General features: G+C 63.7%; 53 protein-coding genes and 1 pseudogene (2 of these 54 running past the window's edge). 17 read left to right on the top strand and 37 right to left on the bottom strand.

The genetic code is table 11. The annotated features are described in order from the left end of the window. Positions 1 to 40 carry the end of a DNA topoisomerase IB gene (locus BC1002_RS20140; protein ID WP_013091832.1) on the top strand. Its footprint begins 1,247 nt before the window's first position, so 40 of the gene's 1,287 nt are visible here — the last part of the coding sequence; the start codon falls outside the window, past its left edge; the stop codon is at positions 38 to 40. Positions 41 to 67: 27 nt separating this feature from the next. Here the strand turns inward: BC1002_RS20140 and BC1002_RS20145 are convergent, their stop codons facing one another. Both BC1002_RS20145 and BC1002_RS20150 read right to left on the bottom strand, forming a co-directional pair. Beyond that, positions 68 to 364: a hypothetical protein gene (locus BC1002_RS20145; RefSeq protein WP_013091833.1), complete on the bottom strand. Its 297-nt coding sequence runs from the start codon at positions 362 to 364 to the stop codon at positions 68 to 70. 83 nt (positions 365 to 447) lie between these two features. Continuing rightward, entirely contained in the window at positions 448 to 759 is a 312-nt protein-coding gene (locus BC1002_RS20150; RefSeq protein WP_013091834.1) for a hypothetical protein, read from the bottom strand. Positions 760 to 1,061: 302 nt separating this feature from the next. Here BC1002_RS20150 and BC1002_RS20155 point away from each other — a divergent pair, with 302 nt between their 5' ends. Then, positions 1,062 to 1,568, top strand: coding sequence for a PRC-barrel domain-containing protein (locus BC1002_RS20155; protein WP_013091835.1), 507 nt, complete (start codon positions 1,062 to 1,064; stop codon positions 1,566 to 1,568). Positions 1,569 to 1,630: 62 nt separating this feature from the next. Further along, positions 1,631 to 2,044: a DUF3175 domain-containing protein gene (locus BC1002_RS20160; RefSeq protein ID WP_013091836.1), complete on the top strand. Its 414-nt coding sequence runs from the start codon at positions 1,631 to 1,633 to the stop codon at positions 2,042 to 2,044. Positions 2,045 to 2,082: 38 nt separating this feature from the next. On the opposite strand, the pseudogene BC1002_RS20165 reads toward BC1002_RS20160, so the two are convergent. The 3 genes and pseudogenes from BC1002_RS20165 to BC1002_RS20175 form a co-directional block, all read right to left on the bottom strand. Continuing rightward, positions 2,083 to 2,235: pseudogene (locus BC1002_RS20165) on the bottom strand (helix-turn-helix transcriptional regulator); the annotation flags it as partial. A gap of 100 nt (positions 2,236 to 2,335) precedes the next feature. Beyond that, positions 2,336 to 3,484, bottom strand: coding sequence for a branched-chain amino acid ABC transporter substrate-binding protein (locus BC1002_RS20170; protein WP_013091837.1), 1,149 nt, complete (start codon positions 3,482 to 3,484; stop codon positions 2,336 to 2,338). A gap of 35 nt (positions 3,485 to 3,519) precedes the next feature. After that, complete coding sequence (locus BC1002_RS20175) at positions 3,520 to 4,752, bottom strand: NAD(P)/FAD-dependent oxidoreductase (protein WP_041734998.1); 1,233 nt, start codon at positions 4,750 to 4,752, stop codon at positions 3,520 to 3,522. A gap of 339 nt (positions 4,753 to 5,091) precedes the next feature. Here BC1002_RS20175 and BC1002_RS20180 point away from each other — a divergent pair, with 339 nt between their 5' ends. Then, positions 5,092 to 6,519 carry an aminotransferase-like domain-containing protein gene (locus BC1002_RS20180; RefSeq protein ID WP_013091839.1) on the top strand — a complete coding sequence of 476 codons (1,428 nt, stop codon included), beginning with the start codon at positions 5,092 to 5,094 and terminating at the stop codon, positions 6,517 to 6,519. 71 nt (positions 6,520 to 6,590) lie between these two features. Then, positions 6,591 to 7,163 (top strand): FUSC family protein, encoded by a 573-nt coding sequence (locus BC1002_RS20185; protein ID WP_013091840.1) that lies wholly within the window; start codon positions 6,591 to 6,593, stop codon positions 7,161 to 7,163. A 27-nt stretch (positions 7,164 to 7,190) separates the two neighbouring features. On the opposite strand, the gene BC1002_RS20190 is transcribed toward BC1002_RS20185, so the two are convergent. Beyond that, positions 7,191 to 8,171 carry a cupin domain-containing protein gene (locus BC1002_RS20190; protein ID WP_013091841.1) on the bottom strand — a complete coding sequence of 327 codons (981 nt, stop codon included), beginning with the start codon at positions 8,169 to 8,171 and terminating at the stop codon, positions 7,191 to 7,193. Between the two features lie 116 nt (positions 8,172 to 8,287). On the opposite strand from BC1002_RS20190, the gene BC1002_RS20195 reads away from it, so the two are divergent. Further along, entirely contained in the window at positions 8,288 to 8,629 is a 342-nt protein-coding gene (locus BC1002_RS20195) for a carboxymuconolactone decarboxylase family protein (RefSeq protein ID WP_013091842.1), read from the top strand. Positions 8,630 to 8,738: 109 nt separating this feature from the next. Here BC1002_RS20195 and BC1002_RS20200 read toward each other — a convergent pair whose 3' ends face one another. The 3 genes from BC1002_RS20200 to BC1002_RS20210 form a co-directional block, all read right to left on the bottom strand. Continuing rightward, a complete protein-coding gene (locus BC1002_RS20200) occupies positions 8,739 to 9,746 on the bottom strand; it encodes a sterol desaturase family protein (RefSeq protein ID WP_013091843.1) in 1,008 nt (335 codons plus the stop codon). Between the two features lie 20 nt (positions 9,747 to 9,766). Next, positions 9,767 to 10,813, bottom strand: coding sequence for a YncE family protein (locus tag BC1002_RS20205; RefSeq protein ID WP_013091844.1), 1,047 nt, complete (start codon positions 10,811 to 10,813; stop codon positions 9,767 to 9,769). Between the two features lie 155 nt (positions 10,814 to 10,968). Further along, entirely contained in the window at positions 10,969 to 12,024 is a 1,056-nt protein-coding gene (locus tag BC1002_RS20210) for an aldo/keto reductase (RefSeq protein WP_013091845.1), read from the bottom strand. A gap of 379 nt (positions 12,025 to 12,403) precedes the next feature. Here BC1002_RS20210 and BC1002_RS20215 point away from each other — a divergent pair, with 379 nt between their 5' ends. Continuing rightward, positions 12,404 to 16,837, top strand: coding sequence for a DEAD/DEAH box helicase (locus BC1002_RS20215; RefSeq protein WP_238537999.1), 4,434 nt, complete (start codon positions 12,404 to 12,406; stop codon positions 16,835 to 16,837). A gap of 206 nt (positions 16,838 to 17,043) precedes the next feature. Next, a complete protein-coding gene (gene pdeR, locus BC1002_RS20220; RefSeq protein ID WP_013091847.1) occupies positions 17,044 to 19,047 on the top strand; it encodes a cyclic di-GMP phosphodiesterase in 2,004 nt (667 codons plus the stop codon). A gap of 18 nt (positions 19,048 to 19,065) precedes the next feature. On the opposite strand, the gene BC1002_RS20225 is transcribed toward pdeR, so the two are convergent. Next, positions 19,066 to 20,169, bottom strand: a complete 1,104-nt coding sequence (locus tag BC1002_RS20225; RefSeq protein ID WP_013091848.1) for a malate/lactate/ureidoglycolate dehydrogenase — start codon at positions 20,167 to 20,169, stop codon at positions 19,066 to 19,068. Positions 20,170 to 20,258: 89 nt separating this feature from the next. Further along, entirely contained in the window at positions 20,259 to 21,719 is a 1,461-nt protein-coding gene (locus BC1002_RS20230) for a M20 family metallopeptidase (protein ID WP_041735317.1), read from the bottom strand. Between the two features lie 167 nt (positions 21,720 to 21,886). Here BC1002_RS20230 and BC1002_RS20235 point away from each other — a divergent pair, with 167 nt between their 5' ends. Beyond that, positions 21,887 to 22,198, top strand: a complete 312-nt coding sequence (locus BC1002_RS20235; RefSeq protein ID WP_013091850.1) for a superinfection immunity protein — start codon at positions 21,887 to 21,889, stop codon at positions 22,196 to 22,198. Between the two features lie 78 nt (positions 22,199 to 22,276). On the opposite strand, the gene BC1002_RS20240 is transcribed toward BC1002_RS20235, so the two are convergent. From BC1002_RS20240 to BC1002_RS20255, 4 genes are all read right to left on the bottom strand, one after another. Then, positions 22,277 to 22,546, bottom strand: coding sequence for a YodC family protein (locus tag BC1002_RS20240; protein WP_013091851.1), 270 nt, complete (start codon positions 22,544 to 22,546; stop codon positions 22,277 to 22,279). A gap of 486 nt (positions 22,547 to 23,032) precedes the next feature. Beyond that, a complete protein-coding gene (locus tag BC1002_RS20245) occupies positions 23,033 to 24,586 on the bottom strand; it encodes an MFS transporter (protein WP_013091852.1) in 1,554 nt (517 codons plus the stop codon). 57 nt (positions 24,587 to 24,643) lie between these two features. Then, positions 24,644 to 25,273: a TetR/AcrR family transcriptional regulator gene (locus BC1002_RS20250; RefSeq protein WP_013091853.1), complete on the bottom strand. Its 630-nt coding sequence runs from the start codon at positions 25,271 to 25,273 to the stop codon at positions 24,644 to 24,646. Between the two features lie 191 nt (positions 25,274 to 25,464). After that, positions 25,465 to 25,890 carry an OsmC family protein gene (locus BC1002_RS20255; protein ID WP_013091854.1) on the bottom strand — a complete coding sequence of 142 codons (426 nt, stop codon included), beginning with the start codon at positions 25,888 to 25,890 and terminating at the stop codon, positions 25,465 to 25,467. A gap of 319 nt (positions 25,891 to 26,209) precedes the next feature. Here BC1002_RS20255 and BC1002_RS20260 point away from each other — a divergent pair, with 319 nt between their 5' ends. Beyond that, entirely contained in the window at positions 26,210 to 26,518 is a 309-nt protein-coding gene (locus BC1002_RS20260) for a DUF4148 domain-containing protein (RefSeq protein ID WP_013091855.1), read from the top strand. Between the two features lie 156 nt (positions 26,519 to 26,674). Here BC1002_RS20260 and BC1002_RS20265 read toward each other — a convergent pair whose 3' ends face one another. Both BC1002_RS20265 and BC1002_RS20270 read right to left on the bottom strand, forming a co-directional pair. Beyond that, positions 26,675 to 27,229 (bottom strand): carboxymuconolactone decarboxylase family protein, encoded by a 555-nt coding sequence (locus BC1002_RS20265; protein ID WP_013091856.1) that lies wholly within the window; start codon positions 27,227 to 27,229, stop codon positions 26,675 to 26,677. A gap of 34 nt (positions 27,230 to 27,263) precedes the next feature. Next, on the bottom strand, positions 27,264 to 28,592 hold the full coding sequence (locus BC1002_RS20270) for an aspartate aminotransferase family protein (protein ID WP_013091857.1): 1,329 nt from the start codon (positions 28,590 to 28,592) through the stop codon (positions 27,264 to 27,266). Between BC1002_RS20270 and BC1002_RS37800 the strand changes: the two genes are divergently transcribed. Continuing rightward, positions 28,575 to 28,865 carry a hypothetical protein gene (locus BC1002_RS37800; protein ID WP_157874717.1) on the top strand — a complete coding sequence of 97 codons (291 nt, stop codon included), beginning with the start codon at positions 28,575 to 28,577 and terminating at the stop codon, positions 28,863 to 28,865. The genes BC1002_RS20270 and BC1002_RS37800 overlap by 18 nt on opposite strands. A 39-nt stretch (positions 28,866 to 28,904) precedes the next feature. On the opposite strand, the gene BC1002_RS20275 is transcribed toward BC1002_RS37800, so the two are convergent. Continuing rightward, positions 28,905 to 29,759 (bottom strand): MurR/RpiR family transcriptional regulator, encoded by an 855-nt coding sequence (locus tag BC1002_RS20275; protein WP_013091858.1) that lies wholly within the window; start codon positions 29,757 to 29,759, stop codon positions 28,905 to 28,907. 331 nt (positions 29,760 to 30,090) lie between these two features. On the opposite strand from BC1002_RS20275, the gene BC1002_RS36450 reads away from it, so the two are divergent. Continuing rightward, positions 30,091 to 30,381, top strand: a complete 291-nt coding sequence (locus BC1002_RS36450; RefSeq protein ID WP_157874718.1) for a nitronate monooxygenase — start codon at positions 30,091 to 30,093, stop codon at positions 30,379 to 30,381. 242 nt (positions 30,382 to 30,623) lie between these two features. Here BC1002_RS36450 and BC1002_RS37805 read toward each other — a convergent pair whose 3' ends face one another. The 5 genes from BC1002_RS37805 to BC1002_RS20290 all read right to left on the bottom strand — a co-directional run bounded on the left by BC1002_RS37805 (position 30,624) and on the right by BC1002_RS20290 (position 34,771). After that, a complete protein-coding gene (locus BC1002_RS37805; protein ID WP_013091859.1) occupies positions 30,624 to 30,797 on the bottom strand; it encodes a hypothetical protein in 174 nt (57 codons plus the stop codon). Positions 30,798 to 31,062: 265 nt separating this feature from the next. Further along, entirely contained in the window at positions 31,063 to 31,257 is a 195-nt protein-coding gene (locus BC1002_RS39755; protein WP_083788711.1) for an MbcA/ParS/Xre antitoxin family protein, read from the bottom strand. Between the two features lie 474 nt (positions 31,258 to 31,731). After that, positions 31,732 to 32,163, bottom strand: coding sequence for a tautomerase family protein (locus tag BC1002_RS20280; protein ID WP_013091861.1), 432 nt, complete (start codon positions 32,161 to 32,163; stop codon positions 31,732 to 31,734). Between the two features lie 202 nt (positions 32,164 to 32,365). Further along, positions 32,366 to 33,250, bottom strand: a complete 885-nt coding sequence (locus tag BC1002_RS20285; protein ID WP_013091862.1) for a beta-keto acid cleavage family enzyme — start codon at positions 33,248 to 33,250, stop codon at positions 32,366 to 32,368. Positions 33,251 to 33,364: 114 nt separating this feature from the next. Further along, positions 33,365 to 34,771: an NAD-dependent succinate-semialdehyde dehydrogenase gene (locus BC1002_RS20290; protein ID WP_013091863.1), complete on the bottom strand. Its 1,407-nt coding sequence runs from the start codon at positions 34,769 to 34,771 to the stop codon at positions 33,365 to 33,367. A 159-nt stretch (positions 34,772 to 34,930) separates the two neighbouring features. Here BC1002_RS20290 and BC1002_RS20295 point away from each other — a divergent pair, with 159 nt between their 5' ends. The 5 genes from BC1002_RS20295 to BC1002_RS20315 all read left to right on the top strand — a co-directional run bounded on the left by BC1002_RS20295 (position 34,931) and on the right by BC1002_RS20315 (position 39,920). Next, positions 34,931 to 35,227 carry a DUF1330 domain-containing protein gene (locus BC1002_RS20295; RefSeq protein ID WP_013091864.1) on the top strand — a complete coding sequence of 99 codons (297 nt, stop codon included), beginning with the start codon at positions 34,931 to 34,933 and terminating at the stop codon, positions 35,225 to 35,227. A 209-nt stretch (positions 35,228 to 35,436) separates the two neighbouring features. Beyond that, entirely contained in the window at positions 35,437 to 36,249 is an 813-nt protein-coding gene (locus BC1002_RS20300; protein ID WP_238538000.1) for an enoyl-CoA hydratase/isomerase family protein, read from the top strand. A 1-nt stretch (position 36,250) separates the two neighbouring features. Continuing rightward, positions 36,251 to 37,537, top strand: coding sequence for a CaiB/BaiF CoA transferase family protein (locus tag BC1002_RS20305; protein ID WP_013091866.1), 1,287 nt, complete (start codon positions 36,251 to 36,253; stop codon positions 37,535 to 37,537). Between the two features lie 54 nt (positions 37,538 to 37,591). Beyond that, the gene (locus BC1002_RS20310; RefSeq protein WP_013091867.1) at positions 37,592 to 38,956 is read left to right on the top strand and encodes an MFS transporter; all 1,365 of its coding nucleotides are present in this window, start codon (positions 37,592 to 37,594) and stop codon (positions 38,954 to 38,956) included. Between the two features lie 250 nt (positions 38,957 to 39,206). Further along, positions 39,207 to 39,920 carry a TetR/AcrR family transcriptional regulator gene (locus BC1002_RS20315; RefSeq protein WP_157874720.1) on the top strand — a complete coding sequence of 238 codons (714 nt, stop codon included), beginning with the start codon at positions 39,207 to 39,209 and terminating at the stop codon, positions 39,918 to 39,920. A gap of 550 nt (positions 39,921 to 40,470) precedes the next feature. Here BC1002_RS20315 and BC1002_RS20320 read toward each other — a convergent pair. The 14 genes from BC1002_RS20320 to BC1002_RS20385 all read right to left on the bottom strand — a co-directional run. After that, a complete protein-coding gene (locus tag BC1002_RS20320) occupies positions 40,471 to 42,063 on the bottom strand; it encodes an MDR family MFS transporter (protein WP_013091869.1) in 1,593 nt (530 codons plus the stop codon). An 856-nt stretch (positions 42,064 to 42,919) separates the two neighbouring features. Then, complete coding sequence (locus BC1002_RS20325; RefSeq protein ID WP_013091871.1) at positions 42,920 to 44,104, bottom strand: thiolase family protein; 1,185 nt, start codon at positions 44,102 to 44,104, stop codon at positions 42,920 to 42,922. A 150-nt stretch (positions 44,105 to 44,254) separates the two neighbouring features. After that, on the bottom strand, positions 44,255 to 45,940 hold the full coding sequence (locus tag BC1002_RS20330; RefSeq protein WP_013091872.1) for a cation acetate symporter: 1,686 nt from the start codon (positions 45,938 to 45,940) through the stop codon (positions 44,255 to 44,257). 3 nt (positions 45,941 to 45,943) lie between these two features. After that, positions 45,944 to 46,261 (bottom strand): DUF485 domain-containing protein, encoded by a 318-nt coding sequence (locus BC1002_RS20335; protein WP_013091873.1) that lies wholly within the window; start codon positions 46,259 to 46,261, stop codon positions 45,944 to 45,946. Between the two features lie 49 nt (positions 46,262 to 46,310). Then, on the bottom strand, positions 46,311 to 47,285 hold the full coding sequence (locus tag BC1002_RS20340) for an electron transfer flavoprotein subunit alpha/FixB family protein (protein WP_013091874.1): 975 nt from the start codon (positions 47,283 to 47,285) through the stop codon (positions 46,311 to 46,313). A gap of 15 nt (positions 47,286 to 47,300) precedes the next feature. Further along, a complete protein-coding gene (locus BC1002_RS20345) occupies positions 47,301 to 48,050 on the bottom strand; it encodes an electron transfer flavoprotein subunit beta/FixA family protein (protein ID WP_013091875.1) in 750 nt (249 codons plus the stop codon). A gap of 19 nt (positions 48,051 to 48,069) precedes the next feature. Beyond that, entirely contained in the window at positions 48,070 to 49,056 is a 987-nt protein-coding gene (locus BC1002_RS20350; protein WP_013091876.1) for an NAD(P)H-dependent flavin oxidoreductase, read from the bottom strand. Then, positions 49,053 to 50,264 carry a CaiB/BaiF CoA transferase family protein gene (locus tag BC1002_RS20355; RefSeq protein WP_013091877.1) on the bottom strand — a complete coding sequence of 404 codons (1,212 nt, stop codon included), beginning with the start codon at positions 50,262 to 50,264 and terminating at the stop codon, positions 49,053 to 49,055. Before BC1002_RS20355 ends, BC1002_RS20350 begins: the two co-directional genes overlap by 4 nt. A gap of 34 nt (positions 50,265 to 50,298) precedes the next feature. Continuing rightward, entirely contained in the window at positions 50,299 to 51,111 is an 813-nt protein-coding gene (locus tag BC1002_RS20360) for an oxepin-CoA hydrolase, alternative type (protein ID WP_013091878.1), read from the bottom strand. A gap of 4 nt (positions 51,112 to 51,115) precedes the next feature. Further along, on the bottom strand, positions 51,116 to 52,246 hold the full coding sequence (locus BC1002_RS20365; protein WP_013091879.1) for an acyl-CoA dehydrogenase family protein: 1,131 nt from the start codon (positions 52,244 to 52,246) through the stop codon (positions 51,116 to 51,118). Between the two features lie 11 nt (positions 52,247 to 52,257). After that, positions 52,258 to 53,463: an acyl-CoA dehydrogenase family protein gene (locus BC1002_RS20370; RefSeq protein WP_013091880.1), complete on the bottom strand. Its 1,206-nt coding sequence runs from the start codon at positions 53,461 to 53,463 to the stop codon at positions 52,258 to 52,260. Positions 53,464 to 53,476: 13 nt separating this feature from the next. Then, the gene (locus BC1002_RS20375; protein ID WP_013091881.1) at positions 53,477 to 54,658 is read right to left on the bottom strand and encodes an acetyl-CoA C-acyltransferase; all 1,182 of its coding nucleotides are present in this window, start codon (positions 54,656 to 54,658) and stop codon (positions 53,477 to 53,479) included. A 34-nt stretch (positions 54,659 to 54,692) separates the two neighbouring features. After that, the gene (locus BC1002_RS20380) at positions 54,693 to 56,810 is read right to left on the bottom strand and encodes a 3-hydroxyacyl-CoA dehydrogenase NAD-binding domain-containing protein (protein WP_013091882.1); all 2,118 of its coding nucleotides are present in this window, start codon (positions 56,808 to 56,810) and stop codon (positions 54,693 to 54,695) included. A 114-nt stretch (positions 56,811 to 56,924) separates the two neighbouring features. Further along, on the bottom strand, positions 56,925 to 57,039 hold the 3' portion of the coding sequence (locus BC1002_RS20385) for a LysR family transcriptional regulator (RefSeq protein WP_013091883.1). The gene runs 797 nt beyond the window's last position; only the last 115 of its 912 coding nucleotides appear in the window; its start codon lies beyond the right edge, outside the window; its stop codon occupies positions 56,925 to 56,927.

The following is a 57,039-nucleotide window of genomic DNA, read 5'->3' on the forward strand; positions in this document are numbered from 1 at the left end:
GCCAGAACTGGCATCTGAATCTAAACCGGCGGCCCAGTGAGGGGCTCGGCGATGAATCGACGAAGGTTCAAACCTCTTCCTCGAATGCCGCCATCACGAGCCAAACATCGCGTTCCCCGTCGCGTATCTCGGCCGCCAGCGCATACTCATCGCGTGGCGAACAAACGCGCGCGAGCGTGTTATGCGCGACTTCACCGTTGTCGAACACACGCTCCGACAATGGCCGCACTTCCTGCTTGCCTTCGAACATCGGCTGTTGCCGACGATACACGAGGGTCTCGGACTTCCAGTTGCTGAAGCACTCGCGAACGTGCGCGAAGTTCCCGCCGCAGATGTTCGCCTGAAAATGAATCTTCCTGGTCACGATGTTCTCCCCATGCGAAGCGGCATCGTCCGGGCGTCACAACGAACGCAACGGTGCATTGCCGCTTCCGCATCGATCCAGCGTTACTGTCCCTTTGTATCGCTGCTGGCATCGGCGCCGGGCGTGTTCGTCGTGTCGTTCATTGGCTTCGTTGCCTTCGACTTCTTGTGATGGTGTTTCATCGACGAAGTCGAGCCCCCGGTGCTGCCCATTGCATTCGGTGCGGGCTCGTTGCCCGCCGTCGGCGCGGCGGTCGCCGCGCCATGCGCGTTGCCGCCGCCCGCGCCGCCATTGCCGTTGCCGCCGCCCGTCTGCGCGAACGCGGCGCCCGACGCGACGGCGCACGACGCGGCCACACATGCCGCCACCAGCCATGCCTTCGGATATTTGCTCATCTGGGTTCTCCCTCAAGTAAAAAGGACGGGTGTGATCCCTTCTGTTCCTGCCGCCATCACTGAACGTCGAGCAAGGCCTATGCCGCGCGATGCGCGCGGCGCATGCGTGCGTTGCGCTTTTCCGAGCAGCGCTGGCGCCGGCACGGACGCAATAATTGCAAACGCTGTCGCATCCTTTACGCACGCGGCGCCTCGTCGCGAGAATGCGGCGCCGGGTGCCATCGAGTAACTGCGCCCTACGGCTCTATGGAACGGCCGTTGCTAACTGCCTCGGTACATTCACCCCATCAAAGGAGCCCATCATGGTGATGCAGACCCAGACGCAAGGCGCGAACATCGTCGGCAAAGGCGCCGCGACCGCGGAAGGCCCAGGCCCGGATGTCATGGCCGCGGCTACGCTCGACGGCAACAAGGTCATCAGCAGCGACGGCGAGCACATCGGCAAGATCAAGGACATCATGCTCGACGTGCGTTCAGGCCGCATCGCGTATGCGGTGCTGTCGAGCGGCGGTTTTCTCGGCATCGGCGACAAGCTGCTCGCGATTCCGTGGAGTGCACTAACGCTGGATACGCAGGAAAAATGCTTCGTGTTGAACATGGTGGCCGAGCGCGTGAAGAACGCACCGGGATTTGACAAGGATCACTGGCCATCGATGGCGGATCAGACGTGGGCCACCACCGTGCATCAGTACTACGGCAGCGAACCGTACTGGGGCGGCGACGTCTATACCAACCGCAACGACCTGGGTGTCGGTGAAATTCCCTCGGGTTCGTCGGATGCACCGGAGGCCGGCGGCGTGAAGCTCTGATCGCCAGGCCGACCATTTTCGATGCGTGGCCAGTCCGGCATTCCGCTTCAGGAGAGAACACAATGGCGACTCGAAAGACCAGCAGCAGATCGAAACGCCCTGTGTCGCGTGGAAAGTCCGGACGGCCACCGCGCCAGCGCCACGCGCAGGCGCAGGCCGCGCATCGCGCCAAGACCGCGAAGAAGAGCGGCGCATCCGGCGCGAAGAAATGGTCGCATCACGTGATGGAAACGAGCGACGCGATGGACATCCAGAAGGATATTTTCAAAACCGGCAGCGCGGAGTCCATCGCGCATTCGTTGAAGCACTCGTCGACGGTGAGCCGTCGACGCAAGGGCACACCGTTTCAATCGGCGATGTCGATGCTGAATTTCTACATCAATCGAGCGGGCCGAAACCTGCCGAAGGAGCGGCGCGATACGTTGCAACAGGCCAAGCGCAAGCTGCGCGAAGCGTTCGGACGCGAACCGCGGTGAGTTGCCGGAATGCCGGCGACATCACGCGGTCGGACGCTTCAGTCGGCGCCGGGCTGAATGCCGAAGGCACTCTGCACGGCCTCGAATCGCGAATTGACGTTCAGCTTTTCGAATACGTTCTTCATATGCCATTTGACCGTCTCGGGCGCCAGACTCAACGATCGTCCGATCTCCTTGTTGGACAGCGGCGGGCGACGATAATTGAGCGAAATCTTCGAGGACATACAGCCAGTCTGCCCGACTACGTTCGAAATGTCGGTATCGCCACTGATATCCGACACCTGCGATTCCTCACACCCCACCGCCGCCCACGGTCCGCTGACTCTTCCACTGCCCCTGCTGCACCTCGAACAGCGTATACGGCGGCTTGATCAGATCCCCATGCGGATCGAACGCGATTTTTCCCGTCACGCCCGTCACGTTCACCTTCGGAAAAGCCGCGACGATCTTCGCGCGATCGAGCGAGTCCGCGTCCTGGATCGCCTGAATCATCGCGAGCGCGGCGTCATAGGCGAACGGCGCATAAAGCTCGACATCCTGATTGAAGCGCGCCTTGTAGCGCTTGCCGAACTCCTGCGCGGACGGCAGCTTGTCGAGCGCGGGACCGGGCTCGAGATCGCGCGTACCCTCGCCCGCGTTGCCCGCGATCTGCAGGAACGCATTGCTCTTCAGCGCGCCCGCGCCGAACAGTTGCGCGGGCATGCCGAGCGAGCGCATCTGCTTGACCAGCATCGCGCCCTGCTCGTCGAGTCCGCCGAAGAAGATCAGGTCGACGTTTTTCTGCTTCAGCGAAGTCAGGATCGCGCGCAGATCGACCGCCTTGTCGTTCGTGAACTCCCGATCGACGACATTGCCGTTCGCCTGCTTTGCGCCCTTCTCGAATGCGTCGGCGAGGCCTTGGCCGAACGCGGTGCGATCGTCGATGATGCCGATGCGCTTCGCCTTCAACTGCTGCACCGCGAACTCGCCTGCAATCACACCGCCCACGCCGTCGTGCCCCATCGTGCGAAACACGTTCGCGAAACCCTGCGCCGTGAGCGCCGGATTGGTCGAGCCCGGCGTGATCATCGCGACGTTCGCCGTGTGATAGACGGCCGAGGCCGGAATGCTGCAGCCCGAGTTGTAATGGCCGATCACGCCGACCACGCCGTCGTCGACGAGCTTCTGCGCGACCTGGATCGCGATGCGCGGATCGGCCTGATCGTCCTGCACGTCGAGCACATATTTGACGGGTTTGCCGCCGATCATTGGATGCTTCGCGTTCGCTTCATCCACGGCGAGCTGCGCGCCGTTCTGCAGGTCCTTGCCGACCCGCGCGACAGGTCCGGTCAGCGGTCCGACGAAGCCGATCTTGACGATTTGCGGCTCGGCGCCGTACGACGGCGCATGCGCGCACAACATCCCAAGGGCGAGTGCGACAACCAGGTTTCTGCGTTTCATGATGTCCGTCCTCTTCCGTGCAGCAGTTGCGGTGATTAAAAACGACGCGGGCTATAAGGCTCGAGATCGACCGGCGGCACGCGCCCCGCCACCAGATCGGCGACGACGCTGCCCGTCACGCCGCCCAGCGTGACGCCCAGATGCTGATGACCGAATGCGTAGACGACGCGCGGCGACGCGCTCGACGCTCCGACGACCGGCAAGCCGTCGGGCAGGCTCGGCCGGAAACCGAGCCAGTCGCTATCCGGTTGCGGCAATTGCGGTAGCGCGTGCCGCGCGGAGCGCGTGATCAGATCGAGCAGCGCGGCATTGCGCTGCGGTCCATAGCCGCCGAGTTCGACGGTGCCCGCGGCGCGGATGCCGCCGTCCATCGGCACCATGTAGAAGCCGCGCTCGGCCCAGCCGCACGGTCGTGAAATCAGCGAAGACGTACCGGGGAAGCGCACGTGATAGCCGCGCTCGGTATCGAGCGGTACGCGGTCACCGCATTGGCGCGCGAAGCGGCCCGAAAACGCGCCCGCACAGACGACCGCCTGCGCGGCGTCATAGGAGCAACCCGCTTCGTCGACGATGCGCACGCTGTTGGCGCCGGGCACAAGCGTGCGAACCGCTACGCGCTGATGCCCGAGACCGCGAGCGAGCAGCTCCGCGTGCAGCGTCTGCAAGAAGCCGCGCGGGTCGCTGAGGAACCAGCTGTCGTTGAACAACGTGCCGTGCGCAAAGATCGGCGCGAGATTCGGTTCGAGCGCGGCGATGCCGGCGCGGTCGAAGTTTTCGAAGCGCACGCCGAGCGAGCGGCGCAACGCGAGCGACGGCTGGGCCGCGTCGAACGACGCCGCATTCGAATACAGGTACAGGCATTCCCGCGGCCGCACGAAGCGCGACAGGTCGTCGCCTTCGAGCATCTCGCGGTAACCGTCGAACGCGCGCGACAGCAGGCTTGCGAGCGCCTGCGCGCTGTGCTCGTAGCGCCGCGGCATCGACGCGCATAAAAAGCGCGCAAGCCAGGGCGCGAGTTGCGGCAGATAGCGCCAGCGAATCCGCAGCGGACTCGTCGGCGAAAACAGGAAGCGCGGCAGATTGCGGAACACCGCCGGATTGTTCACCGGAATGCAGCCGTAGCTGGCGAACGTGCCCGCATTGCCGAATGACGTGCCCTCGCCAGGACCGAGCGCATCGAACAGCGTGACGTGGTGACCGTCGCGCATCAGCCAGTAGGCGCTCGACAGGCCGATGAAGCCCGCGCCCAGCACGGCGACCTCGCTCATCGCGTTCGCCGGCCGGCCGCACTGGCCGCCCGACCCGAACTCGCACCGGATGCACCGACCGGCAGGAGCGTGCTCTGCTCTGTCACGACCGTCCCTCCTGTACTACAGTTGCGCGTCGTCTTTCGACACCGCGCCACACAAATCATGCTTTAATACTCACACAAAGTTTTTTTGTGTGCAATTAATTTGGCTTTGTGTGGACTTAGGTACTTTCCCCGAGCGAAACGGGCTGATATCGTGCAGGGCAATGAAGTTCGGTTGCCGATTCGAGGACAAACGGGTTTAGTATTGGCTTGTCCTGCACGCTCGAACGAGTTTTTGTATGGAGATTTACGCTGGATGAAAAGCGCAATTGACCACACAAACGGCGAAGACGTTCTCCAGACAAAGGGGCGTCAGCCGACTTATCTCGAAGTGTCGCGCAGCCTCGAGGAAAAAGTCCGCAACGGTCTCTACCCGCCGGGCAGCCGTCTGCCGCCGCAGCGCGAGCTCGCGTCGGAGCTGGGCCTGAATGTCTCCACCGTGTCGCGCGCGTATAAGGAGTTACAGGCGCGTGGGCTGATCGTCGCGAGCAAGCGGCGCGGCTCGATCGTCACCGGCGGCGCCATGCCCGCCGTGCACGCCCGCAGCGACAACACATCGGCAATCGGCAACGCTAACGCGAACGCCGTGCTCGACCTGACGGTGAACCGGCCTGCCACGGGTGAATTCCTCACACAGCTCGCGCGGACGCTGACGCAGATCGCGCACGATCCGCGCTATCCGGAGACCCAGGAGTACCAGCCGCCGCAGGGCCCCGAATGGGCGCGGGCCGCGGGCGCGCAATGGCTCGCCGCGCCCGGCTTCACGCCCGGCGCCGACAGCGTGGTCGTGACGAGCGGCGCGCAGCATGGCCTGTATGCGGTGCTGAGCAGCCTGATGGGGCATGAAGGCGTGATCCTGTCGGATCAGCTGACCTACTACGGCCTGAAAGCCCTGGCGCCGGTGTTCCAGTTCGAGCTCGTCGGCATTCCGAGCGACGACGAAGGGCTGCTGCCCGACCGTCTCGAAGACGCGTGTCGGCATCGCCGCGTGAAGGCGATCTTCACGGTGCCGAATTTGCAGAACCCGACCGTCGTGACGATGAGCCTCGCGCGTCGCGCGGCGCTCGCCGACATCGCGCGTCGGCATCACATCGTGATCATCGAAGACGACGTGTACGGCCCGCTGCTGCAAGCGCGTCTGCCGACGATTGCGAGCCTGTGCCCGGAACTGACCTTCCACATCACGTCGACGTCGAAGATTCTCGCGCCGGGTCTACGCATCGGCTATCTGCGCACGCCGCCGCATGGCGCCGCGCTGGCCGCGGAAGCGGTGCGCACGACCGCGTGGATGCCCGCGCCGTTGTCGACGCTGATCGCCACGCGCTGGATCGAGGACGGCACCGCGCAGACGATCCTCGACGCGCAACGCGCCGAGTTGCGCGCGCGCCAGGAGATCGCGCGAGAACTCTTGCCCGCCGAGCATTTGAAGAGCGATCCTGCGTGCATGTTCGTGTGGTTGCGCGTGCCGCCGCCGTGGCGCTCGGACGACTTCGCGGCCAACGCGCTCGCGCGCGGCGTCAACACGATGCCGGCGTCCGCGTTCGCGGTGGATCGCTCGACGATCGAACACGGCGTGCGCATCAATCTCGCTTGCGCCGAGTCGCGCGAGCAGTTGACGCGCGGCCTGCAGATTCTCGCGCATACGCTGCGCGACCGGCCGCGCGCGCTGTTCGGCACGATCTAGACTGCGGTGGAAGCGTCGGGCGGAGCCGCTAGAATACGGCACGACCCCGCCCTGCCGAGCCGCCTTATCCGATGACTCCGTCCGACGATTCAAGCCCCTCCTCCCGCACGCCCGCCGCCGACGCGCTGTTCGCGTTCCTGAAGACGCTGCCGCTCGGCGACCGCTTGATCGAGGGTGGCTTCATGGCGGTGCAGGCGGTGGCGGGCGCGAGTCTCGCGTTCGGCATCGGCCGCGCGCTGCACACCGAGCAGGCGTTCTGGGCCGCGATCACCGCGATCGGGGTGAGCCAGCACAGTTACATCGACACCCGCAAGCTGTCGCGCGACCAGTTCATCGGCGCGATGGTCGGCGGCATCTGCGGGCTGATCGGCACGCTCGCGGGCGGCGGCCATTTCGCTGCCTATGCGGCGACCGTCGCCGCCGCGATCCTGATCTGCTGGGTCGTCAACGTCGGCAGCGCGGCGCGCCTCGGCGGCATCACGGCGACGATCATGCTGCTGGCGCCAGGCATCGGCCCCGCGTGGGACAAAGCCTTTCTGCGGCTTGCCGAAGTGACGCTCGGCACGGTCTGCGCGCTCGTGATCGCGCGGCTGATGGCCTCGCTCGAAAGACGGGCGTTCAGAAAGGGCGAAACGCCCAAATAGAATCACGCGCGCGCGTCGATTCTTCAGTCAGTCATCCGCAGCATCGTCCGCTTGCGTGCGGCGCCGGTAACGTCCCGGCGTCACGCCGACGCTTTGTGCGAACGCCTTGCCGAACGCCGCCTCCGACTGATAGCCGACCGCCTCGCCGATGTCCGCCGCGCTGCGTTGCGTGCGCAACAGCAGGTCGCTAGCGATCGCCATGCGGATCTGCGTCAGAAAATCCATCACGGTCACGCCCGCGCGCTCGTTGAAACGGCGCGCGTAGGTCGCGCGCGACATCGCCGCCCGCTCGCCGAGTTCGGAGATCGTCCAGGCGCGTTCGGGCGCGTCGAGCATCGCTTGCACCGAGGCGCCGAGGCGCGCGTCCGTCAGCAATGCGAGCGTGCCGGCGCTGTTCGCATTGCGCTCGCCGTGCACGCGCAGTGCCATCGCGAACAGCGCCTGGCTCAAGGCCGTCACGATGGTGAGCGCGCCAGGCTGACGCCGCGCCGCTTCGCCGCGCATCAAAGTGATCACCGTTTGCAACGCATCGAGCGTTTGCGCGTCGCCGAGCGACACGTGCAGCGGATCGGGCAGCGCATCGAGCAGCAACGCCGACGAACCTGGCGCATAGACGAAGCGGCCGCACAGCAGATCGACGCCGTCATGAGTCGCGGTGTGGCCGGACTCCTGCGCGGAGGTGGCGGTCGCCTCGTGGCCATCGTTGCGCCGCACCGGCAGCATGCCGTCGTGCCCGAGCGTCAGCGGCAGGCCGCCCGCCGAGCGCTTCACGTCGCGCACGCGATGCGCGGCGCCACGCGGAAACAGCATGAAATCGCCGGCCTGCAATTCGAGCTGCTCACCGGCCGCGGTCTCGATCACGCAACTGCCGTCGAGCACCAGATGAAACGGCGCGACCCCGCCTTCCAGCGGCGCGTGATCGATATCGAATGCGCCTGATAGCAGGCAGCGAAGATCGAGGCTCGCTTGCGGTCGGGCAAGGTCGATCAGGCGACTGAGGGTGTCCATGAGACGCGCGCGCTAAAAGTTGAGTGGAATGAGTATTCAGGATATCGCGGCGCGGCGCAATACTGTTTCCACGACGCCGGCAACCGCCGGCGCGCAACGGACCAAGGAGGCCTGCCATGTTGAACTGGATCGATTACCGCAAGGAACTGTTCGGCCGTATCGGCGAAATGTCGAAGCTCGCGCCGGACAGCGTGAAGGCGTATCAAGCAATGTCGAGCGCCGGTCAGAAGACCGATCTGCTCGGCGCGAAGACGCGCGAGCTGATTGCGCTCGCGGTCGCGGTGAGCCTGCGCTGTGACGGCTGTATCACGGTCCATACGGCCGAGGCGCTGAAGCACGGCGCGACCCGCGAGGAAATCGCCGAAGCGCTCGGCGTCGCGATGGCGATCAACGCGGGCGCGACGCTGGTGTACTCGGCTCGCACGCTGGACGCGGTCGCCGCGCATTCGCAGGGGTAAGCGGGACCGCTGCCCAGCTATAGCGATCCGTACGCCATCGCCAGTCCCTACGCGCCGCAGCCATCACGATCAGGTTCGATGATGCGGCGCGCGGCGTTCACCCCGAACCTCATGGATTGATCTGCCCGCCCGCACCCTGCCGACCACGCAGCCGCGCGGCGATGCGGCCGAACGCGTACCACTGCTGCGCGATCAGTCCATCCCCATACGAGCGCGCGGCACCATGCGGCGCGGGCAACTGATCGCGAATGCCGGTCGGCTCGACGGCGCGGTCCCACGATGCGGTGCCGAACAGCATGTCCCACCACGGCAACAGCACGCCGAAGTTGCACCCGTAGCGGCTGCCTTCATGGCCATAGCCAATTGCATGATGACGCCGATGAAACGCCGGGCTCACGATCAGCCGTTCGAGCAGCCATCCATACGTGAGGCGCGCATTTACGTGCTGCACGCTCTGCATGAAATTGCCGAGCGCGACGAGCACGACGAATTGGTTTGGCTGCACGCCGATGAACAGCGCAATGGCCGCAAAAAACGCCGCTTGCAAGATGTCGTCTAAAAAGTGGTTGCGGTCGTCGGCCCACAGCGACATCTGCCGCTGGCTGTGATGAACCGCATGCAACTCCCACCACACGCCGAACCGATGTTGCCAACGGTGATACCAGTAGCCGGCGAAATCGAGCACGATCAGATAGATCAGAAACGACACGAGTGGCTGATCGGTCACGCCCGGCCACAAGTCATCGACTTCGATGTTGGGCACGCCGTGGATCGCCATCAGGCTCTGCCAATGGTTGAAGAACGGCTGCAGCAGAAAGAAGAACGCAAGATTGATGATGCCGAGCTTGGCGATCCACGTGTAGATCACGTCCGCACGCAACGCCCTGCGGTCCGGCCATGTCTCCACCGGGCGCAGCGCTTCGAGCGGGCGCAACAGCAGATACGACACGACTATCTGCAACGCGCCGACGATCACCCAGTAGAGCGCGTCGTAAGTGTCTTCGTCGTAGCCCATCAGATTGAAGCGGTAGAAGATCGGTTGGACCACGTCGACGTACAGCAGCGTCTGCAGCGCTGAGATGCCGTTGTCGAGTTGAGCGACGAGTTCGTGAATCATCTAATGCCTTTCGGGTTGCCTCAGTCGGGATTGGGTGCGTAGACCGGCGCGCGGTTGGCGAAATACAGTCCGTGCGGCGAGCGCCCCACCGCGATCGTATCCACCAGCCGATGCGCGCTCAGATCGATGACGCCGACGTGCCTCGCGAAGCGGAACGTGACCCATAGATAGCGCCGATCCGCCGATAGTTCCATGTCGTCAGGGCCCGGCATCAAACCGGTGATGTCGGCCACTTTGGTCAGCGCGTCGTAATCGAGAATGCTGATCGTGTTCTCCACGCGATTCGACACCGCAATATGATGGCCATCGTCGAGATTGCGGAAGTTGTGCGCGCCTCGGCCCGTGTGGATCTTCTTCACGAGTTGGCGGTTCTTCCAGTCGACCACCGCGACGTTGTCTTCGCCCGTCATGCCGACGAGCAGATAACGATCGCCGGGGGTCATCCAGAGTCCCGCTGGCGTCTTGCCTACATGCAGCTTCCACGAGACTGACTGTGTCGGCAGATCGATCGCCGCGACCTCGCCCGTCTCCTGAAGCGTCACGAACACGGTGCGGTTATCGGCTGCAAAGGTCAGGTGGCTCGGTGTCTTCGCGAGCGGAATCCGCTTCGCGAGCGTTACGCTTTCGCCATCGTAGTGATAGATGTCGACGCGATCGAGCCTCAGGCCAGCGGTGACGAACCACCTGTGGTCAGGCGAAAAGCCAAGCTGATACGGATCTTCGATGCCTTCGACACGGCGTTGCACCCGGCCGCTGTGAGGGTCGACGAACATCAGGTCATTCGAAATCGCATCCGCGACGATCAGCGAACGGCCATCGGGCGTGATCATCAGATGATGGGGCTCCTTGCCGGTCGACTCGGTGCCGATCACTTTGTGCGTGACGGGATCGATCAACGTGAGCTGCGCTTCGCCCGAATCGAGCACGATCACGTTGTCGGCGGCGTGCGCGAGATGAGGCACTGTCAGCGAACAGCAAGCGAACGCCACGAAAGCGCCGGCTTTTGTAATCGAAGCGAGTGCGAATGTCACGAACCGGATAGGAGTTTGAAATACGACGCGGGGCATCGGTGCGGCCGATGCGGAAGAAGAGCTGCCGAGTGAAGTCTACGCGCAATCGCGTGGCAAATGTGATGATCGTCGCGGCCGCGCGAGCATCAAACTCGCGCGGCCCAACGATGAAGATTCAGGCCTTCTTCAGCGTTCGCGAGAACGCCTTCGCGCTATCGCTGCACGACGTGCCGAACCTCGGCCAGTTGCTGACGGCGCGGCTCGCCCTGCCGCTCCAGCATCCAGCCCGGATACTCGGCTGGCAGCGCGCTGACCTCGGCGAGCTTCGCGAGCTCATCGGCGGATAGCGCGACGTTGGTTGCCGCGATGTTGTCGTCGAGCTGCTCGATTTTCTTCGCGCCGACGATCACCGTGCTGACGACACGCTGATGCAGCAGCCACGCCAGCGCGATCTGTGCGACCGAAACAGTTTTCGCCGCGGCCATCTCGCGCATCACGTCGATGCAGTCATACGCGCGCTCGCGATCGACCGGCGGAAAATCGAAGGTCGTGCGACGGCTGCCCGCTTCGCCCTGCTGTTCACGTCCGTATTTGCCGCTCAGAAAACCGCCCGCCAGTGGACTCCACACCATCAGGCCGAGGCCTTCGCTTTGCAGCATCGGCACGAGCTCGCGTTCGAGATCGCGGCCCGCGAGCGTGTAATACGCCTGCAGCGTTTCGAAACGCGCGGCGCCGAGCCGCTCTGCGATGCCGAGCGCCTTCGCAATCTGCCATGCGGCCCAGTTCGACACGCCGACATAGCGCACGTGGCCGTGCTGCACGAGCGTATCGAGCGCGCGCACGGTTTCTTCAATCGGCGTGGCCGGATCGAAACCGTGGATCTGATAGAGGTCGACGTGATCGAGTTGTAGACGCTTCAGGCTCGCCTTGATGCCGTCGAGGATGTGATAGCGCGACGCACCGCGCGCATTGGCGAACTCGCCGGTCTGGCCGAACACCTTGGTCGCGATCACCACCTTGTCGCGCGGCACTTTCAGATTTTTCAGCGCGTTGCCCGTGATCTGCTCGGACAGCCCGCCCGCGTAGACGTCGGCCGTGTCGATGAAATTGATGCCCGCGTCGAGCGCCCGGCCGACCAGCCGCTCCGCGTCGCTTTGCTGCAGATCGCCGATCTGCCGCCAGATGCCTTCGCCACCGCCGAAGGTCATCGTGCCCAAACACAACTCCGAGACAAACACACCGGTACGGCCCAACTGGTTATATCGCATCGTCGACGCTCCATCGTGGGTGCAGGGAGAATCGTCAAGCGTACTGCAAACGGCGTAGGGTGGCAGCAGAGGCGCTCGCGGCGAAACTACGAATTCCAGCAGTAACGCCAAGCCCAACGGGCCGCACGCGAGCGCCGAAAACCTGCGAGACTGACCGCTATTGCGCGGTCAGCGTGGCCGTCACTTGGAATCGCCGCAACCGCAAACACGGTCGACATCGGTGGATACTGATCCGGGCGGCTCCCCACTGGATATCCCCCGCGCCGCCCTCACCTACAGAAGCATGACTTCGGCAAAATCTTCCGCCGCACTCGACGCGGCGCCCCGCTCCCGCAAGGCCCGCTCCACCGCCAGCGCGGCGCACCCCGCCGCGCCCGCCATGCCGGAGGCCCCGCAGGCACTCGCCGGCTTTCACCCGGCCGTCGCCAGCTGGTTTCAGAAAACCTTCGCCGCCGCGACCGATGTACAAGCCGCCGCCTGGCCGCAAATCCGTAGCGGCCGCTCGACGCTGGTCGCCGCGCCGACCGGCTCCGGAAAGACGCTGACCGCGTTCCTGTCGGCGCTGAACGACCTGGTGTCGCAAGGCCTCGCGAACGACGGCGCGCTGCCCGACGAAACGCTGGTCGTCTACGTGTCGCCGCTGAAGGCGCTGTCGAACGACATCCGCCTGAACCTGCAACTGCCGCTGCAAGGCATCGCCGCCGAACTCGACGCGCTCGGACTGCCGCCGCTCGACATCCGCACCGCCGTGCGCACCGGCGATACCACACAGCAGGAACGCAACGCGCTGAAAAAACGCGCGCCGCACATTCTCGTGACGACGCCCGAGTCGCTATACGTACTGCTCGGCTCCGATTCGGGCCGCCGCATGCTGGCGACGGTGCGCACGGTGATCGTCGATGAAATTCACGCGCTCGCGGGCAGCAAGCGCGGCAGTCATCTAGCGCTGAGTCTCGAACGGCTCGACGCGCTCTGCGGCCGGCCCCTGCCGCGCATTGGGCTGTCGGCGACGCAAAAACCGGTCAGCGCGGTCGCGCGGTTTCTGGTCGGCGGCGCGAGTCTGGATAGCGACGTGCCGGCCGAGTGCGCGGTGATCGACGTCGGTCACGTTCGCGCGCGCGACCTCGCGCTCGAGATCCCGCCGGTGCCGCTCGAAGCGGTGATGGCCAACGAAGTGTGGGAGCGCGTCTACGACCGGCTCGCCGAGCTGGTCGCGCAGCATCGCACGACGCTGATCTTCGTCAACACGCGCCGCATGGCCGAGCGCGCCGCGCGTCATCTGACCGAGCGGCTCGGCAAGGACGCGGTCGCCGCGCATCACGGCAGCCTCGCGAAAGAACATCGGTTCGACGCCGAACAGCGACTGAAACGCGGCGAACTGCGCGTGCTGATCGCGACCGCGTCGCTCGAACTCGGCATCGATATCGGCGACGTCGATCTCGTCTGCCAGATGGGTTCGCCGCGTGCGATCGCGCCGTTCCTGCAACGCGTCGGCCGCTCCGGGCACCACGTCGGCGGCATGCCGAAGGGGCGACTGTTTCCGGCCTCGCGCGACGATCTGCTCGAATGCGCGGCGCTGCTCGATTGCGTGCGGCGTGGCGAGCTCGATGCGTTGCGCATCCCGCGCGCGCCGCTCGACGTGCTCGCGCAACAGATCGTCGCGGAGGTGTCGAGCGCCGAGTGGAGCGAGGACGCGCTGTTCGACATGCTGCGGCGTGCCGCGCCGTACGCGGATCTGCCGCGCGAGCAATACGACGCGGTGCTGCGCATGCTCGCCGAGGGCTACACGAGCCGCCACGGTCCGCGTGCTGCGTATGTGCATCGCGATGCGGTCAGCGGCACGCTGCGCGGCCGGCGCGGCGGCAAGCTGGTCGCGGTGACCTCGGGCGGCACGATTCCCGAGAACGCCGATTACGCGGTCGTGCTCGAACCGCAGGCGCTCAATATCGGCACCGTCAACGAGGACTTCGCGGTCGAAAGCCTCGCCGGCGATGTGTTTCAGCTCGGCAACGCGTCGTACCGGATTCTGCGCATCGAAAGCGGCCGCGTGCGGGTCGAGGACGCACAAGGCCAGCCGCCGAACATTCCGTTCTGGCTCGGCGAGGCGCCGGGGCGCAGCGACGAGCTGTCGTTCGCGGTAGCGAGATTGCGCGAGCAGGTCGAAGCGTTGCTGACGGAGCGCGAGGCACAAGCAACAACGGCAACCGTCCTACCCGCAAGCGAACCCGAACCCTCCGCCCCGCGTCTCGACCACGCCATCACCCGGCTAGCCGACCACCTCGCGCTCGACGAACCCGCCGCGCGCCAGATCGTCGAATACCTGGCACGCGCCCGCGCCGCGCTCGGCGTCTTGCCGACGCAGAGCACGCTCGTGATGGAGCGCTTCTTCGACGAATCGGGCGGCACCCAGCTCGTGATTCACTCACCGTTCGGCAGCCGCGTGAATCGTGCGTGGGGGCTCGCGCTGCGCAAGCGCTTCTGCCGCAGCTTCAACTTCGAGTTGCAGGCCGCGGCCACCGAAGACGCGATCGTGCTGTCGCTGACCGGCAGCCACTCGTTCGTGCTCGACGATGTGTGGCGCTATCTGCATTCGAACAGCGCCGAGCATCTGCTGATCCAGGCGCTGCTCGATGCGCCGTTATTCGGCGTGCGCTGGCGCTGGAACGCGACGACCTCGCTCGGCCTGCCGCGCTACACGGGCGGGCGCAAGACCGCGCCGCAACTGCAGCGCATGCGCAGCGAGGATCTGCTCGCAAGCGTGTTTCCGGAGCAGGCCGCGTGTCTGGAGAACATCGTCGGCGAACGCGAGGTGCCGCGCCACCCATTAGTCGACCAGACCATCGACGACTGTCTGCACGACGCGATGGACAGCGAACGCTGGCTCGCGCTGCTACGCCAGATCGAGCACGGCGAGTTGCGGCTCGTCGCGCGTGATTTGCCGGCGCCGTCGCCGCTCGCCGCCGAAATTTTGACCGCGAAGCCCTATGCGTATCTGGACGACGCGCCGATCGAGGAGCGCCGCACCCAGGCGGTACTGAACCGCCGCTGGACCGACCCTGAAACCGCCGACGATCTCGGCGCGCTCGACGCCGCCGCGATCGACAGCGTGCGCGACGAAGCCTGGCCGCAAGCACGCAACGCCGACGAAATGCACGAAGCGCTGACGGGCCTCGCCTGCATCACCGAGGCGGAGGCGCGCACGTATGAGGATTGGCCCGCGCTGCTTGCGGCGTTGGCCAAAGCCGGCCGGGCGACGCGTTTGCCGCTGGCCACGCAAGCAGACGCAAGCACGGGCAACGACAGCGCCCTGTGGCTGCCCGCCGAGCGCCTGACCTGCTTCGAAGCGCTCTACCCCGCCATCGAGCGCAATCGCTACGAGCCGCCGCTGAACGCCCCGAAGGGCTACACCGAGAGCTGGAGCGCCGACGACGCGCTGGTCGACGTGCTGCGCGCGCGGCTGACCGGTTTCGGCCCGCTGACGGTCGACGCGATCGCGCGCCCGCTCGGTTTGCCCGCCGGCCGGATCGAACCGGCGCTGCTCCGTCTCGAAACCGAAGGCTACTTGTTGCGCGGCCGCTTCACGCCGCACACGACCCACGAAGAATGGTGCGAGCGGCACCTGCTCGCACGCATCCACCGCTACACGGTGAAGCGGCTGCGGCGGGAAATCGAGCCGGTCGAGCGGCACGACTTCATGCGCTTCCTGTTCGAATGGCAGCATCTGACGCCGACCACGCGCGCTGAAGGCCGCGAAGCGCTCGCCGCCGCGCTGGACCAGCTCGAAGGCTTCCAGGCCGCGGCCGGCGCGTGGGAGGAGGACATCCTGCCCGCGCGGATGCGCGCCTACACCAGCAGTTCGCTCGATGAGCTATGCCGCGCCGGCAAGATCGTCTGGACCCGCCTGACCGAGCGGGCGCGCGGCGCTGCCGGTCCGGTTCGCGGCACCCCGATCGTGCTGCTGCCGCGCGCTCAGTTGCGCGCGTGGCGCGCGCTGCTCGATCCGGCGCGCCAGGTCGAGTTGTCGGCGCTCGCGCAAAGCGTGCACGACACCCTCGCGCAACACGGCGCGATGTTCTTCGACGAACTGCTCGCCGAGGTGCGCGTGCTGCGCATGGAGCTCGAAAACGCGCTCGGCGAACTGGTCGCGGCCGGCCTCGCGAACTCCGACAGTTTCGCCGGTCTGCGCGCGTTGCTGAAGCCGATCGCCAAACGCAACGCGTTTTCCAGCAGCCGGCGCGCGCGAGCGAGCGCGCTGATCGGCGGCATGGACGACGCCGGGCGTTGGGCGCTCGTCAGCCGCCCGTCCGCCGTCGCGCCGGAAAATCCGTCAGAGCGGCGGAGTCAGTTGCCGCCCGAGGTGCTCGAACACGTCGCAATGACGTTGTTGCGCCGCTACGGCGTGGTGTTCTGGCGCGTGCTCGAACGCGAGGCCGAATGGCTGCCGCCGTGGCGCGATCTGCTGCGCGTGCTGCAGCGGCTCGAGGCGCGCGGCGTGATCCGCGGCGGGCGCTTCGTCAACGGGCTCGCCGGCGAGCAGTTCGCGCTGCCCGAGGCGATTCCGCTGCTGCGCGAGGTGCGGCGACAAGCGAACGACGGTGCTCTTATCTGCGTGGCGGGAACCGATCCGCTGAATCTCGTCGGCACGCTGCTGGTCGGCGAAAAGGTGCCGGCCGTTGCCGGCAACCGCGTGCTGTATCGCGACGGCGTAGTGGCGGCCACGCTGGTGGCCGGCAAGTTCTGGTTCGACGCGGCGCTCGACGCCAATCCGATCGAGCGCGAACGCGCCCGCGCGCTGCTCACCCACCGCTTCTAGCGACGTCACCGTGGCGTCGTTTTGCCACGCCATAATGCCGCCGCGCGCGGCCACGCCGGCTCTTGCCCATGGTTAGCAAAACGTTAATGATTCTTCGCTCGAATTGTCACGCTTAGATACAATGAGGCAGTTTCACTTTAGTATGAGGAAGACCGTCTGCCGCCGCCCGCCTTGAATAGGGACCGCCGGCACACTCCGGGGATTTCATGAGCGACGAGCTACACGACCAGGTGCTTCACGCGCGGTTCGGCACGAGCAGTCCTTGCTGGCGCCTGGCGGCGGCCAGCGACACGCTGGAACTCGTGCCGGCGCACGGCCACACGGCTGCGGGCGTCGCCATTCCCCTCACGTTTTTCCAAGCCTCGCAGGTCCGCGCGCTGAGCGGCGTCACCTCGCACGTAGTCGTCGACGTGCAGCTGGACGGCGCGCCGCTGCGGCTGCATCTGGTCGGCAAAAAACTCGATTGTCATCGCTGGGGCGGCACCGCGTCGGCCCATGCCGATACGGAATCCGTCGCGCGCGCGCTGCTGCACGGTCTGTCGTTCGCCGAACAGGTCGTCTCCGAGGTCAATTCGGTCGTCGTCATCGTCGACCGGCACGGCCGGATACAGCGCTTTAACCGGCTCGCCGAGGAACTGACCGGGCTCAAGGAAGAGGACATCATCGGCCGCAGCGTCTGGACGCTGTTCATGTCGTCCGACGACGGCTCGGTCTCGAACCAGGTCAGCGCGCACTTCTTCAACCGTGGCGAACCGTACGAGATCGAACGGCGCATCAAAACGGTGCATGGCGAGCGGCTGTTCCTGTTTCGCAACAAGTTTGTGCGCAGCGGCAGCGGCATCGAAGACCAGTTCCTGATCTGCTCGGGTACCGACATCACCGAGCAACGGCTCGCACAAGAGCGTCTGATCGAGCAGGCCACCACCGACCCGCTCACCGGCCTCGCCAATCGCAATGCGATCCAGGAGCGCATCCAGATCGCGATCGAACAGGCCGCGCCCGGCGAAACCGTCGGCGTGCTGTTCCTCGATCTCGACAACTTCAAGAAGGTCAACGATCACTACGGCCACGTGTTCGGCGACCGGCTGATCTGCGATGTGTCGGACGCGATCCGCAACTGTCTGAATCCGGGCGACTCGCTCGCGCGCCTCGGTGGTGACGAATTCATCGTGCTCGCCGCGAAGGGCTCCGCCCACGGCCTGGAAGACATAGCGCAACGCATTCTCGATCGCATGCGCATGCCGTTCGCGGTCGGGCTCGTCGAGGTCTATACCGGCTGCTCGATCGGCATCGCGCGTTGGCCCGAGCATGGCGAAACCCTCGAATCGCTGATCCGTTCGGCCGACACCGCGATGTACGTCGCGAAGGACGAAGGCAAGCGCACGCACCGCGTGTTCTCGCCAGACATGAACCGCCGCGTCGCGGAGTTCATGTGGCTCGACACGAATCTGCGCCGCGGGCTCGAGGAAGGCCAGTTCGCGCTGCACTATCAGCCGAAGCTGAACCTCGCCACGGGCGCCGTGCAAGGCGCGGAAGCGCTGGTGCGCTGGAACTCGCCGGAGCGCGGGCAGATCATGCCGGCCGAATTCATCCGTTATGCAGAGGAATCCGGCTTGATCGGCGTGCTCGGCCGCTGGGTGATGGAGACCGCCGCGAAACAGGCGGCCCGCTGGAAAGCGGCCGGCTATGACCTGCGCGTCGCGATCAACGTGTCGGCGCGACAGCTCACGGATACGGCCGTGGTGCGCCATTTCACCGAGGCGTTGCAGCATGCGAGCCTCGACCCCTGCCTGATCGATCTCGAGTTGACCGAAAGCTGCCTGATCGAAAACGAAGCGGCCGCGATCGAACTGATCAAGCAGTTCCGCCAGCTCGGCGCGCAGGTGCATCTGGACGACTTCGGCACCGGCTACTCGTCGCTGTCGCAACTCGGCCGTATTCCGCTCGACGTGATCAAGCTCGACCGCAGCTTCACGCGCTCGATCCACGCTGACATGAAGGCACAGGCGCTAGTGCGCTCGATGGTCGCGGTCGCGCAGGAGCTCGATTTCCAGGTAGTCGCCGAGGGGATCGAAACCGAAGCGGAAGAAGCCTTCATGAAGGGCCTGGGCGTCGATTACGTGCAGGGCTTCCTGTACGCGCGGCCAATGCCCGCCACCGACTTCGAGCGCTGGCTGCTCGACAGGCGCAAGCTCAGGCTGATCGCCTGAGCGTAGCTGTCGCGCGCTTCAGCCGAGGCGCGCGGACCAACCTCCCAGTTCGTCCTCACTCATCCCGACGGCGCGCGCCGCGGAGTGGATTTGCGCCCACGTAGCGGCGTCGATCGGAATGCCGGCGGCCTCGCGTTGCGCGCGCGTGACGCGCTCGGGCTCGCCGGGTTCGTAGATGCGCTCGGTACCCGCCGCGGGCGGCGACGCCTTCACCCACGCGAGGAACGCATCGGCTTCGGCTTGCGCATCGGGCGCGTCGAATGCGGCCGGATCGATGATCACCGACAGCATGCAGTTGATGATCGCGTGCGTGGTAACGAGCGTGTCCGCGTGCGTCGTGAAGCCGCCCGACAGCGCGCCGCCGAAAATCTCGCACATTGCCGCGAGCCCGAACCCCTTGTGGCCGCCGAATGGTGTCAGCGCGCCGAACGGCGCTTCGTGCATGACTTTCGGTTCGAGCGTCGGCATGCCTTCGTGATCGATCAGCGCGCCGGGTGGCGTGTGCTTGCCCTGGTTATACGCGACGCGCGTCTTGCCGAACGCGATCGTGCTGGTCGCGAAGTCAAGCACGAGTGGCGGCTTGCCGGGTCGCGGATAAGCGGCGCAGAACGGATTCGTGCCGATGCGGCGGTCTGCGCCACCGAACGGCGCGACGAGCGGATCGCCCGCCACGTTGACGAAGTGGAACGACACCAGACCGGCGCGCGCGCACTGCTCGGCCCAATGCCCGATGCGACCGATATGATGCGCGCCGCGCAAGCCCACCGCGCAGATGCCGAGCCGCCGCGCGCGCTCGATGCCCCGCTCCATCGCCTCGAACGCGATCACCTGACCGAAGCCCTTGCCTCCTTCGATGGTCAGCACCGCGCCCGCGTCTTTGACGACGTCGGCATGCCGATTCAGTTGCAGTTGCTGGTCGGCGAGCGATTCGACATAGCGCGGGATCATGCCGACGCCATGCGAGTCGTGCCCGGTCAGATTCGCGGCCACCAGATGTTCGGCGATCAGCTCCGCTTCGCGAGGCGCACTGCCCGCTCGCTGCCAGATCGCCCTGACGTAGCCATGCAGTTGATCGGCCGGAATCCGGGGCGTGTTAGCTTGGGCAGTCTGGGAGTCGGTCATTCAGCGTGTCGGTGTGGTTCGAACGGAAGGAAGCATCAGAAAACAACGGCCCGGATCGCGCCCGAGCCCCACTCAAACGAGGCCACGGCTCACGGCGCCGCGGCGATCACTTCGGCAACCGCGGCCGTCAGTTTCTTGCCGTACGGCACGTGCAGGAACTCGTTGGGCCCATGCGCATTCGACTTCGGCCCAAGCACGCCGCACACCATGAACTGCGACTTCGGGAAGCCCGCCTTCAGCACATTCATCAATGGGATCGTGCCGCCGAGGCCCATGTAAGCGGCGTCTGCGCCGAAGTGCTGACGCGATGCATCGCTGAGCGCGGTGGCCAGCCACGGTGCGACCTCCGGTGCGTTCCAGCCGCTCGCCGCCCCCGCATCCGGTTTGAACGTGACCTTCGCGTTGTACGGCGGATCGAATTCGAGCAGCGCCTTCAGTTCAGCGACGGCCTTCTCCGCTTCGATGGTCGGCGGCAAACGCAGCGAAAGCTTGAACGCGGTGCGCGGACGCAGCACGTTGCCGGCGTCGGCGAGCGCGGGCAAACCGGCCGCGCCCGTCACCGACAGCGAAGGACGCCACGTCGAATTGAGCAGCGCCTCCTGTGGATCGGTCGTGGTGGGCAGCACTTGACGGCCGTCCTGACCGCACGCCCACGGCATCTTCTTCCATACGTCATCGCCGAGAATCCTGGCAGCGGCCTCCGCTTCGCGCAGACGATCGGCCGGCACCGGGCAGTGAAAGCCCTTCGGCAGCAGCGTGCCGTTCGCGGAGTCTTCGAGACGATCGAACAGTTGCCGCATGATGCGGAAGCTCGACGGCACGATGCCGCCATAGACGCCCGAGTGAATCCCTTCGTCGAGCACCTGCACTTCGAGATCGCCGGCGACCAGCCCGCGCAGCGACGTGGTCAGCCACAGCTGATCGTAATTGCCCGCGCCCGAATCGAGACACACGACCAGTCCGACCTTGCCGAGCCGCTCGCGCAGCGCGTCGACGTAAGGCAGCAGATCGTAGCTGCCCGACTCCTCGCAGGTTTCGATCAGTCCGACGCAGCGCGGACGCTCGACCCCTTGCGCATCGAGCGCGGCGAGCGCCGTCAGGCTCGCGTAGATCGCGTAGCCGTCGTCCGCGCCGCCGCGGCCGTACAGCTTGCCGTCCTCGAGCTTCGGCGTCCACGGGCCGAGGTCGTTGCGCCAGCCATCGAACTCGGGCTGCTTGTCGAGGTGGCCGTAGAGCACGATGGTTTCGTCGCTGCCCGAGCGCGTCGCGGCCGTCTCGAAGAAGATCACCGGCGTGCGGCCCGGCAAGCGGATCACCTCGAGCTTCAGGCCGCGCACCGGTTGCTGCTCGGCCCACTTCGCGGCGTCGGTGATCACGCGCTCGAGGTAACCGTGCTTCGCCCAGTCGGGATCGAAGGCCGGGCTCTTCGCCGGTACGGTGATGTAGTCCGTCAGCGCGGGCACGATCTCGTCGTTCCACTTGCGCTCGACGAATTCTCGTAGCGTGTCCGGGTTGAGTTGGGCCTGCTGGGTCGTGTCGTCGCTGATCATGATCGGGTCCGTGAAATACTGTTCGGTCGAAACGATCATGATAGTCCCGATGCGTGTCGGGCTGAACCCCTTGCGATGATTGGATGGGGACTGGAACGCGCAGGTGCGCGGCGCGCGGCGGCCATTCGCGCGACAATCATTACATGCATCGCGCATCAGGAGCTTTTATGGGTGGCAACGTGGCCGTTCAGGCCATCGGCGCGGCATTCGCGCTCGCGCTGTATTTTCTGCCGGCGATCATCGCAGACCGGCGCAAGCGTCGTGACGTGCTGACGCTCGCGCTGTTTAACGCCTGCCTCGGCTGGACCGTGCTCGGTTGGGCGCTCGCGCTGTATTGGGCGCTACAGCCGAATCCGGCGGAGAGCCTTGCGAGCGACGTCGTCGAGACTCGCAAGATGTCGACTTTGCGCGCGTTTTCATCGGCACTGACGCTGCGCGTGCGGCGACGCGAGGCCGCGCGCGACCGGCCCGAGCGCTGAAACGATTCGGGCGGCCCGAGCAATACGACCAATATACGAATAACAGGAAACAGCTCGATTGATGCGCACGTGCGTCACTCAGGCCGCGCGCCCGATGCGACTCCATTGCACCGAGCCCGCCGGAATCGAGCGCGGTTCCGCACGCACGGCTTGCGCGGCAAAGGTTTCGTGACGCAGTTCGCCGTGTTCGTCGAACCACTCGCAGATCAGCCAGTCGCCCGGATTGCGCGCGACCGGACCTGCGTACGTCACGGTCATCCGCGGGCCCCCTTCTTTTAACTTGACGACGTCGCCCACGTTGAAGGGGGCGGATGTTGTCTGGAATGCGTCAATGGTAGCGGTCAGCATATTGGGTCCCCCTATCTTGAGCGTTTTTAAGTTGAGCCCGGCTTTATCGACTTCGACCTGTTGAATGGAGATTCTAAAGTTTAGACAGATTAACAATCGAATTTAAACGCGGCAAGCGCTTTTTTATTGATACCGTTTTCATTGGAACTGCGGTTGATGCCCAATGGTTAAAGTTCCCGCCATTCCGAAAACATTCTCCGCGAGAACATTGCGGGTAACCCTATGTGCGCTACCGCACAAACGCAACAGTTACTGCAGGCCGTTTGCAGGCCGGTAGGAAATACGAGACGGGTTTCGTCTGATTAGAAAACCTGACGCGATAGCGTTGCGCCGTTAATCAGAAAGAGCCGCTTGATCTAAATCAGAATTACCTGTGAACGAGTAGATCGCCGGTAAATACCACGCAGTTCGTTATACCGCTTCGTTCAAATTGAACGATTTTTCTCAGCGAGCCAACGAATGAAAACGATTACCGGCGGGTTAATTTCAATCTGCCGGGGCGACTGAGCGCCGCACGCTTTGCTGATGACGCACCAGCAGCACGCTCAGGCCAATACAAACAAACATCAGCGCGGCATTGATAGCGAGACTCAGCTGAAACGCGTGTGCATAAGACGCGGGCGCCGCGCTGCCACCGAGCGCCCCGAAGAACGCGCCGCTGACCGCCGCGGTGCCGAACGCGGAGCCGATCTGCAACGTCGACGACACCACCCCCGACGCAAGCCCCGCCTTCTCGGGCACCACCTCCTGCAGCACGATGCGCATGATCGACGGCAACAGCAGACCATGTCCGACACCCGCGCATACCAGCCCGCTGTAGAACAGCAGATCGGGCGTCGCGGATTGAGTCGCGGACCAGCCGGTCACGGTGAAGCCCAGCGTCATCATCGAGAAACCGAGCGTCAGCACATGTGCGCCGATGCGCTTGACCACGGCAGGCGACGTCAGCGGCCCGATCACGAAGCCGACCGCGAACGGCATGATCGCGATGCCCGACGCGAGTGGCGTCCAGTGCAGACCGGTCTGCAGGAAGATGCCGTAGGTCAGGAAGAACGCGCTATTGCAATAGAACAGGAACGCGAGCACGAGACCGAGCGCGAACGCGCGATTGCGGAACAGTTGCAGATCGACGAGCGGATGGCCACCGCCGCGCTCGACGCGCCGCTCGGTCGCGACGAACAGCGCGAACACCGGCACCGTGAGCGCGAACATCACGAAGGTCCACGCGGGCCACCCGGCTTCGCGGCCATGCGTCATCGGATAGATGACCAGCAGAAGTACCGCCGACAGCAGCGCAACCCCCTTCAGATCGACGCCGGTATGCGTGGCCGGCTGGTTCTCCGGCACGAACTTCCATGTGCCGATGAACGCCGCTATGCCGATCGGGATGTTGATCAGAAAGATCACGCGCCAGTCGAGCCCGAACGGGTGATACGTAATCAGCGCGCCGCCGCCGAGTTGCCCGACGATCGACGACAAGCCGAATACGAACCCATATAGACTCATCACGCGCGTCTGCTGACGCAACGGTACGACCGCGCGAATCGTCGCAAGCACTTGCGGCGCCATTACCGCGGCCGCGATGCCTTGCACGATGCGCGCGATCACCAGCATGTGGCCGCTCGTCGCGAAACCGCACAACGCGGACGCGATCACGAATGCCGCCATGCCCGCCATGAACATGCGACGGCGGCCGAACAGATCGCCGAGGCGGCCGCCCGTGATCAGCAGCACCGCGTAGGCGGACGCATAGGCCGACACGACGAGTTGCAGCTGCGCGTCGCTCGCGTTCAGGCCCGTGTGAATCGACGGCAGCGCCAGATTGACGATGAAGTAATCGAGCGGCGCGAGAAAGGCGCCGACGAACAGCACGGCGAGCGCGAGCGCCTGGCGCGGGAAGCCAGGCGCCGCCGCTTTGGCGGCGACAGCCATGCCGGCCATCGCGGGGCCGGGCCCGGTCACCGCCCCGGCTGCGCTCGCCGCGCAACTAGCGGATCCACCGAATGCCGCAGGAGCGGACTTGATTGCTTCGCTTTTCATGACCGACCGTTCAAGAAATAGTTAAAAAAATTTGCACCAGTGTTCGCGAACGAGTTGCTACACCAGCGCGCGCATCGCCACATCGACGATATCGACCAGCGCATCTTGCTGGTGCGCAACCCGTCCCATGACCCGCAGGCCCTGCATCACGCATAACAGGAAATCGCCGACGGCTTTTTCGTCGAGTGTCGAATCGAACGCGCCGCTCGCTTGACCGCGAATCACCGCCGCCGCGAGCAAGGTCGCCATGCGACGCTGAATCGCGGCGACGCGCGCGCGCAGCACTTCGTCATCGGGCTGCATTTCGAGCGTCGTATTCGTGATGAAACAGCTGCGCCGACCGCTCAACCCGCACGACACCCGCGCGTAGTGCAGCAGCGCGTCGCGCAGCGCCTGCTCCGGATCGGCCGTCGCGCTCAGTCGCTGCGCAAGCCGTGCGACCGCGCCTTCCGAGTAATGCTCGAGCGCGGCAAGCATGATGCCGTGCTTGTCGCCGAACACGCCGTACAGACTGCCGCGCAGCAGACCAGTGGCCTTGCACAGATCGTCGATCGACGTCGCGTGGTAGCCGTGATCCCAGAACACCTGGCTGGCGTTCGCCAGCACGGTGTCGGTGTCGAACTCGCGCGGACGGCCGCGCTGAGATGTTTCGCCGGCTTTTTTCGCGGCTTGCCTGGAATGACTCAATTGCGATGACCTTGTTGCTACGTTGGTGTCGGTCTGTGGATATTATGACTGGATGTTCAATAAATCAAGGACGGCCTTCCGTAGGCCTACTGGCGTCGGGGTCATCCATTCATTCGACAAGCGCCAAGAAAAAGCCGGCGGCGGGCATGGCCCTTCGCCGGCTTCGTTGTGCTGACAGTGACAGCCAACGCTTAAGTCTCCAGCTTCGCATCCATCGTAATGGTCGCATTCAGTACCTTCGACACCGGGCAACCGGCCTTCGCGTCCGCGGTCGCCTTGTCGAACGCGGCCTTGTCTCCGCCCGGAATCTTCACGGTGACGTCGAGATGCACCGCGGTGATCGTGAAGCCGCCGCCGTCCTTGTCGAGCGTGACGGTGGCCGTGGTGCCGATCCGCTCTGGCGTGATGTTGGCCTTGCCCAGCTCCGCCGACAATGCCATCGAGAAACACCCCGCATGCGCAGCCGCGATCAGCTCTTCCGGATTCGTGCCGATGCCGTCCGCGAAGCGTGTCGCGAACGAGTATTGGGTGTCCTTCAACACGCCGCTGTCGGTGGAAATCGAGCCCTTGCCGTTCTGCAGGCCGCCTTGCCAGACTGCTGATGCCTTGCGCTTCATTGCTCTCTCCTGTTTGTGCCTTGCCGCGCACGCCGCTCGACCGAAGATGATGCCCGCCGCGGGGGTCCGCCCGGATGTGTCCGCGCCTGGGCATCGGTCGCAGGTGCCGCGCGACTTGCAGGCGCGGGCGTGGACCGGCCTTCATCATAGGCGCTTCCGTGTTCTGGCGCGGGAAAAGCGCCCTTTTCACTATCTCAAAACTCGCAATAATATTTCACCGGAAAGCCGCTTTTTTGCTGACCTCGTAAGAAATAGACTGCGTTCAACGGATCGGAAAACGCGGTTCATACCGGTCCCCACAAATCAATTGGAGGTCGTTATGAAATCGCTTCTTTCCGCAGTTGTCGTCGCATCCGCTCTTATCGTTCCGGCAGTGTCGTTCGCCCAGCAGGCAAACGGTCCAATCACGCGCGCTCAGGTGCGCGCCGAACTCGTCGCCGCGCAAAAAGCGGGCCTTCTGAACCAGAACGACACCACGTATCCGAAGGCCGTGCCCCAGGACTCGACGATCGTCACCGCATCGGCCGAGGGTACGCAGGATGTCGGCGGCGCGAAGGCCAGTTCGTCGGACGCAGGCGCGCCGGCGACGGTGCAGCAACGTCTCTTTTCGACGTATCGTGGTAACTGAAGGTGGTAACTAAGCGGCCTAACTAAGCGCGCTAACTAAGCACGCTGGCAGTTAATGCAGCACGCAGTAAAAGCCCCGGTTGCGAAGTTCGGCAACCGGGGCTTTTTTTGGTTGGCGCGTGCGGCGCCGCTGCGCGGCCGCTCGTCGGTAAAAACGCTATTCGGGAAACGGCAGGCTCTGCTGTCCGACTGCGCGCATGTCGAACACGTTTAGCGTCAACGCGACCAGCGCGTAGTAGCCGAGCAGGCCGACCAGATTGATCACGACCTGATGCCCGAAACGCCCGACCGCCTGGGCATACGTCGCGTCCGACACGCGCTTTGTCTCGTACAGTTCGCTCGCGAAGTCGTAGATCAGCGCGTCGTCGGCATCGGCGAACTCGGGGCGGCCTCCCTGGCGGATCGCCTCGGCGTCCGCAACGCCCACGCCCGCCTGCAGCGCGATCGGATAGTGGATGTACCACTCCGCCTGCGCCTGCCAGCGCGAAGCGGTCACCAGAATCGCGAGTTCCGACAGCCGCAGCGGCAGCCCGGTCTGGTAGCGGCAAAACGCGCCGAGGCGCTGCGCATGCTGCGCGAGTTCCGGGCTATGAATCCAGCCGAGGAACGGCCCGTTCAGGTTGCCGCGCGGGCCGGACAGGATTTCGTCGAGCACCGCCTTCTGCTCGGGCGTGGCGGTGGACATGTCAAAGTGAGGCAAGCGCTCGGTCATCATCGTTCTCGCTAAGGGCAATGGTTTGGACAGCTTAGACGGCGGCGAGCGACGCGCCGATCGCATCGTTGAGACGGCTGACGATTTCGTCTATGTCGCGCTCCGTGCAGATGAACGGCGGTGCGAGCAGCACGTGGTCGCCGCTCTTGCCATCGACGGTCCCGCCCATCGGATACACCATCAGCCCGCGCGCGAACGCTTCGCGCTTGATCGTTGCGTGCAGCTTCAGTTTGGCGTCGAACGGCTCTTTGGTAACGCGATCCTTCACGAGTTCGACGCCGACCAACAAGCCGCGCCCGCGCACATCGCCGATATGCGCATGCTGCGCATAGTGCCCGCGCAGCCGGCCGCGCAACTGCTCGCCACGCGCCTGCACGTTCGCCAGCAGATTGTCTTGCGCGATCACGCGCTGCACTTCGAGCGCGGCCGCGCACGCGGTCGCATGGCCGATATAGGTATGACCATGCTGGAAGAAGCCAGAGCCGCGGACGATCGTCTGATAGATGCGGTCGCTGACCAAGGTCGCGCCGATCGGCTGATACCCCGCGCCAAGGCCCTTGGCGATGGTCAGCATATCGGGCGCCACGCCGTCTTCGTCGCACGCGAACAGGTACCCGGTGCGGCCCATGCCCGACATGATCTCGTCGAGAATCAGCAGCACGCCGTAGCGGTCACACACCGCGCGGATCTTGCGAAAGTATTCGCGCACCGGCGGCACCGCGCCCGCCGTGGCGCCGACCACCGTTTCCGCGACGAATGCCGCGACCGTCTCCGCGCCGAGTTCGAGAATCTTCTGCTCGAGTTCATCGGCCAGCCGCTGCGCGAACGCTTCTTCGGTTTCGTCCGCGCGCTGTTCGCGATACGCGTAGCACGGGCTCACGTGATGCGCTTCGATCAGGATCGGCAGGAACGGCTCGCGACGCCATGCATTGCCGCCGATCGCGAGCGCGCCGAGCGTGTTGCCGTGATAGCTCTGCCGACGCGCGATGAAATGACGCCGCTGCGTCTCGCCCTTCTCGACGAAATACTGACGCGCGAGCTTGAGCGCCGCCTCGATCGCCTCCGAACCGCCCGACACGAAGTACACGTGCTCGAGTCCGGCCGGCGCGCTCGCGACGAGCCGGTCGGCCAGTTCCTCGGCCGGCTCCGTCGTAAAGAACGACGTATGGGCGTACGGCAGCTGTTGCGCTTGCCGCTTGATCGCGTCGATCACGCGCTGGTTGCTGTGGCCGAGGCACGACACGGCGGCGCCGCCCGATGCGTCGATATAGCGCTTGCCCGTGGAGTCGATGATTTCGATGCCGTTGCCCGCGACGGCCACCGGCAAGGGCTGCTTCGGAGAACGATGAAAAACGTTGGTCATGATGTTCAGCTCCTGCTGATGGAGGTGCGGACTGAAGCGCGGGCCGGCTCGGGCGTCGCGCGCGCGATGCAAGTGTCGAACACGCATTGCCGCTGGCGATACGCCTTCATCGACACGCCCGCACTGCCGATGTCGAACGGCGCGGGCGCTAAGGTGTTTTCGTCGTCGGAATCGTGCGGATCGTCGCTGCAACGACGCCACGGGCCGCACCGATATTCAACAATCGGTACGTATTTATACGCCTATGCAACATTTGTTGTCAAACGTTGTTGAACGGCACCAGCGGCAGCGTGGCGTGCGTCACGCAATCGTTCAAGGCACGTATGCGCCCTTCGCGTGCAACGATTGTTCGGCGAGCGCGAGCTGCTCGAGCGCATCCGCGCCTTCGAGCGCGAGCAGATGCGCGACCAGCGCTTCGCCGATCGCGGTGGCGGCCACCAGCGACGGAAAGAACGACGGGCTTTCGTGCGAGAAGATCAGCACCTTGTCGGCGTTCAGTGCGATCGGCGACACAGCGCTGTCGGTGATGGCGATCAGCTTGCTGCCTTTTTCGAGCGCGGCCTCGGCGACACGCGCGGCTTCGACCGAATACGGCGCGAAGCTGATGACGATGGTCGCGCTGTCGCGCTCGATCGTGCGCAGCTGCATTTCGAGCGTGCCGGCCTCGCCGTTGAGCAGCGACACCGACGGACGAAACAGCCGGTAGCCATAGACGAGGCCGAACGCCACCGGGTAACACGAGCGGAAGCCCGCCACGTGCACGTGCGGAGCACGCCGCAACACCCGCGCGGCCTCGACGATCACGCGGCCGTTATGCGCGGCGGTCGTTTCGAGATTGTGCTGCTGCGCGACGAGCAGGTCGTTCGCGAGCGCATCTTTCGATTTGACCATCGAGCGCGCCCGGCTAGTCAGCGGCTCGGGCCGCGTGCGCACGCGCGCGACGAACAGATCGCGCAATTCGTTCCAGCCGGGAAAACCCAGTTGCTGCGACAGCCGCACCAGCGACGCCGGCTGCACCTGGGCGCGCTCGGCCACCTTGCGCATCGACGACACCGCGACCTCATCGGGATGATCGAGCAGGAAGCCCGCTCCCATCTGGAACTGCGGGCTCAGTTCGGGGAAGCGCGCCCGAATCAGGGCGACGAGCTGATCGAAGCTGTCTGGCATGTTGAGGTGGCGCGGCGCCGGGCGTGAGAGATGACAACAAATGTTACCACCGGGTACCAGTGTTTCAACGGCGCGAAGACGCTCTGGTGATTGGCAAACGAAACCTGTTCTGTGGCAAACAAACTTGTTCTCGCGATTCTTCGCCAATAAAACTGTTACTCCTTGAGGGTTTACAGGCAACGCCCGTTCCACGCCAAGCGCGCTTTCACTGATCGATCGAGAGTTCGCCGAGGCAGGAGACGCCCGCGTTGGCTGCGGAATTTATTACGTGGTCGCTGGCGCAGAAGCCGCAGTTGCTTGAACTCGTGCTTGAGCACGCGCCCCTCCGATCATGCTGTCTTTCGGCAGTCCAACGTCATTCGGGCAACAAATCAAGGCGCCCACTACCAAACTGATCTGCCAGGTACAGACATTGGCGATGGCTCGCGAAGCGGTCGCCGCTGGCGCGGACGTGATCGTCGCGCGAGGTGCGGAAGCTGGAGGTCATGGAATTGGACGAGCGACGTTCACGTTAGTACCTGAGATCGCGGACTATCTCTCAGGTGCATCGCCAGATACTATGCTTGTCGCGGCGGGCGGTATCGGTGATCGATATCCTCCATCGAATAGTTCGCGAGGCTGAGGATTTACCAAGACGTTCGGCAACGGCTCCGAGCGGCCTGCCGAGTTAGTACCGTTCGCGATAGCGGGGCCGTTCCACCCCTGAAAGCCGCCGCTTGTACACCGGCTCTGTTGTCCAACCAGGCGGAATACCCAAGACATATGCACACGCATCCCCGTTATGCGCATGGACGTCAAGCCGCACGAGTGGGGTGACGTCTGCATCGCTCATGCGGTCGATAAACACGGTAAAACAAGGCCCGGCTAGTCGAGGAACTGTGTATTTGTCGCTGACATTTCTAATACGCGAAGAGTCTCCTCCAGCGCGTCTAAAGGACGACGATCGTGCGCCTCGGCATTGCCTTCAATATCGCATATGTGCGTCAACTCTTCCATACGGCCACAGAAATCACCATCGTACATCGCAATCTTCAACATGATTGCGGTCCTAAGTTAGAGCTTTCGCACTTCACGGTGCGGATGCCGACTTCCACTTTGCGTCGGATGCGTCTCCCCAGCACGCAGGATCATGACTACCCCTTTGTCCTCGTCGTCATCAGATGGGCAACCGAGGGATTGGCCTGGGCGAGTAGGCCTATCTCCGCGCGATAGCCAAATAGCCGGTGGAGTCTCAACGCAATGGCGCATGCCGGAGGCGCTGGTCCGGTTCTGTCCACGTTACCTCGACATGCCTGCCGCATCGTCATGTACACGGTCCATAACGAAGGTGATTCAGGACTTGCATGACGCGCTGACGCTCATCCTGTGCCAGCAGTTCGAGCGCGCTGGATCCGCCGAACCCGATCGTGCGGCTTATGAGCCAGGAAGCGGCTTCGTCCTGACCGCCGCGCAATCGCCGTGGTTTCCGCCGACCGAACCGTCGAGCAACCATGTCCATCCAACGCAGCGCGCCAGAAATCAGCGCGACCTTCACTCGCTCCGGTCGACAACGCGGCCTTCGTACCTCCAGCCTATCCCACGAATCCAGACAAAGGTGTTCCCAGTCGGGCCGTCGACGAATACATCCAGGAGATCCTTGCCAACCCGGCTGTCCGGAGGACTTTCTTTGGCGAGGGTGTGTGTGACGCGAGATTCGGAGGGCATGAGGATCGAAGGATCGCTGAACGCCCAGCCCCGCCCCGGCCGGTACGTGAGGTGCGATGTACGGCCGGTCACGTGGCGGATTCTTTGGCCCGCTGAGTGGGCCACGCTGGTCAGACAATCGCTACGGTAGCCATGACGAAATCCGGGCCGCCAACGCAGTCTCCGTTTTGGTATCGAGCGATGCCAGGAAGTGACTGCGGTGATTGCTCGGCTTCCCCGCAGTCAGCCGATCTCAACGTCCGGCTAGTCTCGGACGTAAGTGATCGATTCAACCTTCGCTCGGCTCATAGGGCGACGCCCGGTTTTCGAGCTTCCATTTCTTCTCCGCCGCCGTATCTGGCCGAGGTGGCCGAATGCCGTCGATCAGCCAAAGTTGCTGCGGCGTTTCGCCGACATGCAGTTCGTAGTGGTAGCCGCGATCCTGGACAAATGGCGCAATTGCAGCGTTCGCCTTGCGCAACCACGACGCGGTCCACTCGACGTCGTCGGCAATGTGTCTGGCGAAATGGTCCAGTCTGATTCTGACAAAGTCACCCCGGGACTCTCCCCCCATGAAGAAGGAGTCTTTTGGCTGTTCATGAAACAGAACGCCTACGTAGAAGCGAGGAATGATGTAGATATCGACGATCCGCTTCGCCATCTCCTGCTTGTCTTCTGCCGTGTAGGCGCCGACGGGGTGATAGATATTCCACAAAGGCATGTTTGTCTCCATTCAACAGATGCCGCGTTCCTTATGTCAGAGCATCCAGTTCTCTTGATGAATCAGACATGAGTGAGGCGGCGGTAGAGGTAGCCCAAGGATTGGGCGACCGATTAAAACCAATGCTTTGCAACGCAGCAGTTCTGGGACATCAACTGCGACTCATCGGATAGAAACGCGCGGTTACATCGTCGCGTCCTTTCTATTGGCGACGGGAGAGCCCGAGTATGCTGCGAGCCTCGTCCGGCGTCGCCACGTCAGCGCCGATGCTTTTGATGATACTGACCGCACGTTTGACCAGCGCTGCGTTGCCAGGCGCCAGTTCGCCTTTGGCAAGATAAAGGTTGTCCTCGAGGCCGACGCGGACGTGACCACCGAGAATCACGCTTTGCGCCACGATCGGAAATTGGGCGCGCGAGATGCCGAATGCCGACCACCTGGCGTTCTCTGGCAGGTAGCGTTTCATCTGAAGAAGGCTTTCGGTATCGGCGGATGCTCCCCATGGCACGCCCAGGCATAACTGGAACAAGGGAGCCTTCAGAATGCCCTGGGTCTCGATCAGGTGACGCGCCAAACGCACGTGCCCCAGATCAAATACCTCGATTTCCGGCTTCACGCCTGCTTCCTCAATCAAAGTTGCCATCCTGATCAAATGGTCGGGCACGTTCACGAAAGCGCGATTGCCGAAGTTCATGGTCGCGACGTCCAGAGTGCAGATGTCCGGACGCAACTCGAGCACATGCCTGACACGGGCCTCCGGCGTCATCATCGTACTGAGTTCACTTCCCCGGTTCGGGTCATCGTCGCTGGGAACGAATCGCGCACCAGGGCCCGTCGTCAGATTGATCAGAATCGGGCATCCGCTCCCGCGGATACGCGAAACGACTTCCTTGTAGAGCGACAACTCGGCGCTCGGAGCGCCAGTCTCGGGATCCCGTACGTGAATGTGGGCGATGCTCGCACCAGCTTCATACGCAGCGATGGCCTCATTGGCAATCTGCTCGGGCGTAACCGGCACCGCAGGGTTCAGCCGCGGTGTATCGTCACTTCCGGTAAGTGCACAACTGATAATCGTCTTGCTTGTCATGGTGTTCGTTCAAAAGAAATGGAATGGAACGCCACATTCCCACGCCTCGTCATATGACCGGCATCAGGCACCCGTCGACGGACGCGGCAATGAGCGCAGTGCGCCGCGGTATCTTCAGGCCGCCCGCGCCGGGACGGACGGTGCCGCACCCACGGGGGCGACCCTGATCAGTTTCTTGTTGACGAATTCGTCGAAGCCCAACTGAGATAGCTCCCGGCCAAAACCTGAACGTTTGACACCACCGAACGGCAGTTCCGCCGCCGTGCCGAACGGCTGATTGATGAACACCATGCCGCTGTCGATCTGCGCGGCGACCCGCTCGCCGCGCTCGGTATCCGCGGTGAACACCGACGCGCCGAGACCGTACGGCGTGCCATTGGCGAGCGCAATTGCGGCGGCTTCGTCCTCGACGACGTGGAAGGCGGCGACCGGGCCGAACAACTCTTCGGCGAACACGGGATTCTGTGGCGATATTTCGGTCAAGACGGTCGGCTGCAAATAGAAGCCCGGGCGCTCGACGCGCTTTCCGCCACACACGATGTGTGCACCGTGCGATGTCGCGCGATCGATCTGCTCAAGCAGCAGATTCAATGCGCGCTCGGACGAAAGCGGCGCGACTGCGGTGGCCGGATCGGCTGGATCGCCCGTCGAGAGCCCTGCCATCTGTCTTGCAAAGCCTTCGAGGAAAGCGTCGCCGCGCGCCTTCCCGACCACGATGATTCGCTTGGAACCTACGCAGCATTGACCCGCATTGAGCATCCGCCCCGCGACCGCGCTTTGGATCGCCCATTCAAGCGGCGCATCCTCCAGCACGATGAACGGATCGCTGCCACCCAGTTCGAGCACGACCTTCTTCAGACTGCGGCCGGCACGCTCGGCGACGGCGGCGCCGGCGCGCTCGCTGCCCGTCAGTGTCACGCCCTGGACGCGCGGATCGTCGATGACACGGCTGGCCTGGTCAATCGAGATGAACAGATTCGTATAGACGCCTACAGGCGCGCCTGCTTCCTCGAACAACCGCGCAAAGGCCAATGCGGACTGCGGCACGCTCTCCGCATGCTTGAGCAGCAGGACGTTGCCGACCATCAGTTGCGGGCCGGCTACCCGCGCGATCTGGTAGTACGGAAAATTCCACGGCTCAATCCCGAAAAGCACGCCGATTGGCTCGATGTGCACGGTTGCGCCAGGCGCTTCCGCGAGCGGGCGGGGTTGAAGATAGGCGTTCGCATGCTTTGCGTAGTAGTCGAGGATGTTTGCCGACAATTCCACCTCCTTGCGCGCTTCGCCGCTGCGTTTTCCCATTTCCAACGTCAGATAGCTCGCGTATTCGTCGGCCTTCCCGCGCAACAGCGCCGCCGCGCGCGACACGATGCGCGCCCGATCGCTGACGGGACGATGGCGCCAGTCAGTTTCAAAAGCGCGCTGCGCGGCATCGAGCTTCGTTTCAAGCACCTCGTCGGATATGTCGTCGTAGGTGGCAAGCAGTTCGCCGGTTGCAGGATTGGTAGTCGTGTACGGCATGAAGTTCTCCGCGAAAAGGTTGGCATCGAGTCATTGCGTTGGCATATGCTAACACCGTTAACACGCATCCGCGCCAGCTATTTTTCGCCAGGAAAAACCCTCATTGATATTGATGTTTGTGGCGTTAACATTGGTACGTACCTTCAACCGGAGAGCGAAATGGCAAAAGGATATTGGGTGGCAGCTTATCGAGCGGTCCATGACGCAAGCAAACTCGCGGCGTATGGTGTCCTCGCGACACAGGTGGTGAAAGCGGCGGGTGGGAAATTTCTGGTGCGAGGCGGCGAAGTCGTTGCATTTCAAGCCGGCCTCAAAGAACGCACCGTGGTGGTCGAATTCCCGAGCTTCGAGCAGGCTCTCGCCACGTTTCAGAGTGAGGCTTATCAGGAAGCGCTGGCGGTATTGGGAGACGGCGCCGAAAGAGATGCACGCGTAGTCGCCGGTCTCGAAGATTGAGACGTTCCGAAGCAACCGCTAAGGCGATTGTGGGTCGCCATAGTACGTAGATCGCGTCACATATCGCGTGTCGTGTCGCGCCGTAGCATGATCATTGCCACTACGACACACAAAATATTCTCTTCGGTTGTTCCCCCTTTTCAACCAGAAAATGCTCGCATCAATATCTTTATCCGCATGTTATGCGCGTTAACATAACATATGTAGATGTGGAAATATCCGAATCTGACGAAATGGAGCAAAGAATGGACGAAGCACTTGTTCAGAGAGAAATCAAAGGCCCCGTGACGGTCCTTACAATGAACCGTCGCCCGCACAACTTGATGGGACCGACGCTGTATCGCGCCCTGCTCGATGAATTCGATCAGGCAGTGAAATGCGGCTCGCGCGCGATCCTGCTGCGCAGTGGTCTGCGGCACTTCTCAGCCGGCGCTGAAGTGGCGCTTTTTCCCGATCGCATTGCCACGCAAGGCAAAGCGCTGATGGATCCGCTCGAGGTGCTGCGTGGCTTCGAGACACTACCGATCCCGATTGTTGTCGCGGTGAACGGAACATGCCTGGGCGGTGGATTCGAAGTGGCGCTCGCCTGTGACTTCAGCGTCGTCGCCGAATCGGCCAAGATCGGCTCGGTTGAGGTCGCACTCGGTTTGCACCCGCTGCTCGGCGGCATCCAGCGTCAGGTGACGCGAGCCGGTCCGGCTCGCGCGAAAGAACTCGCGTTGCTCGGTCGCCGGTATGACGCGGCCACGCTCGAACGCTGGGGCCTGATCAATCTCGTTGTGCCCGACGACAAGCTCGACGAAGTGGCGCTGTCGATTGCGCAGGAACTGGCCGCCGGCCCGACCGTCGCGCATGCCGCCACCAAGCAACTCGTGCGTGTTGCGGTCAATGAGGGGGTTGCCGCCGCCGACGAAGCGATGTTCGAGTTGCAAAAGCCGATCTGGGCATCGCAGGATCTTAAACGCGGACTGGCGGCCTTCGATAAGACTGGCCCCGGCACCGCCATTTTCGAAGGGAATTGACATGACCGGACCGCTCGAAGGACTCAAGGTCGTCGATTTTTCCCGCGTGCTGGCCGGCCCGCTGTGTGCGCGGACGCTAGCCGATCTTGGTGCCGATGTGATCAAGATTGAGCCACCGCGACCCGACGTGTCGCGCGCCGCGTTTCCGAATCGCGACGGCATGTCCGGCTACTACGCTCAGCAAAATAGCGGCAAGCGCAACATCAGCATCGATCTGAACGCACCGGGCGCACGCGATTTCGTGCTACGCCTGTGCGACGAAGCCGACATCATCGTCGAGAATTTCCGGGCTGGCACGCTCAAGGGTTTTGGACTCGACTACGCGACACTCGCGCAGCGCAATCCCAAGCTGGTCTACGTTTCGATCACGGGCTACGGCCAACACGGTCCATGGGCGTCGCGCATGGCCTATGCGCCGACCGTGCAAGCCGAAACGGGATTCACGCACAACACACTGCGACATTTCGATAACGCCAGCGACGGCCGTAAATGGACCGATCCCCTGTCGCACGCGGATGTCTATGCGGGCCTGCAAGCGACCATCGCCGTGCTCGCGGCAGTGCGCAAGCGTGAGGTCACCGGACGCGGCCAATACATCGACGTCGCGATGGCGGCCGTGATGCTGTCGATCAACGAGCGCGCTCACCTCGATCTCGCGGGTGTCGATACGGGCGCCGAGCCGGGCATCCTCGGTGCCGCCGACGGACCTCATTTCGTCGGCCCCGGTGGCGAAGAGTTTGTGGCGGCGCAAAGCATCGTCGGCAGCAACACGTTTCCGAATTACCTGAAGGCGATGCGTCGTATGGACCTGGCGCACGATCCGCGTTTCTGCACCGCTGAGCGTCGCCTGCAGAACTACAAGGCACTGCACGCAGTGATCCAGACCTGGATGCGGTCATTCCGCGATCTCAAGACGCTCGATGCGCAACTCGACGAAGCCAAGATCGCGATTGGCCAGATTCGCACGCTGAAGGAATTGGCCGAGACCGATTGGGCCAAGCAATGGGGTGCGGTCCACGAGATTTCGGATCGCCGCGGCGGCTCATATCTGATACATGGCTATCCATGGCACTTTTCCGACGACGAGCTTGGAATGCGCAGCGCGCCCGCATTTCGCGGCGAGCACAACGAGCAGGTTTTCCGCGAAGCGGGCCTCGCGGATGCCGAAATCCGCAATGCAATCGATAGCGGCATTCTGGTCGGTGGGCCGCCGCCATCAACGAAGAAGATCGGCACTTCCGATGTTGCGCAAGCGCGCGAATCGCAGAAAGTGACGGACGATCTTTGATCGCCACGGTACGCCTCGTATTCCCGGTATCAATACATCACGTCGGAGGAGTGGATGGAAGTGGTGAAACAAGCCTGCGTAGAGGCGTCATCGTCGGATGACAACGCCCTCCTTCGGAAAGCCTACGCTTCGGCGCAATGGAGGATACTGCCGATACTGTTCGGCTTATGGATGCTGGCGTGGGTCGGCCGCTCGAACGTTGCTTTCGCGAAGTTGCAAATGGTCGGGGATCTGCGATTCAGCGAGACAGTCTATGGACTGGGCGCCGGCCTCTTCTTCGTCGGCTACGTGCTGTTCGGCGTCCCTACCACGATGCTGCAAAAGAAGTTCGGCGCGCGTGCCGTGCTTGCTGGTATCGCCGGCGCGTGGGGACTGACCAGTGTCGCGATGACGTTCGTCAATAACGCGCCGACGTTCTACACATTGCGGTTCCTGCTCGGTGTGTTCGAGGCCGGATTCTACCCGGGTGCCGTGTTGTACTTCAATGCGTGGTTCCCGGGAAAAAGACGCACGCGCAACTTCAGCATCTTCCATTCAGGATCGCTCTTCTCGACGGTCACGATCGGCCTAACGGGGGGCTTCGTGCTCGAGCACATGAACGGACTTGCCGGCTTTCAAGGCTGGCGATGGATGTTCTTCGCTCAGGCCATCCCTACGGTCGTGTTGGCATGCGTTGCGTTCATGATACTTCCGGATCTGCCTCGCCGCGCCAGGTGGCTTTCCGCGCGCCAGCGTACGCTCGTCGAGGACGATCTCCGAAATAGCGCCGAAACGATGAACGATGCCCACGACGAGCACCGGGCTCTTTTCCTCAACCCCGCCGTCTGGATCCTGAGCGCGGCCTACTTCTCCCTCCTCGCCGCGACGGCCGCACTGTTTTTCTACTCCCCGACGATACTTCGCGAGGCGGGATTCGGCGGATACAAAGAGATCGGCCGTGCGGTCGCGGGTGCCTGCATCTTGGGGGCATTGGGCAATGTGCTTATCTGTAGCATCGGGGGCAGTGCGCAGCGTCGGCGGCTGTTCTGTGCGCTGGCGTCGCTTTTTACCGCGGTGAGCCTTTCGGCGCTCGTCTTCGTATGGCACAGCAGCACTATCGCGACATTTTTCCTCCTTGCACTGGGCTTCGCGGGAACGGGAGCAGGTATAACGCTCTTCTGGCAAATGACTGTCGGCCTCCTCAGCGGTAAGTCATTAGTGGTCGGCGTGCCGTTGATCAGTTCCGTCGCCAACGTCGCAGGCTTCGCTACGCCTTTTCTTATCGGATATGTCCGCGACGCGACTGGAACTTACGCGAGCGGGTTCATAATGATTGCGTGTGTCCAGGCAATGGGCGTAGCGGTTCTTCTTTTTGGCGTGCAACACATTATCAGGAGCCGATCGCCCGTTGACGACGTATCGGTTCGATGCTCAACTTGAGCAGTCGACGCCGACGGGGCGCGCCGGGTAGTCACGGCAAGCGCCCGCGTTGCGCGTTGAAAGGCGTAGTCGGCGCTGTGCGCTCGGGGCAGATGGGCATGCGGTGTAGCCTGACATCCAGCCACGCCACCAAGCCGCCAGAATGCGCGCAGTGACGCTCGCTTGTTTAGCGCCCCATCCGCGATATTGCTTGCCTCTTTGCGCAGAATTTATAATCGATTCCTTGTTTTGCTCCACCAACGAAGGCCACGTGAGTCCCAAGTCATCTATCACAAAGAACGCGGATTACCACCATGGCAATCTGCGCAACGCGCTAATCGAAGCGGGGCGCAACGCGCTCAAGGATGTGTCCGCGCAAGATTTGAGTCTGCGCTACCTCGCGCGAATGGTGGGCGTATCAGAAGCAGCGCCCTCGCGACATTTTGCCGGTATCGACGAACTTCTGGCCACGATCGCGGCGAGTGGATATCGCGACCTCGCTGCGTTGCGCGTTGCGATCCGTGACAGCGACGACACGGCACTTGCCAAAGCGTACCGGATGATGCGGGTGTATGTTGAGTTCGCGCAACGCCACAATGGACTGTTCGGTCTGATGATCGGACCTCGCATCGTCGCGCATCAGGCGTATCCAGAACTCACCGAGGAAAGTAACAGGTCTTTTGGGTTGTTTTCCGAGACGATTGAGGCACTGGCTATCGAGAGTGGCTGGACCCCTGCCGATCTCAAGTTAGTGACTCATGCCGCGTGGAGCATGGAACATGGTCTCGCCACGCTGATCCTGGCAAACCGCGCACCGAGGGCGGACACCAAGGTCACAATACCTAAGTTGATCGATTTCGTCTTGATGACGTTGCTAAGCGCGATCACGGCCGGCCCGGATCATCTCCAGCACGTGATTCAGCAGTGCATGCTCTCCGAGAAGCCCGTGGTGACACGCACAGCGCGCAAGCGCGCCAAAGCGTAGCCGTCGTCGCTGCCGAATGTGAGCGCCGCAGCAGCATACTGCTCTGGAGGTGTACGACATCGTGATCAACGAGGGGCGCTGCGGAGTTCAGTCTAGCGGTCCTGCAGCCTAGCGCGCTCATGCACGCGCCACTCCGCGCGAACCTGTGTGCGTTGGGTATTGAGGGTACTCAGGCACGGTCGCTCAAAGACGGTAGCCGACGCCCAGAAAGACGATCGACGGGTTCGCGGTAATACCGTCGTGTTGGACAACACCGTGCGACCGTCGGCGACCACGAAACTGACTGTTGCATTCGTCTTCATTGGCAAATAGGTGACCTACGCCATCGCGTATTAGTTCTTGCTGATGGTTGTACGGGGCGCCTACGTCGAACGCGGGATTCCAGGACGACCTGACCCGAAGCCTTGAGTTGGCCGCCCGGACCGGCGATCTGCCGCAACGCGCCGCTGAACGTCGAGTTGAGACACTCTGTCTTGTCCGAGCTACCACGGAATGTCGCGAACCATCGTACGACCTCGCAGGTAGCCCCCGACACCAGGCTAACCCATCGTCATCCATTTTGTGGCTGCGTCTCGAGATAGCCGACCCGCACCGGCGGCACGAACCACGCGAGACACAGGCCGACTATCGCGGCTACTGCAGCCACGATGAGGCCCGTGTGGATCGAATCCACGAGCGCGCTGCGCGCCGAGTTCATTATCGCATCGCCGGCGTGGCCGGCGCTCACGAGGCGATTGATCAGCGCGGCCTGCTCGGCGCGGTCCACGAGCAGTTCGGGACTTGCAAACGACTTGAACCACTGCGCCGCCTGGTACGAATCCAGCGAGCGATTCACGCCCATCGTATAAAGGTGCCCAAGCAGCGCGCCTGTCATCACAGTGCCAAGCATGCCGCCGAATGTGCGCAGCGACTGCAGCAATGCGGTGGCGGCGCCGAGATGGTCCCGCGAGACGATCTGCTGCGAGCAGACCGTGAGGCTCGTGCCCACGAGGCCCAACCCCAGGCCGCTCGCTCCCATGCACGCCATCCACACGAGGTACGGCTCGTGGCCTCGCAGCACGACCACCGCGAGGCTAGCAAAAGCGGACAACGCGAAGCCGACGTAGAGGATCGCGTTGGCGCGCCGGATGCGCGTAACCACGCGGTTATTGACGAAGCTTCCGACCGTCGTGCCGAGCAGGAGCGGTGTGATCAGCATGCCCGAGGCACGCGGAGACATCGCATAGCCCCCCTGGAACAGCAGCGGTACGTAGAAAACGAGGGAGAACAACGCGAACCCGCCGAGCATTGACATCGCAAAAAGCGCACCGAGCTTGCGGTCGAGCAGCATGTCCACGGGGATGATCGGATAGCCCATGCGCTTTTCCCAGAAGAAAAGCGTCAGCGAACAGACCAGCACGATCACAGCCAGTATGATCGTAGAAGCAGTCCATCCTTGCCTCGGCACGAGCTCGATCGCTAGCTGCAGCGCGCCGAACGTCACAGCGACGACGAATGCGCCGAGCCAGTCGAGACGCAGCCGCGCGCCGTCGCGGCCACGGCGCAAGTGCGGAAGGAACGCATGCACCAGGAAGAGCGCCACCACACCCACCGGCACGTTGACGAAAAACACGAGCCGCCAGCTTCCGTGCTGGGTCAGCATGCCCCCGAGCATTGGCCCGACGATGTTCGCAAGACCAAACGCCGAGGTCACGAACACCAGCCAACGCAGGCGCAGCCTCGGATCGGGGAACAGGTCGGCGACGGTCGCGAACACCGTCCCCAGCATGATGCCGCCACCGATGCCTTGAAGGCCGCGTGCGAGCACGAGAAACAGCATGTTGGTCGCCATCCCGCAGAGCACCGATGCGAGGGTGAAGACAAGGATGGCGGACAGCATGAAGGGCTTGCGACCGAACAGATCGCCCAGACGCCCGAAGATCGGAATTGTGATGACCGACGTAAGCATGTAGGCGGTCGCGACCCATGCATAGAGTTCGAAACCCTTGAGCTCCGCGACTATGCGCGGCATCGCGGTGCCAACGATGGTCTGGTCGAGCGCGATCAGCATCGAAACCGACGCGACGCCGAGCATCGCCAGTATCGACTCGCGAAATGGCAGCAGTTGCCGTCGTTTATCGTGAAGTTCGATGCCAGTGGCCATGAAGCGCTCCTCGCCGCTGAGAAGCGGCTGATCTGCTGCGCGGCGCCCGGCTTCGGTGAACCGGTCGGCCTTCGTGTGCAACCTTCTTGCGTTGTGCAGTGATGGTACGCCCGCAAACGCGAACGTGACGGCTGAATCGCGGGTGTTCGTGTGCACTGCCGCGGCGCACTTCAAAGAGATCCTGGCCAGTGATCTCTATACGCTCTCCGTTAGATGGAGGCATCTTGCGTTCCGCAACTCCCGCTAGCCTTGGCCTTGCCAACCGAAACGAGAGCAGCAACTGCTTCTGGCTGTCGTCTGCCGCTCCGAGGCATACGGCTTCGAACCAGTCAACACTGTGGCGCGACGACGGGGGCTGTCAGATTAATGTATGACGAATCCATGGCGTTCGCTCTCCAGACGAGTGGTAGACGACTCCGACTGTCCCACACCCGCCTTCATGGCCAGGCACTCGGCCGACACCAATGCGCTAGTGCGTGCATGTGCCGACCTGGTCGAGCATGGCACGCGCGTTTTCCGAGGTTTCGATCCGACGTCGTGCATGGAGACTTCGAAGCACGGCACGCGCTCGTCCCCGACGCGGTAGGCCGGCCTAACCATCGAATGATTGCAACCCCGGCTCGTAGCCGACGGCGACTCCGACGCCTATTTCCCGGGACCGAAGCGGTTCGTGGCCTTCAAAGGCTGTGGCAGGTCGAACACCGCATGTCGGCACGCATCGCGGCAGACAAGCTGCAACTGTCGTGGTCGCCCCAGCAGATCGCCGGATTGCTCAGGCGCGCGTAGCGGCAACGGGGATTGCCTCGTGTCGCACGAGATATTTGACTCGCCGCTTCCGCGCAACCTGAGAGCGCCGTTACAGCATCTCCAACGCGAGCGCGATACCTTGCCCGCCACCGATACACAGCGTGACGATGCCGCGCTTCAAGCCATCACGGCGCATTGAATGGACGAGACGCGTAGTCAGGACCGCGCCGGTTGCGCCGATCGGATGACCGTGCGCAATCGCGCCGCCTTCGACATTGACGATGTCCTGCGGGAGTCCAAGCTGCCTGGCAACCGCGAGCGGCACAGCAGCGAATGCCTCATTGATCTCGACGCGTTCGACGTCGCCGAGCTTCCAGCCCGCTCGCTCCAACGCGATATGCACCGCCGGCACGGGACCGAGGCCGAACATACCGGGCTCGACTGCGGCAATACCGAAAGCGGCGAGACGCGCACTCGCTTCAATGCCCCTCGCGTCGGCATAACCACGCTCGGCCACGATCATTGCCGCCGCACCGCTGTTCAGGCCGGGCGCATTGCCCGCGGTGATCGTGCCATCGGGACGGAACGCGGGACGCAGCTTTGCCAGCGTTTCCACGGTCGTCTCCGGACGCGGCTGCTCGTCGCGCGTGAACTGAACGCTCCCCTTACGCCCTTCTATTTCGACGGCGACGAGTTCCGCATCGAATGCGCCGCGTTCCTGCGCGGCCGCGAAACGCTGCTGTGAACGCGCCGCCCACTCATCCTGGGCGCGCCGCGTCAGGTCCGTCTTCGTCACGAGATCTTCCGTGTGCCAGCCCGAGTGCTCACCCGAGAATGCATCCACGAGACCGTCGCGCAGCATGCTGTCGTGCACTTGCGCATTACCCATGCGAGTGCCCCATCGAGCGGTGTCCAGCAGATACGGCGCGCGCTCCATGCTTTCCATGCCACCGGCAACCGCCACGTCGCCGTAGCCAAGCGCGATTTCCTGAGCCGCCGAGACGATCGCCTGCGCGCCCGAGCCGCAGACGCGGTTGACGGTCAGTGCGGGTACCGAGACTGGTACGCCCCCGCCGATGGCGGCCTGCCGCGCCGGATTCATCCTGTTGCCGGCCTGGACGACATTGCCCATCACGACGGACGACAGCGCTTTCGGATCGAGCGCGGCGCGCCGCAACGTTTCCCTCACGGCCAGCGCGCCGAGCGCGGTCGCGGGGACGTCCTTCAACGATCCGCCGAATGCGCCAATTGGTGTACGAACGGCGTGGGCAATGACAACTTCGCGGGTGTTCATCGCTATTCCTTTGAATGAAGTGCTGCACGGGGCATGCCTCCTTCGGAGGCAAGTGGAGTGTCTGTAGTTGCATTTCGAGGCGAGCCCGCCGGCTCCTCCGCCGATGAGAACGTCGGCGTGCTTTGTCGATTCACGAGCACCGATTCACGATCAATGATCGACCGGCTTGATGGGCAAGAGACCCGTTTGGCCATAAAACTCCTGCATGGCAAAGGCTTCGCGCTCCCGCTGGGCGCCGACGCCGCGATCCAGCATCGAGAAGGTCCAGATGCCCGCGAACGCCAGCGGCACCGAAATCAACGCAGGGTTGTCGAGCGGTACGAGCGCGTGCGCCTGATGCAGCACGTCGACCCATACCGGCCTGGAGAACAGCGTCAGCAATACCGCCGACACGAGGCCGAGGCCGCCCCCCACGACAGCGCCGCGAGTCGTCATGCCGCGCCAGAAAATCGACGATACCAGCACCGGAAAATTCGCGCTTGCCGCCACCGCCGCGACCAGACCGACGAGAAACGCCACGTTGACATGCTCGAACAGAACGCCGAATCCAATCGCGACGACGCTCAGCATCAACGTCGCCGCGCGGGATATGCGCATCTCGCGCGCTTCGTCGCCGTTGCCGCGCGCGAGCCAGCACGCGTAGAGATCGTGCGAAACCGTAGTCGCACCTGAAAGCGTGAGCCCGGCGACGACCGCGAGAATCGTCGCGAACGTCACGGCGGCAATGAAGCCGTAGAACAGATTGCCGCCCAAAGCACGCGCCAGATTGACCGCGACCATGTTCGAACCGCCGAGCAGATCGCGCGTGAGATCGAAGTGGCCATCGACAGCGGCCTTGAAGAACTCCGGATGTTGGGCGAGCAAAGCAATCGCCGAGAAGCCGATCACGAATGTCAGCAAATAGAAGTACCCGATGAACCCGGTCGCGACGAATACGGACTTGCGCGCCTCTTTCGCGTCGGGAACGGTGAAAAAGCGCATCAGGATATGCGGGAAACCGGCCGTGCCGAACATCAGCGCGATGCCGAGGGAAAGCGCATTGAACGGGTCCTTCAGCAGTTTGCCGGGCGCCATGATGCTGAGCGCCGCGGGATGAACGTCGACGGCGCGCCGGAACATCTGATCGGGACTGAAGCCGAATTGCGCGAGCGCGGCAATGGCCATCAACGTCGCGCCGCACAACAGCAGCACGGCCTTGATGATCTGCACCCACGTCGTCGCCGTCATGCCGCCGAAGAACACGTAGATGACCATCAGCACGCCGACGATCACTTCGGCCATCCAGTACGGCAAGCCGAACAGCAACTGGATGAGCTTTCCCGCGCCGACCATCTGCACGACGAGATAGAAGATCACGACGACGAGCGACGTGCTGGCGGTCAGCAGACGAATCGGCGCCTGCTCGAAACGATAGGCGACCACGTCGACGAACGTGAACTTGCCGAGATTGCGCAAGGGCTCGGCGAGCAGGAACATCACGAATGGCCAGCCGACGAGAAAGCCAATCGAATAGATCAGACCGTCGAAGCCGAACATGAAGACCATGCCGGAGAGACCGAGGAACGAGGCCGCGGACATGTAGTCGCCCGCAATCGCAAGTCCGTTCTGGAAGCCGCTTAGGCCGCCGCCAGCGCTGTAGAAGTCTTTCGTGGTGCGCGTTCTGCGCGCTGCCCAGCGCGTGATGCCGAGCGTGACGAGCACGAACAGCACAAAGGTGGCGATCGCGACGGGGTTCAGGTCGACATGGTCCCGCACCGAAACTTCGATGGAAGACGCTCGAGCGAGCGCGGACAGCGACGCAAGGCTCGCGGCGAGGATGAGGCGAACGGTTTTCATCGCTCAGTCTCCTTGCCGGAAGTCGGCGAGCAGCGCGCTCATCGACGGATCGAACCTGCGGTTTGCGCGCAGCACGTAGCAGCCGGTCATCGCGATCGCAATCAGGATGATGCCGACGCCCGCGACGATCCCAACGCTCGTCGTGGCGCCTGCATAGAGCGGACGCGCTAGCAGATGCGGCGCGAGCGCGACGAACAGGATGAAGCCGTAGTACGTGACGATCATCAACGCAGTCAGCGTGAAGCTGAAGCGCCGCCGCTGCGCGACGAGCCGACGATACGCGGGGTTCGCCGTCGTTCGATCGATGTGAACTTGCTGCATGGGACTGTCTCCTTCATGTCTTTGAATGACGTCGTTTGACGTTGGCTGCTCAGCCCAGCTCTTTCGTCAACTCCGGAACGACCGCGAACAGATCGCCGACGAGGCCGTAATCCGCGACGCTGAAGATCGGCGCTTCTTCGTCCTTGTTGATCGCGACGATGACTTTCGAGTCCTTCATGCCGGCCAGGTGCTGGATCGCGCCAGAAATGCCGACCGCGACGTACAGTTGCGGCGCGACGATCTTGCCGGTCTGGCCGACCTGGTAGTCGTTCGGCACATAACCGGCATCGACGGCCGCGCGCGATGCGCCCAGCGCCGCGCCGAGCTTGTCGGCGAGCGGTTCGAGCGTCCGCGTGTAGTTCTCGCCGTTGCCGAGCCCCCGGCCGCCCGACACGATGATGTTCGCGCTCGTCAGCTCCGGGCGATCCAGCTTCGTCACTTCGCGACTCACCAACTGCGAGATGCCGGCGTCGGCTGCGGCTTCGATCTTCTCGATCGCTGCGCTGCCGCCTTCGGCTGCGACGGCGTCGAAGCCGGTCGAACGTACCGTGATGACCTTGATCGCATCTTGCGATTGAACCGTCGCGATCGCGTTGCCCGCGTAGATCGGACGCTCGAACGTGTCGGCGCTATCCACTGCGGTGATGTCGCTGATCTGCGCGACGTCGAGCTTCGCGGCGATACGCGGCGCGACGTTCTTGCCGTACGCGGTAGCCGGCGCGAGGATGTGCGTGTAGTTCTTCGCCGCATCTTGCACAAGCGTCAGCACCGTCGCTTCGACGTTTTCCGCGAGACCCGCTTCGAGTTGCGGCGCGTCGGCCAGCAGTACCTTGGCGACGCCGGCGATCTTCGCTGCCGCATCGGCCGCGGCCTGCACGTGGCAACCCGCGACCAGCACATGGATGTCGCCGCCGATCTTCGCGGCAGCGGCAACCGTATTCAGCGTGGCTGACTTGAGCGACGCGTTGCCCCCCAAGGGGGCTTCCTTCGGGCCATCGTGCTCTGCAATCACCAGAATCGTCATTTTTCGCGTCTCCCTTTACAGTACTTTGGCTTCGCTTCTGAGCTTGCCGACCAGCGTCTTCACGTCCTGCACCGTGATACCGGCCGAGCGCTTCGGCGGCTCGGAGACTTTCAGGGTTTTCAGACGTGGCGCAACATCGACCCCCAGTTCGGCCGGCGTCAGCGTGGCGAGCGGCTTCTTCTTCGCCTTCATGATGTTGGGCAGCGACACGTAGCGCGGCTCGTTCAGACGCAGATCGGTCGTGATCACCGCAGGCAGTTGCAAGGCGAGCGTCTCGGCACCGCCGTCGACTTCACGCGAGACTGTCGCCTTGCCGTCGGCGATCACGACTTTCGACGCGAACGTCGCCTGCGGCAAACCTGCCAGTGCTGCAAGCATCTGGCCTGTTTGATTGGAGTCATCGTCGATGGCCTGCTTGCCGAGAATCACGAGCCTTGGCTTCTCCCGGTCCACGATCGCCTTGAGAAGTTTGGCCACCGCCAGAGGTTGCAGTTCGCCCGGTGTCTCCACCAGCACCGCGCGATCCGCGCCCATGGCGAGCGCCGTGCGCAACGTCTCCTGGCACTGCGTTGGACCGCACGACAAGGCGATGACTTCGGTCGCCACACCCGCTTCCTTCAATCGCACCGCCTCTTCAACCGCGATTTCATCGAACGGGTTCATCGACATCTTCACGTTCGCGAGATCGACGCCCGTGTTGTCCGACTTCACCCGGACCTTCACGTTGTAGTCGATGACTCTTTTTACCGGCACAAGTATCTTCACTCCACCCTCCTTGCATTGATCAGCTGAGCGCCACACGCCCCATCGCCTGCCGCATGTCGCGCTCGAAACGCTGCACGATCTCGGCGAGCGGTTCGATGCGATCGACGAACGCTAGCGACTGTCCCGCGGACAGCAGCCCCTTTTTCCAGTCGCCGGTGACGTAAGCATCACGACCGAGCTTGCCCGACACCATTGGCATGAGGTCCTGAATGGTCACGTTCGCGTTGTGCGCCTCGATTTCCTTCACGGCAGCCGTGGTCTCGTTGCGCAGCGTGCGCACAGTGTTGCGCACGGATGTCATGCACAGGTCAGTGTCGGTCGGCCCAGCTTCGACGAGGCGACGCTTGTAGTCGTCGTGTGCCCAGATCTCCTCGGCCACGACGAAACGCGTGCCGACGACCACGCCGGAAGCGCCCATCGCGAGCGCGGCGGCAAGCTGCGAGCCACGCCCGATGCCGCCGCCGATCAGATAAGGAATCTCCAGGTGACTCTCGGCCCACGCCGCATTGACGAACGACCCGACCATGTCGAGCCCCGGATGTCCGCCACACTCGGCGCCGACGATCGCGACCGCATCGACACCGACCGACGCCGCCTTCACCGCGAAACGCACCGACGGAACCTTGTGCAGTACCTTCACGCCAGCGTCCTTCAGCAGCGGCAGGAATTGTTCGGGATTGCGCCCCGAGGTTTCAACGAATTTCACGCCTTCATCGATGATCAACTCGAACACCTCGCGCGTCTTCTCGCCGGGAACGAGCTTTGGCAGCATCGACACGTTGACGCCGAACGGCCCGCCTTCGCACAACTCGCGGCAGCGCCTGATTTCCGAGCGCAACGCTTGCGGCTCCGGAAAACTCGCCGCCGTGATGAAGCCGATGATGCCGGCACGCGCTGCGGCGGCGACATAGTCCGCGTCCGCGAGCCACATCAGGCCACCGGCGACTATCGGCAAGCGCGTGCCGAACAGTTCGGTGACGGCGTTGGAAAATGCGACCTGACTCATGACGAGACCTCCTCGGCTTTCAGTTGCGAGATCTGCCCGGCGGACAAACCGAGCAGCGACTGCAAAACGTCGTGCGTAGCTTCGCCGAGTTGCGGCGGCCCGCTTCGCACAGGCAGGCGCGCACCGTCGAAGCGATAAGGCGGCGCGAGCACATGCGTGCTGCCCGCCTCGGGATGCGGGCACGTCGTCACGAGCCCCGCGTCCGCCGCGCGTTTCGACGTGAGCGCTTCGTGAAGGCCGAGCACCTCGCCGCACGGAATGCCCGCTCTCGCGAGACGCTCGAGCAGCACCTCGCGCCTGTGCAAGCCGATGGCGCGCGTGAGTTCGGGCACCAGCGTTTCGCGATTCACCGCGCGCACGATGTTCGTGCGATAGCGCTCGTCATCGATCAGATCGGGACGTTCGATCACTTCGCGGCAGAAACGCTCGTACTGCCGGTTGTTGCCGACCGCGATGACGAGCGGGCCATCGGCTGCATCGAACACACCGTACGGCACGATCGACGGATGCGCGTTGCCGTAGCGCGGCGGATCGTCCTTGAGCATTAGCGAGTCCAGCCCGCAGTACGACGTGATCATCAGACCGCAATCGAATAGCGCCATCTCGATGTGGCGTCCCTTCCCGGTCCGCTGGCGCTCGAAGAGCGCGGCGAGCACCGCCTGCGCCGAGTACATGCCGGTGAACAGATCGACGGCGGCGACGCCGAACTTCAGCGGCGGCTGATCGGCGTTGCCGTTCATCGCCATCAGGCCCGCCTCGCCCTGCACCACGATGTCGTAGCCGGGGCGCGCAGCCTCGGGGCCCTGGCGGTCATAGCCGGAGATCGAGCAATAGATGAGATCGTCGCGGTCTTCGGCGAGTTGCGCGTAGCCAAGACCGAGCTTCTCCGCGCCGCCGTACTTGAAGTTCTGGATCACGACGTCGCATTGCTGCGCGAGCTCGCGCGCGATGCGCTGCCCTTCGGCGCTTTGCAGATCGAGACACACGGAGCGCTTGTTGCGGTTGACGCTGTTGAAATAGGTCGTCTCGGTCGTGCCGACGCGCATGCCCCAGTCGCGCGTGTCGTCGCCGCGCAATGGATGCTCGACCTTGATGACTTCAGCGCCGAGATCGCCGAGCACCATCGCGCACCACGGCCCCGCGAGCACGCGGGACAAATCGAGAACTCGGACGCCGGCGAGCGGCAGTGATGAAATCGGGTTTGGCATGGAATATTCGCTTTGGAGAGTGATGTCTTTGCGTCTATTTCGACTGCACGGCCGTACCCAGACGCAACCCGACATAGTCCGCGGGACGCTTGCCGAAGAATGCGGCGATGCCTTCGGCGGATTCATCGTCACCGAGCGATTCGGTCATGTATTGCGCTTCGAGATCGAGTTGCGCGTCGAGCGTGTTCTCGCCTGCGCGACGGCACAGGCTCTTGATTCGCGCGCTTGCACGTTCCGGACCGGACGCGAGCGTCTGCGCGAGAGCGATCGCCTCCGCGAGCGCGCCCTGCTTTTCGGTGAGCCGATTCGTGACCCCGAGCGAATGCATGCGTTCGCCGCTGACCGGCTTTCCGGTCAGGCACAGTTCGGTCAACAGTTGACGCGACACGCAGCCGGACAGAAATGCGGTCGCCCCGGCATCGGGCGAAAGGCCCACTTTCACGTATGCCACCGAGAACGACGCATCGCGCGCGGCGACCAGCAGGTCGCACGCGAGCGCGATCGACAGGCCCGCGCCCGCCGCCGCGCCCTCCACCGCCGCGATCACCGGCTTGCGGCAATCGCGGATCGCGCGAATCATGTGGTGCAGCACTTCGATGCCCGCGCGCCTGTCGGACGGCGTCATCGCACGACGCTGCGCAAGCCGGTTCAGATCGCCGCCCGCGCAGAAGGCACTACCGACGCCGGTCAGCACGATCGCGCCGATATCGGCGTCATGCTGCGCCTGTTCGAGCGCCACCGGCAGCGCCTCGTACATTTCCGTCGTCAGCGCATTACGCGCGGCCGGGTTGTTCAGCGACAGCACCAGCACCGCGCCTTCGCGGCGCGAAAGAATCGATTCGTTCATGAAGTCAGCTCCTGTTCAACGCGATATAGCGTTCGAGATGATGATCTTCGTCACCGAACTGATGGTCGATCATCACAAGACGTTTGGCATAGTGCGCGAGCGGCAATTCCCATGTCATGCCGATCCCGCCATGCATCTGGATGCACTCTTCGGCCACGCGTGCGCCGATGCGCCCGATCGTGTGTTTCGCCGCCGACAGCGCGCGCTCGCGCTCGAGACGTTGCGTGCCGAACGCGGCGGCCGCGTTGATGACCGCCGAGCGCGCCTGCTCGATTTCCAGCAGCATGTCGGCCATGCGATGCTGCAGCGCCTGAAAGCTGCCGATCGCAACGCCGAACTGCTTGCGCGTGCGCAAATATTCGAGCGTGTGCTCCTTCGCGACATCCATCGCGCCGAGCGCTTCCGCGCACAACGCGAGCACCCCCGCGCCGATGGCGCGTTCGAGCGTCGCGAAGCCCGCGTCGCGTTCGCCGAGCAGCGCGTGATCTGAAATGCAGACTTCGTTCAGGCGCAGTTCAGCGGCGCGTCCGCCGTCGATCTTCGGATAGCCGCGTAGCTCGACGCCCGCCGTCTCACGCTCGATAAGGAAAAGCGAAATGCCGGCTTCGGCGTCGGACGCGCCGCTCGTACGCGCCGAGACGAGGAAGAAGTCGGCGTGCTCGCCCTGCTGCACGACTGCCTTCGCACCGGTCAGCACCCAGCCGTTTGCGCTGCGCACGGCGCGCGTCGTCACGTTCGCCAGCTCGTAATGGGATGCCGGCTCGTCATGCGCAAGCGCCGCGACTGCGCTTCCTTCGACCAGACTCGCGACCAGCGCCCTCTGCGCATCGTTACCGGCCTGCACGAGCGCATGTCCGACCACGAGCGCACCGAGAAAAGGTTCGACGACGAGACCGCGCCCGAGGCTCTCGAACACGACGGCGATATCGAAGCCATCGCCGCCGAATCCGCCATCGGCTTCGTTGAATAGCGCGCCGACGATGCCTAGTTCGGCAAAGCGTTGCCACATCTCGAGGCTGAAACCGGTGTCGCTGCGCGCGAGCGAATCGCGCGTCGGGAAGCCGTACTGTTCGGCGACAAAACGGTTCAGCGTATCCGCCAGCATGCGGCGGTCTTCGGTGTGCTGGAAATTCATCGCTTCTCGCCTCACAGTCCGAGGATCATCTTCGAGATGATGTTCTTCTGGATTTCATTGGAGCCGCCGAAGATCGACAGCTTGCGGTTGTTGAAGTACTGCGTCGCGGCGCTCGCGGCTTCTTCCGGGCCGATGTGCGATTCGCCGTAGCCGTCGACGAGCGCATCGATAAACGGCTGCGCGTACGGGCCCACCGCGCGGCGCATCAGCGAGGAAATCTCCTGCCGGATCTCGGTGCCGCGAATCTTGAGCATCGAGCTTTCCGCGCCCGGCACGCCGCCGCCCGCGACCGCGGCGATCACGCGCAGGTTGGTCGTCTTCATGTTGTCCAGATCGATCTCGACGCGCGCGATGCGCGCGGCGAACAGCGGATCGTCTGCGAGCGGGCGGCCGTTTCTCTTGAGCTTCGCCGCGACGTGGCGCAGGCGCGCTAGCGCCGCCATCGAAAATCCCAGGCCCGCGATGTTGGTGCGCTCGTAGGTCAGTAGATACTTCGCGTAGGTCCAGCCCTTGTTTTCCTCACCGACGAGATTGGCGACCGGCACGCGTACGTCGGTGAAGAACACTTCGTTGATTTCATGCTCGCCGTCGAGCGTAATGATGGGCCGCACTTCGACGCCCGGCGCGTTCATATCGACGAGCAGAAAGCTGATGCCTTCCTGCTTGCGCACGTCGGTGGCGGTGCGCACGAGGCAGAAAATCATGTTCGCGTGCTGCCCGAGCGTCGTCCATGTCTTTTGGCCATTGACGATGTAATGCGCGCCCTCAGCATCGAAGCTTCGCACGGCCGTCGTCTTCACCGACGCGAGATCGGAACCCGAGCCTGGCTCCGAATAACCCTGACACCACCAGTCGGAGCCATCGAGAATGCGCGGCAGCCAGTAGCGCTTCTGCGCCTCGCTGCCGTATTTGATCAGCACCGGTCCGAGCATGTTCACGCCGAACGGCACGATGCGCGGCGCGCCGGCGAGCGCGCATTCGTTTTCGAAAATGAATTTCTGCGCGGTGTTCCAGCCTGGGCCGCCGTATTCCTTCGGCCAATGATTCGCGAGCCAGCCCTGAGTGTTCAGGATCGCGTGCCATTCAGCCATGTCGCGGCGCGTGAGGCGCAGACCGTTGCGAACCGTGGCGGACAGCCGCGCGGGCAGTTTCTCGTCGAGAAAGCGCACGACGCTCGCGCGAAACGCTTCTTCCTCGGGTGTGAAATTTAGATCCATGACTGCGCTACTCTCAATAGATTTCGAAGAGCCCGGCGGCGCCCATGCCCCCGGCCATGCACATCGTGACGACGGCGTACTTCACGCCGCGCCGCCGTCCCTCAATGAGGACGTGCCCGACGAGACGCGAGCCCGTCATCCCGAACGGATGGCCGATCGATATCGCGCCGCCGTTCACGTTCAGACGTTCAGAGGGAATCTCGAGCCGCTTCTGGCAGTACACCGCCTGCGACGCGAATGCTTCGTTCAGCTCCCACAGGCCGATGTCGTCGACCGTCAGGCCATGACGCGCGAGCAGCTTCGGCACCGCGAGCACCGGACCGATGCCCATTTCATCCGGCTCGCACCCCGCGAGCGCAAGACCGCGAAACGCACCGAGCGGTGCGAAGTTCGCGCGCTCGGCAGCCTTCGCTTCCATCAGCACGCAGGCGGACGCGCCATCGGCGTTCTGCGATGCGTTGCCCGCCGTGATGAACTGGTCCGGGCCCTTGACGGGCGCGAGCTTCGCGAGCGCTTCGTAGGTCGTGCCGGGGCGATTGCAGTTGTCGGCGGACACTGTAACTTCGCGGTAGCTGACGGCGCGCGTTTCCTTGTCGGTGATAGCCATCGTCGTCGTGACGGGAATGATTTCGTCGGCGTAGCGGCCAGCCTGTTGCGCTTCCGCGGTACGACGCTGGCTTTCGACCGAGAACTGGTCCTGCGCCTCGCGACTGATGCCGTAGCGCCGCGCGACGATGTCGGCGGTATCGATCATCGCCGTGTAGAGAGACGGCTTGTGCTCGACGATCCACGGGTCGAGCCCGCTCACGCCGTCTTCACGCGTCTGGATGTTCGAAATGCTTTCGACGCCGCCGGCAATCATCGCGGGCGCGCCATCGACGACGATGCGCCCCGCCGCCATCGCGATCGCTTGCAGGCCGGACGCGCAGAAGCGGTTGACGGTCGTGCCTGCGATCGACAGCGGCAACCCCGCGCGAATCACGCTCTGGCGCGCCACGTTGCGGCCGGTCGTGCCTTCGGGGTAACCGCAGCCGAGAATCGCGTCTTCGATGATGTCCGGATCGACGCCCGAGCGCTCGACCGCGGCGCGCACCGCGAACGACGCGAGCGTCGGACCGGGCGTGATGTTGAATTCGCCGCGATGTGCCTTCGTCAGCGGCGTGCGAGCAGTGGAAACGATCACAGCTTCGCGCATGGTCTACCTCCTGTATGTCGGGTTCAAGCTTGGTTCAAGCGGATTGATTGAGGCTCGCGAGCGTCGCGCCGCGTTCGACCAGCTCGACGATGAGCGGCGACGGCTGCCAGAAGACCGGATCCTCTTTCGCGAACTCGCGGATATCGGCAAGCACATTGGCGAGGCCGACGCTATCGGCATATTTCATCGGCCCGCCGCGATGACGCGGAAAGCCGTAGCCGTGAAGAAACGTGACGTCCACGTCGAGCGGCCGCAACGCGATGCCTTCATGCACGACGTTCGCGCCTTCGTTGATCATCGCCGCCATATAGCGACGCATGATCTCGTGATCGGTGAAGGTGCGCGGCGTGATGTTGGCGCGCTCGCGTTCGGCGTCGATGATCGCTTCGACGTCGGGATCGGGTTGGCCGATGCGCGCGCCATCGGCATACAGGTAATAGCCGCGGCCGGTCTTCTGCCCGAACCAGCCGCGCTCGCAGATACGGTCGGCGATCTGCACGTAACGCAACTTCGCATCGCGCGTGGCGGCCCGGCGCTTGCGCGTGGCCCAGCCGATGTCGCCGCCCGCGAGATCCGACACCTGGAACGGTCCCATCGGAAAACCGAATTCGCGCACCGCGCGGTCGATCTGATATGGCGACGCGCCGTCTTCCATCATGTGATCCGCGGCCGCGCGATAGATCGCCAGCACGCGATTGCCGATGAAGCCATCGCATACGCCTGCGCGCACCGGCACCTTGCGCAGCTTCTTCGCGAGATCGAACGCCGTGGCGACCACATCGGCGCTGACCTGCGCGGGCACCACGACTTCCAGCAACTTCATCAGGTTCGCCGGAGAGAAGAAGTGCAGGCCGATCACATCGGCGGGACGCGAGACGCTCGCGGCGATCGCGTCGATGTCGAGATACGACGTATTGGTCGCGAGCACGGCGCCCGGCTTGCAGACGCGATCGAGTTCGGCGAACACGGCATGCTTCACGGCCATGTCTTCGAAGACCGCTTCGATGACGAGATCGACGGCGTGGAGTGCGTCGTAGGACGTGCTTCCGTCGAAGCGCGCGAGCAGCGCGGCTTTCGCCTGCGATGTCATGCGGCCTTTCGCGATCAGCGCTTTGTACACCTTCTCGACGTTCGCGCGGCCATATGCCAGCGATGCATCGTCACGTTCGATCATCGTCACGGACAGTCCCGCATCGAGTAGCGCGACCGCGATACCCGCGCCCATCGTTCCGCCGCCGATCACACCGACGCTAGCAATCGCGCGCGGCTTCGCCTTGCGCGTCTCCGGCGCCTTCTGTGCGGCGCGCTCGGCGAAGAACGCATGAACCAACCCCGCGCGCTGCGGACTGTCGAGGCATTGCAGAAACAGTTGACGTTCGTGGCGCAGGCCATCGTCGAAGGACATTTCGAGTGCGGCTTGCACTGCATCAACGATCTTTATTGGGGAGAAAAGATGACGTGATTTGGTCGATACTTCGACGCGTGCGGCTTCGATCGCCGCGCGGCTCGCCGCACGATCCGCGAGTCCTCGTGCATCGCAGGCGCGACGTACCGGGGCACGTGTCGTCAGCAATGAACGCGCATACGCGAGACCTTCGGCCAACACGTCGCCGCTTGCGCCGATACGATCGATCAGACCAAGCGCGTGCGCTTCATTCGCGCCGACGTGACGGCCGCTCAACATCAGTTCGAGTGCGGCCCTGGCGCCGAGCAGACGCGGGATGCGTTGCGTGCCTCCCGCGCCCGGCAACAGGCCCAGCGTTACTTCAGGCAAGCCGAGCTTCGCGTCGGACAACGCGATCCGATAATGCGCCGCCAGCGCGACTTCGAGCCCGCCGCCGAGCGCCGCGCCGTGAATCGCCGCAACGACGAGCTTCGCGCTTGCTTCGATCCGGTTGCACACTTCCGGGAGCGACGGCGGCACGGGCGGCTTGCCGAACTCGCGGATATCCGCGCCGCCGATGAAGTTGCGGCCCGCGCCGATCAGCAGAATGGCTTTGACATCGGGATTTTGTTGCGCGGCTTCGATGGCGGTGCGCAGTTCGGACCGCACCTTCGCGCCGAGAGCGTTGACCGGCGGATTGTCGACGCTGACGACGAGAATGCCGTCGCGCAGTTCATGCCTGACGGCAGCCGTAGAAGCTTCTGGCATCGCCCTAGTCTCCATGTCATGGGTGTAGGGCGATTGTGGAAGGCAGCTACCGCATTGACAATCCAACTGGCAATTGACGAACTGTTAACTGAGACTTGACGCAGCGCGCCCGCTTCAATCCCAGGTTTTCGAAAGCGCCACGACTTCGGCGCGCAAATAGTCGATCAGCGCCTGCGTCGCCGCCGACGGATAGCGGTTGGGCAGCGTCACGATGTAGAGCGTGTTCTGC

The sequence above is a fragment of the Paraburkholderia atlantica genome, assembly GCF_000092885.1.
GTDB classification, from domain to species: Bacteria; Pseudomonadota; Gammaproteobacteria; order Burkholderiales; family Burkholderiaceae; genus Paraburkholderia; species Paraburkholderia atlantica.

Bases quoted from the DNA above. Each gene is read 5' to 3' on its own strand.
- BC1002_RS20215 (WP_238537999.1), top strand. From the start codon at position 12,404: ATGCCGGAGGCCCCGCAGGCACTCGCCGGCTTTCACCCGGCCGTCGCC.
- BC1002_RS20305 (WP_013091866.1), top strand. From the start codon at position 36,251: ATGACCGGACCGCTCGAAGGACTCAAGGTCGTCGATTTTTCCCGCGTG.
- BC1002_RS20205 (WP_013091844.1), bottom strand. From the start codon at position 10,813: ATGCCCCGCGTCGTATTTCAAACTCCTATCCGGTTCGTGACATTCGCA.
- BC1002_RS20195 (WP_013091842.1), top strand. From the start codon at position 8,288: ATGTTGAACTGGATCGATTACCGCAAGGAACTGTTCGGCCGTATCGGC.
- BC1002_RS20380 (WP_013091882.1), bottom strand. From the start codon at position 56,810: ATGCCAGAAGCTTCTACGGCTGCCGTCAGGCATGAACTGCGCGACGGC.
- BC1002_RS20280 (WP_013091861.1), bottom strand. From the start codon at position 32,163: ATGCCTTTGTGGAATATCTATCACCCCGTCGGCGCCTACACGGCAGAA.
- BC1002_RS20255 (WP_013091854.1), bottom strand. From the start codon at position 25,890: ATGAAGCGCAAGGCATCAGCAGTCTGGCAAGGCGGCCTGCAGAACGGC.
- BC1002_RS20355 (WP_013091877.1), bottom strand. From the start codon at position 50,264: ATGCCAAACCCGATTTCATCACTGCCGCTCGCCGGCGTCCGAGTTCTC.
- BC1002_RS37800 (WP_157874717.1), top strand. From the start codon at position 28,575: ATGAAAAACGTTGGTCATGATGTTCAGCTCCTGCTGATGGAGGTGCGG.
- BC1002_RS20155 (WP_013091835.1), top strand. From the start codon at position 1,062: ATGGTGATGCAGACCCAGACGCAAGGCGCGAACATCGTCGGCAAAGGC.
- BC1002_RS20245 (WP_013091852.1), bottom strand. From the start codon at position 24,586: ATGAAAAGCGAAGCAATCAAGTCCGCTCCTGCGGCATTCGGTGGATCC.
- BC1002_RS39755 (WP_083788711.1), bottom strand. From the start codon at position 31,257: ATGGACATGGTTGCTCGACGGTTCGGTCGGCGGAAACCACGGCGATTG.
- BC1002_RS20260 (WP_013091855.1), top strand. From the start codon at position 26,210: ATGAAATCGCTTCTTTCCGCAGTTGTCGTCGCATCCGCTCTTATCGTT.
- BC1002_RS20320 (WP_013091869.1), bottom strand. From the start codon at position 42,063: ATGGCCACTGGCATCGAACTTCACGATAAACGACGGCAACTGCTGCCA.
- BC1002_RS20365 (WP_013091879.1), bottom strand. From the start codon at position 52,246: ATGAATTTCCAGCACACCGAAGACCGCCGCATGCTGGCGGATACGCTG.
- BC1002_RS20325 (WP_013091871.1), bottom strand. From the start codon at position 44,104: ATGAACACCCGCGAAGTTGTCATTGCCCACGCCGTTCGTACACCAATT.
- BC1002_RS37805 (WP_013091859.1), bottom strand. From the start codon at position 30,797: ATGTTGAAGATTGCGATGTACGATGGTGATTTCTGTGGCCGTATGGAA.
- BC1002_RS20230 (WP_041735317.1), bottom strand. From the start codon at position 21,719: ATGATCAGCGACGACACGACCCAGCAGGCCCAACTCAACCCGGACACG.
- BC1002_RS20375 (WP_013091881.1), bottom strand. From the start codon at position 54,658: ATGCGCGAAGCTGTGATCGTTTCCACTGCTCGCACGCCGCTGACGAAG.
- BC1002_RS20265 (WP_013091856.1), bottom strand. From the start codon at position 27,229: ATGACCGAGCGCTTGCCTCACTTTGACATGTCCACCGCCACGCCCGAG.
- BC1002_RS20235 (WP_013091850.1), top strand. From the start codon at position 21,887: ATGGGTGGCAACGTGGCCGTTCAGGCCATCGGCGCGGCATTCGCGCTC.
- BC1002_RS20175 (WP_041734998.1), bottom strand. From the start codon at position 4,752: ATGAGCGAGGTCGCCGTGCTGGGCGCGGGCTTCATCGGCCTGTCGAGC.
- BC1002_RS20285 (WP_013091862.1), bottom strand. From the start codon at position 33,250: ATGACAAGCAAGACGATTATCAGTTGTGCACTTACCGGAAGTGACGAT.
- BC1002_RS20190 (WP_013091841.1), bottom strand. From the start codon at position 8,171: ATGGACACCCTCAGTCGCCTGATCGACCTTGCCCGACCGCAAGCGAGC.
- BC1002_RS20360 (WP_013091878.1), bottom strand. From the start codon at position 51,111: ATGAACGAATCGATTCTTTCGCGCCGCGAAGGCGCGGTGCTGGTGCTG.
- BC1002_RS20150 (WP_013091834.1), bottom strand. From the start codon at position 759: ATGAGCAAATATCCGAAGGCATGGCTGGTGGCGGCATGTGTGGCCGCG.
- BC1002_RS20210 (WP_013091845.1), bottom strand. From the start codon at position 12,024: ATGCGATATAACCAGTTGGGCCGTACCGGTGTGTTTGTCTCGGAGTTG.
- BC1002_RS20350 (WP_013091876.1), bottom strand. From the start codon at position 49,056: ATGAGTCAGGTCGCATTTTCCAACGCCGTCACCGAACTGTTCGGCACG.
- BC1002_RS20200 (WP_013091843.1), bottom strand. From the start codon at position 9,746: ATGATTCACGAACTCGTCGCTCAACTCGACAACGGCATCTCAGCGCTG.
- BC1002_RS20310 (WP_013091867.1), top strand. From the start codon at position 37,592: ATGGAAGTGGTGAAACAAGCCTGCGTAGAGGCGTCATCGTCGGATGAC.
- BC1002_RS20160 (WP_013091836.1), top strand. From the start codon at position 1,631: ATGGCGACTCGAAAGACCAGCAGCAGATCGAAACGCCCTGTGTCGCGT.
- BC1002_RS36450 (WP_157874718.1), top strand. From the start codon at position 30,091: ATGCTGTCTTTCGGCAGTCCAACGTCATTCGGGCAACAAATCAAGGCG.
- BC1002_RS20270 (WP_013091857.1), bottom strand. From the start codon at position 28,592: ATGACCAACGTTTTTCATCGTTCTCCGAAGCAGCCCTTGCCGGTGGCC.
- BC1002_RS20340 (WP_013091874.1), bottom strand. From the start codon at position 47,285: ATGACGATTCTGGTGATTGCAGAGCACGATGGCCCGAAGGAAGCCCCC.
- BC1002_RS20240 (WP_013091851.1), bottom strand. From the start codon at position 22,546: ATGCTGACCGCTACCATTGACGCATTCCAGACAACATCCGCCCCCTTC.
- BC1002_RS20170 (WP_013091837.1), bottom strand. From the start codon at position 3,484: ATGAAACGCAGAAACCTGGTTGTCGCACTCGCCCTTGGGATGTTGTGC.
- BC1002_RS20370 (WP_013091880.1), bottom strand. From the start codon at position 53,463: ATGGATCTAAATTTCACACCCGAGGAAGAAGCGTTTCGCGCGAGCGTC.
- BC1002_RS20290 (WP_013091863.1), bottom strand. From the start codon at position 34,771: ATGCCGTACACGACTACCAATCCTGCAACCGGCGAACTGCTTGCCACC.
- BC1002_RS20275 (WP_013091858.1), bottom strand. From the start codon at position 29,759: ATGCCAGACAGCTTCGATCAGCTCGTCGCCCTGATTCGGGCGCGCTTC.
- pdeR (WP_013091847.1), top strand. From the start codon at position 17,044: ATGAGCGACGAGCTACACGACCAGGTGCTTCACGCGCGGTTCGGCACG.
- BC1002_RS20180 (WP_013091839.1), top strand. From the start codon at position 5,092: ATGAAAAGCGCAATTGACCACACAAACGGCGAAGACGTTCTCCAGACA.
- BC1002_RS20295 (WP_013091864.1), top strand. From the start codon at position 34,931: ATGGCAAAAGGATATTGGGTGGCAGCTTATCGAGCGGTCCATGACGCA.
- BC1002_RS20185 (WP_013091840.1), top strand. From the start codon at position 6,591: ATGACTCCGTCCGACGATTCAAGCCCCTCCTCCCGCACGCCCGCCGCC.
- BC1002_RS20330 (WP_013091872.1), bottom strand. From the start codon at position 45,940: ATGAAAACCGTTCGCCTCATCCTCGCCGCGAGCCTTGCGTCGCTGTCC.
- BC1002_RS20335 (WP_013091873.1), bottom strand. From the start codon at position 46,261: ATGCAGCAAGTTCACATCGATCGAACGACGGCGAACCCCGCGTATCGT.
- BC1002_RS20225 (WP_013091848.1), bottom strand. From the start codon at position 20,169: ATGACCGACTCCCAGACTGCCCAAGCTAACACGCCCCGGATTCCGGCC.